This window comes from Paenibacillus solanacearum, assembly GCF_910593845.1.
Classification (GTDB): domain Bacteria; phylum Bacillota; class Bacilli; order Paenibacillales; family NBRC-103111; genus Paenibacillus_G; species Paenibacillus_G solanacearum.
The window spans coordinates 1-57671 of the sequence record NZ_CAJVAS010000003.1 but is presented as its reverse complement, the minus strand read 5'-3'; the positions used below and the strand labels follow the sequence as shown (position 1 = coordinate 57671).

The following is a 57671-nucleotide window of genomic DNA, read 5'->3' as shown; positions in this document are numbered from 1 at the left end:
TAGCGGGGCAGGAGCGGGGAATCGTTACGGTGGAGATCGCGCAGCGCAACGGCTGGGGGATGATCCGCATCTCGGACAATGGACCCGGCGTCCCCGAGGAGCTGCTGGATCAAATCTTCAATCCGTTCTTTACAACGAAGGCGTCGGTGAACAACTGGGGGATCGGCTTATCGTACTGCCACAAGATCGTGACCGGCCATGACGGGAAAATTCAAGTGGAAAGCAAGGTCGGCGCCGGCACGTCCTTTACGATCTTCTTGCCTGTCGTTTGAAATAGAGAAATCGGGGGAATAAAACGTTCCCCCGTCCATCAAGGGGGCCGACATGACGGAACATAACATTCGAATCGTAATCGCGGACGATATGGAGGCGCACCGAAGAAGACTGGAGCGGGTGATCGCCCAGTCGGGGACGATGCAATGCGTCGCCGCAGCGGCAACAGGCTATGAAGCCGTGATGCAGGCGGCGATGCATCAGCCGGACGTAGTCCTGCTGGATATCGAGATGGAGAGCCAGTATGCTGGCATCGAAGCGGCCAAACAAATCAACGAGAAGCTGCCGCATATCAAAATTATTGTGCTGACCGTGCACAAAGACGACAACTTCATCTTCGCCGCATTTCAATCCGGCATTCACGATTATTTGCTCAAGACGGCCGCCAACGAGGAAATTCTCGACGCGATCCGTTCCGCTTACCACAATCAATCCCCGATCCGGCCGATGATCGCCGAGAAAATACGCGAGGAATTCGCCCGCGTGAAGCGGACGGAAAGCAGCCTGCTGTTCGTCATTCAGATTATTTCGGAATTGACGCCGAGCGAGCTGCAGGTGCTGCGTCAGCTGTGCGAAGGGAAATCGCGCAAAGCGATTGCCGAGGAACGAAGCGTCGAATATGAAACGATCAAGAAGCAAATCAACAGCATCTTGAAAAAATTCAAGCTTTCCAGCATTTCCGACGTGATTCGCAGCGTCAACGAGCTGCGCATTTTCGAAACGCTGAAAAAGCTGTAATCGGCAGAAGCTGAAAACGAGATAACATATCCATGCAATATGTGCGATTAAAAAAGAAGCTACAGGCGCAGTCTCCCCATGGAGAGAGAGAAATGCAGCCTTTTGCTTCTTTTTTTGCGCAGGTACGAATACGGCATTCCAATGGATGAGTATACTCTGTGCTTATAGAAATGCCGTCTTGCCGCCGCCGTCCGGACCTGCCAGCCGCAGCTGCCCGCCCCCGCGGACCGGCTCTCGCACCCCGTCGCGCGCCGGATCGGCGTAGCGGACAAACCAGCCGTCCAGCTCCGCCTTCATCCGGGCGATTCGTTCCTGCTGCTCCGATGCGTTGATCAGATTCGTCCGCTCGTCCGGATCGCGCAGCAGATCGTACAGCTCATGCGGCCCGTACGGGTACCGGTGCACATATTTCCACTCGCGGCTCCGCACCATGCGCACCGGTCCGTACTCATCGTAGATGAATACATGCTCCCGCTCCGTCGTCGTCTCACCCCGCAGCAGCGGCGCGAAGCTGACCCCCGGCAGTCCGTCCGGTATCGCGCCGGCCAAACCGGCATACTCCAGCAGCGTCGGCATCACGTCGTAACCGCTCAGCATGGAAGCGCACACCGTTGCTTGCGGAATCGTCCCAGGATGACTGAAGATCGCTGGCACCTTGACCGACGTATCGTACATATTTTGCGGAAACGTGCCGTTGCCTTTTCCCCAAAATCCGTGATGGCCGCAGTTGAAGCCGTTATCCCCCATGAACACGATCAGCGTCTGCTCCCGCAGCCCTTTCTCCTCCAGCCGGTCGATCAATCGGCCGATTTGCAGATCCATTGCCGTAACGGCGGCAAAATACCCCTTCAGATTCTCACGCCAGTTGCTGCCCCAAGGCGCATTCGGGATCGTCCACGGATGAGCAGGCTCTTGAGGACAGCTATCGAACGGGCAGTCGTTGTACAACGCGACGAATGGTTCCGGATGTTGGCCGATCCACGGACTGTGCGGCGCCGTATAATGCACGCTCAGGTAGAACGGAGCCTGTCCGGTCTGCCCGTCGATAAACGCCAGCGCATCTTCCGTAATAACCTCCGTGACATGTCCCGGTTCCTTTCCCGGCTTGCCGTCGCGTATCATCGGCGCGTCATAATAAGGACTTCCGCCCGATTGATGAACGAACCAGTGAGTGAAGCCTTTTTGCGGTGTCACGCTGTCGCCCAGATGCCATTTGCCGCTAATCCCGCATGTATACCCGCTCGCTGCGAGCAGCTCGGTGTACGCGGTCTGCCCATCGTCCAGATAAGGTAAAGCGCCTTCCCCCATATTCCCTTCCTTGATCCAGTCGTGCACTCCGTGCTGCGACGGGATTCGCCCGGTCAGCAGCGAAGCGCGCGCCGGCGAGCACACGGGAGACGTGCAGAAGAAATGGTCGAACCGGCTGCCGGTGGCGGCGAGCCGATCCAAATTCGGCGTGCGGATCTCGGGGTTGCCTGCGCAGCCCATCGCCCAAGCGCCTTGGTCGTCGGATAGAATAAACAGGATATTCGGTTGAGTCATGACGATGTTCTCCTCTCAGCGGTTCGATGCCTAGCCTTACTATATCGCGACGGGCTAGCGCCGGACAATTGCATTTTGTTTCAAGCGCTTTGCAATTTGTAAGGCTGCCCGTATACTGAGGAGATAAAGCGCTACCCGGGGAGGCACGGCGATCATGCAGGAATACGCGCAGGAGTTTGCGGAAAACATTTATTTTTCTCCCGACGAATTGAATTACTCCATCGGGCTGTGGCCGGTCCGCATCGGGCGGAACCGCGCCAAGCCGAACTATGGCGCCGGCCCGCGGACGATTGAGCATTACAGCGTTCACTTTGTTCAAGCGGGTGCCGTGCTGTTCCAATTCGGCGAGCAATCGGTGCAGCTGCGTCAAGGCGACCTCTTCTGCCTGTTCCCGCGAACTTCGTACAGCTACCGGCCGGCCGGCACGGACGTTACGCTGGAGATGGCGTGGATCGCTCTCGACGGTCCGCTGTCGCCGGCCTTGCTCGCTTTGGCCGGAATCCGCGAGCATACTCCATGGCTGCAGGACGCGATGTCTGCGGAGATTGAATCGACGCTGCAGCAGTTCTGGTCGGTCGGAGCGCTTCGCCCTCATGACCCCCGCCTCGCGTACGCCAGTCTGCTGTTCAAATTATTCGACGGGCTGAAGCACCGGACGGAACCGGCGCAGCCGCCGAAGGACCGGCAGAAGGACTGGATCAAAAAAAGCGTCGACTATATGCATACCCACTACGCCGAACAAATTGACGCGACGCATGTCGCGATGCATGCGGGCATCCATCGCACGTATTTTTCCAAAATATTCGCCGAACAGATCGGCATGTCGCCGGCCAAGTACTTGATGAAGCTGCGAATGGACAAGGCCATGCGCCTGCTGCAGGAAACCTCGCTCACCGTGACGGAAATCGCGCTTAGTCTCAGCTACTCGGATGCCGCTTCGTTTTCCCGCGCGTTCAGCTTGTATTACGGGTTTCCTCCGACGCACTACAGGCTGAAAACGGACGAAGCCCGGCTGCAGTAGAAGTCTGCGGTGCATGGGCATAAAAGAATCGGTTATTAGCTGTTTAGTAACCCCAAAGCCTGGTTACATCCGTCAGCTTTTGACGCTCGATTCGCAGTCTGTAAATATCGGGCATCGTCGTGGATTGCCAAAAAGCGTAGTTATACCGGGGATCGAAGTGGTTCATCATGAGCGTCATGATGTCGCCGTGCGTGCCGATCACGATCGATTCGCCCGCATGCTGCTCCAGCAGCCGCGTAAGAACGCGTACCGCCCGCGACTGCGCCTGTCGGCTCGATTCCCCGCCCGGGAACGAGTAATTCCAGTCTTCGTACACGGCACGCTTCGCGGAAAGGAACTGATCGATTGCCAAGCGATGCGTCTCACCTGCAACCTGTCTCTCCCGCAAATCTTCTTCGACGGCAATCTCCAGATGCAATGCGTCCGCCAATCCCTTAACCGTAGCGATCGCGCGTTCATATGGACTGGAAATGATCGCATCGATGCGTTCGTCCCGCAGACGCTTCGCCACTTGCGCCGCATCCGCCGTTCCTTTCGAGGATAGTCCCCTTGTGCGCTCCATGCCCGGAATGTAAGGCGAATCCGCATGCCTGACCCAATAAAGCGTCGTAATCACTTCGTCTCCACCCGCCTTCCTTTTTCCGCGTGGCAGCAGTCCATTCTCCACCACGGCGTATCGCCCATTATAGCACGGCAGCGAGACTTGGAAAATATTAGTTTATGTATAAAAAAGCACCCCTGCGCAATCTCGGGATGCCATGACCGTCCGTATGTTCATGATTGCGATGCTCCATCAGGAAATCATGGAGACAACAGGTTTGCTGCCAATCGTCTGCCGCGGCTCAAATGAAGAAAGCGGGCAGCGACACCAGCGCCGTCAAGGCGAACAACGGCCAGATCCACCATAACCCGGCTCCCCATCCCCAGCTGCCATAGCCCCAACCGAAAGGATACCCGTAAGGGCCAAACGCCTTGATCTGTGCTTTGCTCTTCAAATTCATCCGTTTCATATTCCGTTTGGACTGCAGGACAGCCGACCCTTTGACTTGCGGCAGCGCGCCCATTTTCTTCTTTAAGCTTAACACGGCCGCCTCCGGAACACCGAGCGGCTTGAGCACCAGATTCCCGTTATGGATGCATTGAATAACCCCGCACACGAATTCGCCATCCGGCAAAATGGCTCCGATCGGCCGGCCGATATAAGGCGTAATGACCGACTCGGACAGCGGATATTGACCGATAAATGTCAAAACGTTTCCCTCCCGAAACATAGTGTGAACTGCATGTCTTCCGTCCCGGATGCGACGGACGCCTCCACGCAAAGAGAGGCCCCGCTCAATGGGACCTCCATTTCATGACCTCCCCGCTCCCGGACCATTTAGCCATGAACCGGGGCAAGAAAACGTCAGCCTATACGGGACCCTGTGTACGCTATACGTATGGCGCGTATCATCCACAGTAAAGAATATGAAGTCCGGCCGGCGGTTGCATAGACGGAAGGCCACCGCAAATACCTATTTAGAGTTGACTGTCCATTTTAACGTATTTTTCATTAAAACCAGTGACATCCAGAATAAGAGCAGCGCATTGACGGTATGCAGCGCGGGGAGCACACCGCTGAACAACTGCAGTGTCATATGCTGCAATACGGTGAGCGCGAACAACCCGAGCGGGAACCAGCGCAACACGCCGCGGATACGTCCCGCAAACGACAATGCAAACATGACGACGGAAACAAGTTCAAACGAATTGGCAAATGTGCGATGCCACTGCCAGCTGTTCGAGCTTACGAATAAACCCATACCGGCCAGAAACACTTGGACGATCACGCATAGACAATATATCGCCGCGAGCCAGGCGTAGACGATACGCACCGATCGAATTCGCCGGCTCTGACCGGTGACAACAACGTCACCATGGAGGCGTTCGGGGGAATCGTCATTCATCGGATCGAAACTCCTCTCTACACCCAAAGGTTACTGGCGGTGCCAGCCGCGCCCTATCGCCTCGTGATTCCCGTTGCGAGGCTGCACCGTTTCCAATGGCTTATCCGTCAAGTCAATCCGGTCGGATACCGTCCGGTCTACGTCGGTAATATGCGCATCAAGCTGAACCGCGATCACGTGGTGAACGCCTGCCTCGTCGTTACCGGTGACGACGAATTGCGCAGTTTGCCGTTCCATTCGCGCATCGGGCCCGAGCTTCGCCGCTATGTGAATTTGCTCCAGCGCAGTGTTATTGCTCAACCTTGGCATCTGCTCCCATTTCGGGTTGTTTGCAGCTTTGGAAAGAATGAACGAACTTACCGCTTTCACGGGAACGGGAAGCTCGCTCCCGGTCAGATCCAGCGTAATTTGCGTGCCGCCGTCATCTGCCGCTTCCACCTTCGCATGCTCCCACATGCGGCTTGCCACGTTGTCGATGACATGTCCCACGATTTGGGGCGGACCGTCCTGCTTCCACTGTGTTGGACCGCGCTCGACGACTTTATACACGTCGCTTTCACTGCTTTTCACAATCATTTGTCCATCCTGGCGGTACATGTTCATGGAATGCGTCTCGCCCAGATGATCGACGGTTGCCGCTACGCTGACCGTTTCCAGCTCGCGGTTATGCTTGACAGCCGCCTGCGCATCGGCCACCTTCGCCCCATTATCGGTTACAGACACATCGGCCGTCACCGTGAAGCTCGCCGCCGAATGCAATTGCTGCAGCGCCGTCTTGTACATCTCATACCCGGGCGCATCGGCTCTGGCCGAGTAGGCCCCGCCCGCCAGCAGCATGACGCCTATCCCGATGCATGCGCCTGCCGTTAACCATTTGTTCTTCATCCTGTTTCCCTCCGCTTACTATCGATTTGGAATGGTACCCGCTTCAGAAGCGTTCGCGTGTGCATGACCGCCCATCCGGCGCTGCCGAAGCTTTCCGTATCTCTATCGTAACGAACAGGTGTAAAGCGCCTCTAAATGAAATCTAAAAAAAGTATAAACCGGGATTGTCCCGAAGGTTTCCCGGATAACATACAAAAACCGCCCGTTCCAAAAAAGGAACGGAGCGGTCTGTCAGCATGGCCGTTACCCGGCCGCGCGTTTCAAATGCTTCAAATACCGGGAGCGAATAAAAAGGAAGTATACGAGCTGCGCGGCCAGAAAGAGGCTGCACACGGTTGTCGCCGAACGCACGACGGGCGATTGCAGCAAATTATGAAGCGCGTACAGCGCAACCGAGCTGTGAATGATGGCAATCGCGAATGGAATGAAGAACAATAGCGCAATTTGCCACGAAGCGACCTTGGTCAGCTCTTTGTCCGTCAAGCCCAACTTGCGGATCGAACGGTACTTTTCCTTGTCGTCGTTCAGATCGGTATACAGACGGAAGTACAGGAAGCTGCCCGATGCGACGAAAAATACGCAGCTTACGAACAACCCGACGAACAGCAGCAAATTATATCCTTGCTTCACCTTCGCGATAACGAGTGCCGACGAAGCGAACCAGTAATCTTCGGCTGATTTTGCCGCTTCGAGGCGCTTGGTTACCGCTTCCCCCGTCCCCACCGTCGATTGGGAAGCCTCCGTACGATACGCCGCGTACAGCTGCCGCTTGTTCGGAGCCGGCGCCGTGTCAAAGGCTTCGTCGGGAACGACGAGCACCGGCCCGCCGATGACCGGTGGAAATACCGTTTGCCCGATCACCGACTTCACCTGTAACGTAAGGCTCGTCCCTTTGATCGTCCAATCCCTCTCTGGCAGCGGCGCGGTCTTCACAAGCCAGATGGCGGCCGCTTCGTTTCCTTGCAGCGTCTGCTGCGGCTGGTTCAGTGCCCTTGCCAGCTTGTTGTAATCGGACAACCGGACCATCGTTGCCGTTTTGCCGTCCTGCAGCTCATGCGTGTGCAGCCGCGCTTCCAGCTTATCGTAACGAACGCCGCGTACGGCCAGCTCGTCCTCCATCGCTTCGATTTGCCGAGGCATCGCCTTGCTGTCCTCGGCAGACATGTAGCTGTATGCAAACGGATAACTATCCGTAATTTGCTTATGGAACGCTTCCTGGAACCCCATGAACGTCCCCATCGCGCAGATCGACACCGTCGTCACGATCGTCACGAGGAAGAACATGCGCGCATTATCTTTCATGCGGTAAGCGAGATCGGAGAACAGCAGCACGTTCGTCTTACGCAGGAACAAGTACCGGTTGCCCCGAATCGCGCGAATGACGGTCACGCTGAGCTGAGTGAACATGAAGTACGTCCCGACCGTAACCATGACGGTGACGGGCACGAGCGCGGCGGCCACGGCAAAGCCTTGAACCAGGAACGAGATCACGTAGCCGGTCAGCAGCAGCACGGCGGCCACCACCGAAAGCATGAGTGACGATTTCGGCTCGGGCTTCGGCTTAGCGCTCCCCTTCAGCAGATCGATCGGCTTGCTCGCCCGTACTAACACAGCGGTAAACAGCGAGATGATCAGAAACAGTGCGATGAAGGCGGCACCCGTAAGCGCAACCGCCCGGTACGGCATGTAGAAGGGCAGCTCGCCCATGCCCATCATGCTGGAGGCGGTCATCATGAACAGCTTCACGAACAGCAGGCCGACAACCAGGCCGCAGGCAATGGCGGTCACGCCAATCACCATATTCTCGATGAACACCATCCATCTCAGCTGACGGTACGTCATCCCGTGCATCACAAGCACGCCAAACTCCCGCTTGCGCGACTTCAGGAAGCTGCTGACCGAATAAAATACGAAGAACACCGAAAAGATGTAGACAATATACTCCGCCAGCGTCATCGCCATCACGGCCGCACGGTGGAATTGCGCTTCCGAAATGGCCGGATGGAAGATGAACGCCGCATAAATGAAAAAGATCGTCACCGAAAACGCGCTGCTCAAAAAAAACGCCGCATACGTCCGTTTATTCCGGCTTACGTTGCGAAAGGCGAACTGGCGAAATGTCATTTCCGTTCCCCTCCTAATTGACGCGCAATGGCGACAGCTCGTGAGCATTGCCGCCCAGCAGCGAGAGCACATCAATGATTTGCTGGAAAAACAGCTGCCGGTTGTGACCGCGATGAATTTCGTTGAACAATCGCCCGTCTTTGATAAAGACGACCCGGTGGCAATAGCTTGCGGCCAGCGCGTCATGCGTGACAAGCATCATCGTCGTCCCGTCCGTCTGATTGATCGTCTCCATCGTCTCCATCACGTCGCGCGACGATTTGGAATCGAGATTGCCCGTCGGCTCGTCGGCCAGCAGCAGCGAAGGCGAATGAATGATCGCCCGCGCAATCGCGGTGCGCTGCCGCTGTCCACCGGACACCTCATACGTGCGCTTGTCCAATATGGGCGTGATGCCCAGCTTATCCGCCACCTGCTTGAGCTTGTCTTCCATGACTTTGACGCTTATCCCATCCAGCGTTAACGGCAATATAATATTTTCTCCGATGGTGAGCGTATCCAGCAGATTGAAATCTTGAAATACGAAGCCGAGATTGCGTCTGCGAAACAGCGCCAGCTTATGGCTTGACAGCTGGTGCGGATTTTCATTGTTGATCAGCACCTCGCCGGAGGTGGGCGAATCGATCGTCGATACCAGATTCAGAAGTGTCGTCTTGCCGCTTCCCGACGGCCCCATAATGCCGACAAACTCCCCTTTCTCGATCACCAGATCAATGTCGCTGAGCGCTTGGTACGAGACGTTGCCGCCGTATACTTTGCCCAAATGTTTTGTTATCAGCATCCCCATCGCTGTGTCTCTCCTTCCGTTCCGGTTGTTCTATGCTGCTTCTGCATACCGGATCTTCATCTCGTCTCCTATCCTAACGCATCCGACGCCGGCGTCCCATCGTCCGATCTTAAAGAAACCTTACAATGTTGTAAGGTGGGCGGTCCGCATCCATATGCGCACCGTCGTTCCTTGATCCGGTTCCGATTCCAGCTCGACGCGGTGATCCAGACGTGTGCAGATTTCCTTCACCAGATACAAGCCCATGCCGGTCGACTCGCCGTACCTCCGGCCGTTCTCGCCTGTGAAGTACGGGTCGAACACCCGCTTGATGTCGTGCTGCGGGATGCCGACGCCTTCGTCGCGAACCTCCAGACATGTCCGGTTCCCGTGAAGGTATGCGGCGATCGTGATTCGGCGGCCGTGTCCGGCGGAATAACGAACGGCGTTCGTTACGAGCTGGCCGAGCGCGAACGCCAGCCATTTGTCGTCGGACATGACGGCGAGCCGCTCGTCCAACTGAACCTCCGGATATACGCTGCTGCGAATGAACAAATTTTTATGCTCGGATACGACTTTGCCGACCAAGGAACGGAGCTTTACCGGCTCGACGACAAAATCTTGCTCGAACGCTTCCAGTCTGGCCGCATACAGCACCGTCTCCAGCCCTTTCTTCATCCGGTCCAGCTCCTCGCGGATGCTGTCGAAGACGGGGTCATTCTCCTCTTGAATCGCCAAATGGACGACGGAAAGCGGCGTTTTCATCTGATGCACCCACTGGTGAATGAACGTGAGCTGATCGTCCAGCTTTTTGCGATACCGTCCGATATCGTTCTGATAAAGCCGGTATTGCGTCTGCATCAGCCGTTCCAGCGCTTCCGGCAGCGGAGCATGTCCCAGCTGCATGATCGATTCGTCCAGCGTCTTCGGCGGCCGAGCAAGCATTCGGTACAGCCTGGCATGCGTCCCGCAGCGATACAGCATATAGAACGCCAACAGCGACAGGCTGAGAAGCGCAATATATGCCAGCGCGGAATCGTCCGTAAACCCGGCCAATCGGCATACGAGGATGGTCAGCAGCAGCTGGCCGGCATACACGAGAATCAGCGGAACGTGCTCGCGCCAGAACAGCTTCACGACAGCTCCCTCCAGATTGGCTTCAGCATATAGCCGGTGCCGCGCACCGTCTCGATCGCCTCTTCGATCCCGAGCTCAGCCAGCTTCTTGCGCACGCGCGTAATATAGACGTTCAGCGTGTTGTCGTCGACAAAATGCTGCTCGTCCCATAATTTGTCCAGCAGCCGGTCGCGGCTGACGATCCGCGGGCAGCGTTCCATCAGCGTTTCCATCAGCTTTGACTCCTTCTGGCTGAGCTCAACCGCTCTGCCCTGCAGCGTCAGTGTCAGCCGCTCCGGATAAAGCGCAAGCCCGGCGCATTCCACCGTTCTTTCATTTTTGCCGGAAGCGTATGAGCCGTAGGCGCGGCGGAGCTGGCTTTTGATTTTGGCCATGACCACATCATAGTCGAACGGCTTGGCGATATAATCGTCCGCGCCGTTTTCGAGGGCCATCACCTGCTCCATCGTGCCCTCGCGGGCCGAGATGAACAGAATCGGGCATGTCGACACTTTGCGAAGCTGCCGGCACCAGTAATAACCGTCGAAGCGCGGCAAGTTCACGTCCATCAGGACAAGATCCGGACGCATCTGCATGAACGTCTCCGTCACTTGCTCGAAATCCGTTACAGCAGCGGCGGTATACCCATATTTCTCAATATGCGAACGCAGCAGCTGCGTCAGCTTCGCGTCGTCTTCAACAATCATGATCGTAAACATGGCAAAAACCCCTTACGAGAATAGGAATATGGGCGCACTTCACCCTCCATCATATCGGAAAATGCGGGCGGAAACCAATCGACAAGCAGCAAAAAGCCGGTCTCCCGTTGGCGTGTATCGGGAAACCGGCTCTTGGATCCAGCTTGCAAAAAAAAGCAATGTTATTCGTTATTCGTTCTGAAATGCGACTATCCATCGCAACTTACATTTCCAGCTCGCTGTAGACGACGAGCCGCTTGTCGTAGCTAAGCGTCTTCGCGCTGAAGGTTCCGGTGCAGGTGATCAGGTTCAGCCGCGGCACCGTGGATTCCCCGAAGATGTCCTCGAGCGGCGCGTCCTCCGGCTTATACATTTCCAGCTTCTTGACGACGAACGTCAGCTTCTTGCCGGCTTCGTCCGCGACAATGATTCGATCTCCGGCCTCCAGCGACTTGAGGAAAAAGAATACGCCGAGCCCTTCCCGGTTATCGACATGACCGGACATGACCGCATTGCCCGGTTCGCCGGGCAAATAGCCCGGCTCGAACCATCCGGCCGTATGCCAGTCCTCCGGCACGTCCATCTCGCCGCTCGGCAGCAAGCCGACCTTGATTATGCTGGAAGGCGGCAGCTTGATCGCCGGAATTTCAATGGTCGCCGGCACGATGCCCTCGAACTTCGGCGGCACATATACCGCCTCGGTTACTGTGCTTGAGGCGGCGGGAACGCCCGGCACCGCAGCCTCAGACTCCTGTGCGGCCTCTAGCTCCTCCGTCGCGAGTTCCTTCGCCAATTCCTGCACGATGCGGCCTGCCGCCGTTGTCCCCGCGCCGGGCGCCGCCGCGACGTCTTGCCGCAAATAATCGGCGATCTGCCGCCGGCTCTCATTGGCGCTGGCGTATTCTTTCACCGCCATCATGACGCAGAGGACGGATGCGGCCATCAGGCAAAGCGCCAGCTTGTTGCGCCGCAGCCGGGACCACCACTTGTTCACTTGCATCCCCTCTCAAATCATGCGATTCGTGAACCATGCGTTGCAATTCATCCGGTTCGCGGAAATTTCCCCTCGCGGCGCGAAAGCGGCAGCAAGCACAGTCGGCTTGCTGCCGCAATAAGCGCTACTGCTGCTGTGCGGCTTTGCGGCGCACTACGGCGACTGTAGCGGCGACGGCCAGCGCCAACGCGCCGGCAGCCCACGGCAGCATGCCGGTGTGATCCACATTCTCCGCACCGCCCAGTCCTGTCTTCGGCATCGCCTGCGGGACTGCACCTTTGGCGGTGGAAGCGGCCGGAGCCGGAGCTGGAGCGGAAGTCGCGGCGCCGGCGATTTGCCCGGAGCGAAGCTTGCCAAGCGTGATGTCCTGCTTCGCGCCCAGCAGCTTCGTCGAACCGTCGGCGTTGTAGCCGTACACGAAACTTTTATTCACTTCGACGGCCACGTCCTTGTCGTTGTAAGGCGCGCGGCTCACTTCTTTTTTATCCGGGGAAGCGACGAACAGCACGCGGCGGGAGCCGTTAGCCATCCCATCGGATTTCACGCTCACGACTTGGTCTTCTTTAATTTTCCAATATTTAGCGAAATCGGCTAAGGAAACGCCGTTCTTTTCCTGTTTAACCCACACATATAAAAATCCGTTGGCTGGAATCGTTTTGTCCCCAAGGGACCAAATCTGGTTTTTGGCGTCGTTAATGTCATCGCTATAAGCGTAAACGATATTGTGCCCTTTCGTTTTGAACTCTTTGCCGCTGGCATTGTACAGCTCGACAAGCTCATATCCGTCGCCGGACGTTCCGCCCAAATCGACATTATCCGTGTCCGGCACGATTTGGGTAATGACCAGTGCGGGTACACCGGCGGCAAACGCCGAAGAAAAAGCAAAGGCAAAGCTTAACACCACGATTGTTAACGCTTTCAAATACAGATTTTTGTTCCGAAGCATGCTTGACATGGATACGATTCCTCCTCAACAACTTTAGTTCCAATCTCTGATTTGCAGCTTATGTACCGTCGGTTAAGTTCGGTCCCCCTCTCCAACCAGGAGGTAAGCGCTTACCGAAAACATGCTCGCGTTCCCCCGTAATGCCATCCTTTAGCCACTATTTCTCCGGACAGCTTGCAAGCGGCAGCGACCCTGCTCGGCACTCAAGCGCTTACCGAAGTCCTAGTCTTTTATAACCACTTACCTATTATAAAACGTTTTCATAAAATTTGTAATATTTTCTTGACTATTTTTCTAAAATTTTCATAATGTACGAAAAGATGCCACCCTTTAATCCTTTCGGATCATTAGAGCGGCGTCCTCTCCTCTTCAGCATGCTGGGAAACTTTTCTTCAACACATGCTATTTTTTGGCTGCTTCGATCGCCTTGATCAGCTCTTCGTCCGCTTGCCGGAGCAGTGTGTTCGCATCGGTCTTTTCGTTGATATAATCTTTGATGATTTTCGTGACGGCGGTTAAACCCTCGCGGTCGTAAGCGCCGAGCGGCGTGGCCGCGGGCTGGATGTTAAAAATGTTTTTCAGATTTTTCCCTTTGGCCGCCGGGTTATTCTCGAATGCATGCTTGCGAATTTCCATATCGTTCAGCGCGGTAATCCGGCCGTTTTGGGTTGCATCCAGCTGCACCTCCGGATTGGTCGATAAGTAGCTGATGATTTGGAATGCCAAATCCGGGTACTTGGACGTCTTCGTGATGAAAAATCCGTCCGAGCTGACGCCGGTGCCGATATTCGGTTTATCCTTGAATGTCGGGTAGGTGACGACGTCCCAGTTCAGCCCGTTTTTCTCGGCGGTCACCATATCGTAGTTTTGCAGCATCAGCAGATCCGGCCAAATCGCCAACGTTTTGTTTTTGGCGAAATCGTCCCAGCCCTTGGCAAAATCGGTGAACTTCGGCTGACCCGGAACGTTATGCGAAGACTTCCACGATTCCAGCATCTTCTTCCAGCGCTCATCGGTCGTGAACGTCGGTTTGCCCGCCCCATCAAGGTACGGGACCCCCATCTGCAATTGCGTTCGGTTCGCTTCCCGCTGCTGGATGCCCCGGTACTGAACGCCGCCGTCATTTCGCGTGATTTTGCGGCCGATCTCAATCATGTCTTCCCATGTCATATTATCCTTCAAGTAAGGAATACCGAGCTTATCGAAAATATCTTTGTTGTACTGCGTAGCGAACACGAACGAATTATACGGCATAAACAGCATTTCGCCCTTGGCCGACAACGACTTGATCATGGCCGTCATCGCCGGATCGTACTTGTTGAAGTCGAACTGATGCTTTTTGGCGAGCGGCGCCAAATCGAGCGGAAGATCCAATTTGGTGGCGGTGGTCGTCAAATACCACAGCCCTTCCCACACGATATCGGGAACTTGCCCAGCGGCGATCAGATCGGACAGCTCCTGTCCTTTACCTCGCTTCACGATCTTCAGCGTGACATTCGGGAACTTTTTTTGAACAGGCTGCACGATGTACTTGTCGACATCGTCAATCGTCGTCTGCAAGTAAAACGTCAGCTCCACAGGTCCTTGAGCCGCGGTATTGCCCGGCTCGCCCGATTTGCCCTCCTTCACTGCGCCGCCCGCTTCATTTCCGCCTGCTCCACATCCGGTCAAAGCCGCTGCTGCCAGCATCCCGGATAAAACGATCGATAATTTTCGCACCATACAAATCCCCCCAATATAGAATTGAAAAAGGAAATCTATTTAAGCAGCATGATCGTAAACGCTTTCAACAGTTTGACGTCCTTATCGTTCAAGCAAACAAATCCCGGTGAATTTTCACGACCAGCTTGACGATTCGATGCCCGCCCTCTTCGCTGCAATTCGGACGATGAGCTTCCCCCGGCCAGTACACGGTGAACGTGCCGGGCTTCAAGCGGAGGAATTGCTCGCCTGCCACTTGCTCGAACAAAGCGTAATCTTTGTGCTCCAAATGATCCTGCACCATCTCGCTGCTTACGGAAGAAGGAGCGTACCCTTGCAGCTCCTCTCCTTCCAGAACGAGATGAATATCCGCGTATTGCCGATGAATTTCCGCAAGCCGCTGCGAAGGCCGAACGGTTTCCACCGTTTGCTTCATGACGTACATCCGGCGGCCATCGATGTCCACCCGGTCCGGCATGTCTTCCACGTTCAGCGATGCGATAAACTCCAATGCGCGCCGCACGGCATCGCCGTATGGGCTCTTGTAGCGGTTCAGATTGTCGATGGTGTCAAATATCAAGAAGAATTAGCCTCCTGTCGGTCTAATGCTGTAGATGATCTTGAGCTTTCGCCCGTCATGCGCCGCCGTGTACGGCGGTCGTCATCTGCTTGTTCAGCTTGCCGTGCACCGCAATGAAGCCGATCAGCGACGCGATGGAAAAGACGGCGGCGATGCGATACACGGCATGCGGTCCGAAATGATCGAATGCGTAGCCGCCGATCAAGCCTGCGGCGATGCCCGCCAGCCCCGCCCAGACGATGGAAAAGAGCGCCTGTCCGGTGGCACGCAGCTCATCCGGCACGATGAGCTTCAAGTGGGATACGGCCGCGTAGATGAATACGCCGAACGATAGACTGTGCAGCGATTGCAGCGCAATGACGGCAGCCGGGTCCTTTACAAAGCCGAGCGCGGCAAACCGTATCGTGTACACCGCCGCGGCGAAAGCGAGCAGTGCCAGAGGCCTGAACCGGTGACCGTACCGCGCCAGCAGGAAGAACACCGGAATTTCCAAGCCCGATGCGAGCAGCATCGCCCAGCCTACGAGCGGTCGGCCGCCTCCAGCCGATTGAATGAACAGCGATAGGAAGGCGTCGTTCATGCGGTGGGCTACCGACATGGGCAGCACCATCGCCATGAACGACAGGAAAGGCGCGGAGCCGAGCGAGCGGGCGAGCGATCCGAGCCGGAGCCCGCCCGGCTCGCGCCGCCGTTCCGGCAGGAACGATACGCAAGCCAGGGAGACGGCGACCGTCGAGAGACCGAGCCACGGGACGGCGCGTAAGCCATACGCTTCGATCAGCATCCCGAATGCCGGCACGCTCGCGGCAAACCCGACGGAGGCCCATATCCGATATGCCGCATAGCTGCCTCCGCGCTCCCGGATATGATGAAGGAGCATGCTGTCGTTCAGCGGAATGATAGGGCTTTGACAAAAGTAAAACGCCAGCATGACCGCCATCAGCGCAAAGAATGAATCGAGCCGGTCCAGCATGAACAGACAGGACAGCTGCCCGATTAAAATGGCAAGCATGATGTTTTTGACCGTTCGGAACCGGTCGCTCATGAGTCCCGTCAGCAGCGTCGACGCGATCCCCATCAGCGGCCCGGCGCCGTACAGCACGCCGAGCTGCAGGCTCGAATATCCTTTTGCCTGAAAGTACAGCGGAAAGTACGGCCCGATCACGGCCATCGTGGTGTAAAATGAGAACGTGCCGGCCTTTAGCCGTTGTTCCATAAAAAGTCGTCTTCCCGCATGCTGTAGCCGCGAATCTGCGCGTTCGGGGCATCGTCGACAATATAGTTAACGACATAAATTTCACCATCGTCGAATTGTACCCAGCCGGAATACCCGAGGTCGGACACGGGGCTGCGGTCAAAATCGATCGGCATGATTCGCGTCGACTGTTCTTTCCGCTCCGTCGCGAGCGCCGAGCCGACATCGGTAAGCGCAGCAAAAAAGTTTTGCGTCCACGAGCCGAGCCAGCCCTTGCCGCCTTGATGGAACCGGTACGTGATCAGGATGCGTCCGCTTTGCAGCAGGCCCGATACCGGCCGGTGGCAGCCCGGAATCGGCATCCGGTACGGACCGTCCCAGCTCTCGCCTCGGTCATGTGAGATCGACTTGTAGCAATCCCAGCCTTGACCCGAATTTTCCCGCATCAAGGCGACCAGCGCGCCGCCCGGCAGCGGCAAAATGCTCACCTCGCACAAGTTCAAATCCGGGCGGCTCGCGACCGTCACCGGTCCGCTCCAGCTCTCGCCCTTGCTGTCGGAGTACCACAGCAGCTGCTCCAGCTTGCCGTGCTCGGGACTTTTCTGATGGGCCGAGAGCAGCCAGCGGCCGTCCGGCAGCTCGCATAATTTGTCCGGGACGATGCCGTAGGCTGGCGTCTCGATCGGCCCTTCCCAGCGGGTGCCTTCGGCATCCCCGATCCACATATAGTTCTTGGCGTTTGACTCCCGCTCACCTGCTATTTTGTCGGCAACGATGACGAGCCGGTTGTCGGACAGGCGGGATATTCTCGCGCAATTCCAGTAAGGCCGTCCGTTCGTTCCTTCCGTCAGGGCGATTTTCTCTCCCCAGGTGCGGCCGCGGTCTGCGCTTTCCTTGTATACAATCCGCGTATACGAACGGTCTTTATGATGCGTGCATTCGGAGAATACGCAGATCAGCTTGCCCTGCTCGGTCAGCGTAACATCGGGCCATGCTTCGTAGATGGAATCGTCCCGGCTTACGGTAAATTTTTGGATAGGCATGTTCTCGCTCCTGTCTGATTGTTATGGTTTATGAATGCGTCTTCGTCTTTGCCGCCTGCGCGTTTGCGTCATACCGGTAACGACGCAGCGTCGGGCTGTCCCGGTAAAAGTCCTCGATCTGCTTCCGTTCCTCGGCGGTGAACTGCTTCAGCGGCTGGCGAACAGCCGGCGTTTCGAATACGCCCTGCAAATACAATATATATTTCTCGTACGGGATGACGTCGTACCCGATCATATGGGCGATGACATCGTTGGCCTCCGCCTGCGGCTGCTGCACGGACGGCCAGCTTCCTGCGGTCAGTGTGCTGAACATCTCCACGAACAGCCCCGGCATCATGTTGAATGTGCTGCCGATGGCTCCGTCCGCCCCCATCAGCGCGCCGCCGGCGTACACTTCGTCATGCCCGTTGAAGATCAGGAAATCGGGGCCGCATTTGGCGCGGATTTGCTGCATTTCGAACAGATTGAGCGAAGTGAATTTGACACCGATACACTGCGGATGGCGGGCCATCTCCTCGTAGAAATCCATGGACAGGCTGATCCCCGTCGCTCCCGGGAAATGGTAGATGATCATCGGCAGCGGGACGGCGTCCATGATGGCCGTGTAGTGCTCACGAATTTCCTTCATCGACACTTTATAATAGAACGGAACGACCGCGGAAATCGCGTCTACGCCTTGCGATTCGGCATGGCGCGCAAGCCCGATAGCCTCCATCGTGCTGATGCAGCCGACATGAGCGATAATCGTCACCCGGCCTTGGGCGGCACGAACGACGGTCTCCAGAACCTGCATCCGCTCCTGGGCGGTCAGAATGAACCCTTCCCCTGTGCTGCCGCCGACGTAAAAGCCCTTGATGCCTTGCCCGATCTGGTGCTCGACCAATCGCGCGAGGGAGACGAAATCAACCGTCCGGTCCTCGTACATGGGGGTGAGCAGCGCTGTAAAAATGCCTTTAAATGGGTCCTGCTTGTTCGCCTGTGTCATCATTGGCCTGTTCCTTTCGCACTCTCGTATAGTTGTTTGATTTCGGCATCGCTCAAAGCGTAATTGTAGAGCCGCACTTCGTCAATCGCCCCGGCCCAGTAACGGGTCTCCCCGGTCTTCGGCTTCCCGATCCGCAGCGCGTTCGATTTGCCGTTCACGTCGAAGTTCAACGTCGTTACCTTCGTCTGCACTTCCTGCCCGTCGATATACAGCTTCATGACGTTGCCTTTTTTCTCAGCGGCGATATGCGTCCACTTCCCGGGAGTCAACACGGCTTTGCTCGTGCCCATCAGCGTTTCGCCGGTGCCGCCGCCCGTGCGGAAAAATAGTTTGTCATGCTCCTGCGTACGGACATACCAGCCGTTCGCGGTCGCTCCAACATCTCCATACCAGAGCAATGTCATGAATTCATCCAGCCGGTCCGCCTTGGCCCACAGCGCAGCGGTGAAGTCGCCGGTGCCGAACGCGAACCCTTTTCCGTCTGCGATGTCGACATAACCGCCGCCGAATTGAAGCGCGCCGCCCGCTTTGCCCGGCACTGCGGTCACGCCCTTGGCCGTGCCGTCATTATGCATTTCGCCTTGGTCGGTCACCTTGCCGTCTTCGCCCACTTGATCGAAATTCCAGTAGCCGACCATTGTGCCCTTCGGCAAGCTTTTGCGCACGGTGACGTTGTATTCCGAACGCACCTCGCCTTTCGGCGATTCCACCGTCAGCCGAAGCTTCGTTTCTGCGCCGGATTGGAGCGATACTTTAAGATCGCCTCCGGCCGACAGCATCTGGCCGTTGATCTTCACTAACGCCCCCGAATGAGCAGGCAGCTTGGGTGTGACGGTTATGGACGTCAGCTCTTCCCTCACGTCCAGCGTAAATTCATGAACGCCGCTTCGGAACGATGGGGTCAGTTCGCCGGTGTCGAAGCTCAAGTTTTCCAGCTCTTCGCCGCTCATCAGCCACGCGGCATTCAGCCGTACTGCTTTAATGCCGACGCCTTGCTCATAGAGCAGATGGATCGTCTTGTCAGGCGCGACGTTGACGTCGGAGTAGGCGCCTTGACCCGGTTGTACGACCCGGCTGTAGGTCCATGTCTTCCCGTCGTCTTCGCTCATGCGCAGCGTAATGTTCCGGCGATGGGCCGCATCGTTCGCATTGGTAAACAAGATCCGGTTATGGCCGTTCTCCTCCCGAAACGAGTATCTGGCGATTCCTGCAAAATTGCTCGGATCGACGAGAACTTCATCCGGCTTCATCGGAGTCCAGCGGCTGATACCGTCCGGACTGACGGAGACGGAGCGCATCTTGAGCCCGCTGCGGATATTCATCATGACCGAGCCGTCCTGCAGCTCCACTGCGGTCGGTTCGCCCGGGCTTTTCACCTGCGCGGAGTCATACAAAATTTCACCGGTCTTCCACGTTGCGCCCTTGTCGTCGCTGTAGATCGTCGTGACGACGGATGGGCCATGATTGCGGTCGGTCGGTCCGTTAGCGAGCCACACCGGCGCCAGAAGCCTGCCGTTTCGAAGCTCGATGCCGTGTCCCGGGCCGGCCGCTACAACCTTCCACTGATACGGCCTCGGCTGCTGGCCTTCAGCGCGAAACTTGGCGATCGTCGAATCGGTCAGATTGACCGGTTCCGTCCAGTCTTTGCCGCCGTTCTCGCTTTTCATATAAAATACTTCGTGGTAGTTTTTGCAGTATAAAAAATGTACGACGTTACGCCCTTTCTCGGCAATCATATACGGGTTATTGTAAGTCGTACTTTCCGACGGCGCGTTGCGGACCAGCACCTGCAGCGCTCCCCACGTTTGTCCGCCGTCTTCGCTCCGCTTCATGACGAGATCCATCTTCGCCCAGTCGCTCGTCGTGCTGCGCGCTTCCGCGTAGGCGACCAGCGTTCCTTTGCCTGTGGCGACGATTCCCGGAATGCGGAATACGGGGTACCCGCCTTCGCCCGGTTCAAACAGCTGCCGCTCCTCGAATAACGGTTTTTCGTTCATCTGATCGGCCTCCTTGCCCCCATTCATCGCCGGTAACATGACAATCAACAATAACACCAGTACGGCTGCAGCGATGGCGCCCCCTATGGCTTTAACCCGATAACGGGACAACCGCATACGGCTCCTCCTTTCGTATTCTCGCGTGCAGCGCCCTGAGCCTTCCCGTTCCCGAAGGAAGCCGCGGTGCTGCATCTCGAACGTCTGTCCGCCGCTCTACTTCGCTTTCATCTGATCGATCGCTTTATTGAGCGTTTCTTCGGCGTCGCGAAGCGCCGTATTGATATCTTTCTCGCCCTTGACTACCGGTCCGATGGCCGGACCGCCCATCACCTTCTGCGCTTCCTCCCCGTATTTCGTCACGGGGCTCGGTTTGGCCGGCTGGGACAAGAAAGCCGCCTTCAAATGTTTGCCTTGCAGGTACGCCACTTCTTTCCCGAACTGCTCCTCGACCGTCTTGCCGGTAAGCACTGGGAACCGGGCGTTGCGTGCCATATCAAGCTGCACTTCTTCGGACAACACCGTGGCGATCACCTGGAACGCCTGATCCTTATACTTGCTCTGCTTGGTCACGTGGAGAATCCATTCGTCCACGCCCATCGATGTGTTCGGCGCTTCCTTGAACTGCGGATACTGCACCATATCCCAGTTCAGCCCTTCCGCGTCTTTGAACAGCGGCAGCCGGTTCAGCCCGGGCAGCATCGCCAGATTGCGCTGCTTGAAAAATTGCGTTTCCGCCGCGGCGCCGAGCTTGTATTCTCCGTTGCCGGGAATGGCGTAAACCGCTTTCAGCAGTTCGAACACTTTTTTCCAGCCGTCGTTGTTGATCGTGGCGCGTTCCGTTTTGGCATCGACCATGCCGAGCCCCAGCACCGACGCCACCCGGAACGAATAATCCGGCTCCAGCCCGCGGTATTTGACACCGCCGTCCTCGCGCGTCAGCTTTCGGGCCAAGGCTACCGCATCGTCCCACAGCATTCCGTCCTTCGGGTACGCCACGCCGAACCGGTCAAACAGGTCTTTGTTATAATACAGCGCGTCGAAGTGCATCGTCCACGGTATGCCGATCAAGTAATCGAAGCCGCTTGCGATTTTGACCGAATCGACGGCGACCTTGTTCAGCTTGGAAAGATCGAAGCCGTGCTTCTTGATGAGCGGCTCCATGTTGTCGTGAAAGTCGACCGTCGTAATCCGGTGAATAAGCGGATTGGCCGTCATGACCAGATCCGGCGTCTGCCCGGCGATCGCCAGCTTCTCGAGCGTCGTCTCCTTCGCCCCGGTATCAATGATTTCAAGCGTGATATGCGGATATTTCTTCTTCAATGGATCGATCATATATTTCTCCAGCTCGCCCTTGCCGAGCCAGCCTTTGCTGATGGCCAATTTCAGCGTGACCGGTGCCGTGCTCTGCTGCGGCGACGGTTGGGGCGGAGCCTCAGCCGCGGGGCCGTCCGGTTTTCCTTGACCTCCGGCGCACCCGGACAACGCTGCAATCGCGAGCGAAAGCGCACCGAGCATGCATACTTTACTTGAAGCCTTATTCTTGATTCCTCTCAAATCGGTTGACCCCCCTGTCTTCTTTCCAGCCTTCACAGCTATCCGCCGTCTACGCGGATGCGTTCATAATCTCCGGTATAAGCTCGCATGCGACCGGCCGCAGCCGCTCCGCTTCCGACGCCGGAATGCTGCGATACGGCCAGCGCATGCGGCAGCCGACATCGGCTACTCCGCCGATGACGGACATCAGCTTGTCGCAGGCGGCGTTGCAATATCCATGCTGCATGATGAACGGCGCAATATGATTCGCCATAAACCGCTGAATGCGCGATTCCAGCTCCAACGCCTTCGGCAAATCGGTCAGCATCGTATCGTACCATCGCTGCGCCCCGAGCGGCTGGAGACATGCAACATTCGAGTAAGCGCCATGCGCTCCGAGAGCTATGCCCGTGGCTAGATGATGGCCCGGAACGAAAATCGATATTCCATGCGCATACTCCTTCATGGCCGCATACCACGCCGCGTCTCCCCCGGCGCATTTGATGCCGACAAGACCGGGCACTTCTTTCTTCAGCTTGCCGTATGCCTCGGGCGTCAGCACCCGCTTCGCATGCGGCGGATTGTACAGTACAAGCCCGATGCCGTCCGCCGCTTCGGCCATGCGCTTCAAACAATCGGCCGCTTCGTCGTCCTGGAGCGGAAACCAGTCGGAGAGAACGACCTGAATCGCGCTGGGCCGGTAAGCCGCCGCTCGCTTGATGCGCTCCAGCGACAGCTGGGGGCTCATGTGGCTCGCCCCGATTTGAAACGGCATTCCGTAACGGTGACAGCGGTCCGCCGTCAATTCGCTCACGCGTATGAACTCTTCCTCGCTCTGGGTATAAAATTCGCCGGCCGTGCCGTTCGTATAAATCCCATTCAGTCCGAGCGCCGCCATCCGGTCGACAAGCTGCTCGAGCCGGACGAAGTCGATCGAATCGTCCTCTCGAATCGGCAGCATCACCGTCCCCCAATTCCCGGCAATCTCATGCGCTTGCATCGGTTTCACTATGTTTTCACCTCCCCGCATTGCCTGTCGGCCGTTTCCCGCGAATAAGCTTGCATCCCTTTGCTTCAAACCGATTGTAACCCCTTACGGCAGAACAGATATTTCATTTTTTAACGCAAATATTTCAAATTTTTACTTATCTCCGGCAAGGTTTCCATGTATAATTTGACCATCCACCATACGAAAGGAAGCATGCCGATGTATCCGCAATATTTATTTGAATACCCGAACATGGATACCGACTTCCCGTTCTATATGAAGCAGAAGCGGTATACGTCCGTTCCGCCCCATCGGCACGATTTTATCGAATTGTCGTTTGTTCTGGAAGGAACAGGAAGCGAATTCATTAACGGCGCCGAGCATGTCATGCTTCCCGGGACGCTGGTGCTTCTGCTGCCGTACCAAATCCATCAGTATCGCGCTCAAACAGGCGACTCGCTGCTGATGTATATTTGCAATTTCAATATGGAACTGCTTACCGAAGGCGCGGAATCGGGCTGGGGCTTGCGCGATCTCATCCTCGGGCGGGATAACCAGCAGGCGGCCTACGTGCAGCTCGAGGGAGACGATTACGCCGAAGGGAAGCGGATCTGGGATAACCTGTACAGAGAATACGGCGGTTCCTTGCCATGGAAACCGATTTTACTAAAAGCGCTGCTTCTGGAAGCGCTCACACTATTTGCCCGCGCCAGCGGCATCGCCTCCAAGCAAAGCCGGCCGCATGACGGCAAAGCTTACAAAAAAACAAAAAGCTTATGGCCGCTCGTCCAATATGTGCATAACCATTACCTGGATCCGCTGACGCTGACGATGCTGTCGGAACGGTTCCAAATTCACCCGGCCCATCTAAGCAAGCTGTTCGGCGAGCAGTACGGCATTCATTTCGTCGACTTTTTGCACGAGCTGCGGATTCGCCACGCATGCAGTCTGCTCATTACTTCCGACATGCCGATTACGCAGGTAGCCTTCGAATCGGGCTTCTCCTCCTATCCGACGTTCTCCCGCGTGTTTTTACGCATTAAGGGCATTACACCTCGCGAATACAGGGAGCAGCGGCGCAAAGCGTGAAGCAGCAAGAAGTCCGTTCGCGGAACGAACAACGGCGCAGCCGGTCCGGGGCCATGGAACGTCTGTCTTAGCCTTAGGAACGCATGTCTCGGTCTGCCGAGATTCCGGCCCGGGGCTCGACACAATAACAAGAGCAGTCCGACACCCCTGGTCAGACTGCTCTTGAAGCTGCTTTTATTTTTTCTCCTGCTGCGCTACATATTGGCTAATTTTTTCCTCCGCGGTTCGAAGCGCAGTATTGACATCGTTTTTGCCGGCCAAATCGTTTTTGTATTCCGCGTCCACCAGCTTGCGGGCTTCCAAATCATATTTGGAATACGTCGTTCCTTTGGCGCTGCTGCTCTTGAAGATGCTCTGAATCCGCTTGCCCTGCAGCAGCGGCATATCCGCGCCGTAAGCTTCCTTAAACTTCGGGTCCTTTAGCGGCGACAGCGGCGTTCATGGGATCGGGATAAACCTTGATGAATGCAAATAATTACACAAAAACGCTTCCCCGATAAACAAGATCGTGGTTCCTAATACGGTCAATTGAACTGTTAATGGCCCTATACGAATTAATTTTAAGCCAAAGATAGCCAAAAAGCATTATAACAGCCTCAATCGAATAATTCAGAGCGTTACCCCTCCCTCAACACAACATCCGGTTCTCCGATCTCCTTAAGCCGCAGCGCTTCCGTGCGTCACTTCTTTTTCTCCGTTTCGATATATTGCGTAATTTTCTCGTCCAGCGTTCGAAGCGCGGTATTGACGTCCATCTTGTCGTTGACGTAGTCGATGAACAGATCGCGGGCCATGTCGATCGACTTGGCATAATAAGGAGAGAACGCCGGGCTGGCCGGGGATTTGCTCTTGAAGATGCTCTGGATGCGTTTGCCTTGCAGGTAAAAAATGTCTTGTCCGAATACTTTGCGGTATTCAGGGTCCTGCAGCATCGACAGGCGGGCCGTCTTCTTGCTGCTGATCAGCTGCACCTCGTTCGAAAAAAGCACCTCCAGCACGCGCATGGCGTCGTCTTTGTTCGCGCTCGATTTGGATATGAGCATCGTGTGCAGATCGTACATGCCGTATTGATTCGGCCGTTCCTTATAGCTCGGGAACTGGGCGACGTCCCAGTTCAAATCCGGGTACTGCTTCAAATTGTTGAAGATGTTGATCGTCGCCAGCATGCCGACGTTCTTCTCCTTCATGAACGCGGTAATGGCGCTCTGCTTCAGATTGGCCGGTTTATTGCCCGGGATCGCATAAATCGCCTTGCCCGTCTCGAACACTTTGCGGTAAGGATCGCTTGTCACCTGCGATTTGGCCGTCTTGAGGTCAATTAAATTAAGGGACATCGGGAACAGGATGCGGGTCAAATGATCGGGGTCGAGTCCCCGGTACTGCACGCCGTTGTCGAGACGGGTCACCTTCTTGCCCAGCTCGATCGCGTCCTCCCACGTCATGCCGTCCTGCGGATACGCCACGCCGAATTTCTCGAACACGTCTTTGTTGTAATAAAGCGCATTGAACTGCTGCGCATATGGGAGCGCATACAGTTCCCCTTTGTCGGACATGCTGCGGATCGTCTCGAGCGCCGCCGGTTCGAAGCGGCTCAAATCGAATTTGTGTTTATTCAACAGCGGCGTCATGTCTTCGTACAAGCCGAGGTCTTGGAAGGAAGGAATATTGCCGTTCCACATCGCGATCAGATCGATCTGCTCCCCCGCAGTGACGGCTTTCTCAATGTTCGTATCTTTGCCGAGTGTAATTGTAATATGCGGGTATTTCTTCTTCACCGGCTCGGCGATCAAGAGGTTGAAATCCTCCTGCGTCAGCAGCGTCTGGTGCTGAAACAATTGAAGCGTGACCGGCTTCATCGGTTCGGCCTTCACCTCCGGCGGAGCCGTGCCGGCCGCTGTTCCTCCCCCCGCTCCTCCCGCACAGCCGGAGAGTACGCCGGACAGCACCGCTGCCGCTATGCTTGCTTTCCACAGATTTCCCATCATATTCCCCCATTGCCTCTACGCAGCTTCGCGCCGCGTAAATTTCAGAATGACTGCTCATGACGAAAGGGCTTACATTCATCATTTACCATGATTGTACTCGCCATGAAATATCCATATATTTCATTTTTTAGCGGGAATATTTCAAATTTTATGCTCTGCGGTTGCGGATTCGGCGTGGTGTCGTCATCGGCCTCCAACAAGAAGAGGCCTTTCCCCGCTGTCTTACAGCGATGGAAAAGCCTCTTGCCTTCGGCTGCTTTCCGGCGGAACGTTACAGCAGCTTCTTTACTTCCGTGACAGCGGACGGATTGTCCGCCTGCTCGTTCTCTTCGACGATGCCGCGTGTAGAATTGCGGAATTCGCGAAGCGTATCGCCGAACGCGCGCCCGAGCTGCGGCAGCTTGGACGGCCCGAAGACGATCAAAGCGATCGCCAGAATCAAGAGCAGTCCGGAAACACCAATATTGTTGAACATCAGAATCCACCTCCTTCCGCGTAATGTAAACCGTCAGCGGTTCGGAACGGTTTGCTGCATTACCCGCCACTGCCTGCCGGATACGGCTACGCTCAGCTCGAACAGCAGGATGAGCGGAATCGTGACCGACAGATGGGATACCATGTCGGGCGGTGAAATGCAAGAGCCTGTAATCGCCAGGCCAACGTAAGCGTATTTCCTCGTCTTGCGAATCCGTTCCGGTGTGAGCAGTCCGATTCGGGTCAAAAACAGCATGACAACCGGCAGCTCGAACGCGATCGCCATCGGGAAGACGATATCGAACAGAAACGAAAAGTACCGGTCGATCCCGTACGTTTCGACGGCGCCGATCGATTGATTCATTTTTTTCATGAACCGCAGCATCATCGGGAATACGACGAGATAGCTGAACGCCACACCGGACAAGAAGAGCGCGAAAGCGGCGGGAATGTACGGCAGCGTGCCCCGCGCTTCCGACTCCGTCAGTCCCGGCTTGACGAATGCCCACAGCTGATACAGCAGGACGGGCAATGTGAACAACACCGCAAAGAGCAGCGCGCACTTCATATAGATCATCAGCCCGTCCGTAAATGAAAAGACGTTCCACTCGACGTCCGCCGCCGCCCGCTGCGATTTGACGTAACGCAGTATGCCCGGCGATACGTAGAGGCCGACGCACAGCGTCGCCACGAACCAGCCGGCGGTCACCGCCAGCCGCTTGCGCACTTCCGTCAAATGCAAGATCCAGTCATCCTGTTCCATTCCGTCCTCCTTCCCGCGACGCGGATAACGGCCGATGCGTTACACCACCATGCCGCTTCCCTGCTTGATGTATTTGGCAATGCCTTCCGCCGCCCGGTACGACAGCGCGCCGACAACAGCCGTCGGGTTGTAGCCGCTGTTATGCGGGAACGCGGAGGCGCCGACGACAAATACGTTCTCCGCATCCCACATTTGCAAATACGAATTGACCGCCGAGGTGGACGGATCCGCTCCCATGATGACGCCGCCGGTATTGTGCGTCGATTGATACGGCACAATATTGTAAGGACCGAGCTGGTCGCTTGAGCCCATCTTGGTCGGGCCCATCCCCTTCATGATCTCCGCCGACTTGCCCGCTACGAACTTGATCATTTCGCGGTCCTGATCCTCGAAGTCGAACGTAATTCGAATGAGCGGCAAGCCGTACGCATCTTTGTATGTCGGATCCAGATCGAGATAATGATGCCTCCACGGCATACTGCTGCCCTGCGGCGACACTGAAAGGACGCTGTAGGCGTATTTCAGCGAGGCTTTCTTGAATTCCTTACCCCACGACGGTGTCCCTGCCGGCACCGAGTTGGTTCCGATCGGCCGCTGGCCGGTTTGCGAAATACGAATCCCCGCCCCGTGAATGAAGTTCAGGTTCGAATGGTCGAAGTTGTCCCCGTTGAAATCGGGGACTTCCATCCCGAGCGAGCCGGCACCGGCGTACATGTTGAACTGCTTCTCGTCGAAAAATCCGGTGGCCGCTCCGCCGTTCGTCTGATAGGCGTAGTTTTTGCCGATGACGCCTGTACCGGTCGCAGGATCATACGGCTTGCCCAGCTTGGACGTCAGCAGCAAGCGGGCATTGTTGAATACGTAGCTGGCCATAATGACGACGTCGGCCGGCTGCTCGAATTCTTCGCCGGTCACCGTGTTCACATAAACGACACCGGATGCTTTTTTCCCGTCGTGTATCACACGGGTTACGTTTGAATAGGAGCGCAGCTCCAGATTGCCCGTCTTCTCCGCCACCGGCAGCACGGTGACGACCGGATCGGCTTTGGCGCCGTATTCACAGCCGAACCGCTCGCAATAGCCGCAGTATTGACAGGCCGCGCGGGTGATGCCGTCCGGGTTCGTATACTGCTCCGACAAGTTGGCCGACGGCATCATATACGGATGATAACCGAGCTTCTTCGCCGCATCCTCGAACAGCTTGAGCGCCGGCGTCTTGATCATCGGCTTCGTCGGGAACGGCGCGGACCGTTTGCCTACGAGCGGGTTCTGCTCCTGGTCTCCGGAAATGCCGGCCATCTTCTCGAACTTATCGAAATACGGCTCGATCTGGTCGTATGTAATGCCCCAATCCTGAATCTGCATGCCGTCCGGTATTTTCTTTTTTCCATACCGTTCGACGGTCTTACTGTAAATTTCAAAATCATAGGGCAAAAAACGGAGCGTCTGCCCGTTCCAGTGAATGCCCGCTCCGCCTAAGCCCTCGCCAAGGAGGAAGGAGCCGTATTGGCGCATCGGAACGGCTGTCAGCTTTTCCGTGTTGCGGAACGTGATCGTCTCCTTCGACAGATCCTGCATCAAATCATAGCGCTGGGCATAGCGCAGCTCGTCATGCACCATGTAATAATCTTTTGTCCCCCGCGGTTTCCCGCGTTCCAGTCCGAGAACCTTAATTCCCTGCTTTGTCAGTTCAGCGGCAATAATGCCCCCGATCCATCCCATGCCAACGATGACAACGGGCACTTTCGGCATTTTCGTAGCCATGCGCATTTCCCTTCTTTATCGATGATTTTCAGGTGAAGCCAGGCGATCAATGCGTAGCGAAATGGTCATGCAGGCTGCGCGGTTCCATCGCAACGAACTTGTCTTCCGCCATAATGTTCGTAAAGCTCATCTGGTTGCCCGGATATTTGCGCATTTTCCAGCCTTCCATGTTTTTGTTGCCGCCGTATACCGGATCGGAATAGGCCCCTTCAATCGTCATCATGCGCAGCAGATTGAAGAAGGTTTTGCCTGTAATGCCGTTGACGACCATAATCTCGCCCTTCTCCATGGAACCGAGAATCGCGTCCTTCTCCTCATCGGCCAAATCGATGAACGTCTTCTGATGTTTTTTGTTGCTTGCGTCATCCAGCGCCTGCAGCCCCATCGTGAACACTTCATGGCGCAAAATGCTCTGGTAATCTCCCTGTGTCGCTTCTCCGCGGACAAATGGCCCCGTCCGATACTCGCGCGCATTCACCCCGTAAGGGCTCGCGAGCTGGTGATCGATATAAAATGCGACGCCGAGCTCCGCCGCGCCAGGTCCGTTCTCGTCCTTCGGAAATATGCGTTCGGCGGCCGCTTCCGTAATCTGGAGCTGCGATTGCGTGAAAAACATCGGCGCTTTGTTGAAATCCGCGACCGGCTTGGCCGGTTCCGGCGCTGCGGGCGCAGCCGGTTTTTTGCCGAAGCCGCCGGTCAGTGCGCCGACGATGCCTCCGCCTACAACCGCGCCGCCGATCGCCGCTCCCGAATATTTCAAAAATCGGCGTCTCGACCGGTCCGGCGGTTGTTCCGTGTTTCGTTCTGCCATGTTCCTCGTTCCTCCTTCGTCGTTACGAGAATAAATCCCGACTCTACCGGGTATTTGTATTGTGTTACTGTATGAGATTTCCTATGCATGAAAATTCAAGGGCGGGGGCAATCTAATTGTCAAACAGCGTTCTATGGAGGAGACCACATGATGAGAAAAACCGTAGTCTATGCTGCATTGCTGTTCGCGCTGAGCTTGTCCGTATCCGCCTGTGGCAAAACGAACACAGCGCCGCCTGCCAATCAAGGAGGCGCAGCGACCGGCGGCGGGACAGCCGGAGGTGCGGCTACGGCCGACGCCCAGGCAATCTACAAACAAAACTGCATCAGCTGCCACGGCAACAACCTGGAGGGCGGCGTTGGTCCGAACTTGCAAAAAGCCGGTTCCAAATATTCGAAAGAACAGATCGCTACGCTGCTGAGCAACGGTAAAGGCGCGATGCCTAGCTTCAAAGGCAGGCTGTCCGATACGGAACTCGGCGCGGTTGCCGACTGGCTGGCCGCGAAGAAGTAAGCCGCAATGCCGCAATAGGGAAACAGACGAACAGCGCTCTGCCGGAATCCGATGGATTCATCCGGCAGAGCGCTGTTGTTTTTTGGGGTATATGCGCAAGATAGCATCAATAGGTCGTTGATGATGCGTTGATCGGTACGAGGGCATGGCATTTTACGGGCTACATGCTGCTTATTGGGCATCGTGAAAGATGATGCCGAGGCTGAAGCGCGTGCCCCATGTCACCGTGCTCACGCCGTGACGGAGCGTCGTCTGGTACGTTCCGCGCGTCCCGGACACAGGGCGGCGCTGCGTCGGAAATATAACCGCGCTCCCTTGCTCGATCGCAAGGGCATGTCCTCGGGACTGCGCCCGCGGCCTTTGCTCCACGAGCAAAAATTCGCCTCCGGCGTAATCGATGTCCCGCCGTTTCAAGGCGAAGACGACCTGGAACGGAAAGTAGACGTCCCCGTACATATCCTGATGCAGGCAGTTATACCCGCCTGCTTCATATTTCAACAGCAGCGGCGTCGGCCGCGTCTGGCCGTGACGATGGCATTGCTCGAGAAACGGCTGCAAGTCGGCCGGATAGCTCGCTTCCTTCCCCAGACGCAGCAGCCAACGGTTGGCCGCAACCGCCAGCTCGGGATACAGCCTCTCGCGCAGCGACTGGATCAGCGGCGGCAGCGGCGCCTGAAAATACCGGTATTCCCCGATCCCGAACCGGTATCTGGCCATGTCGATCCGCGTGCGGAACCGCGCTTCTTCCTCATACATCGCCCGCAGCGAGGCGCATTCGTTCTCCTGCAGCAATGCCGGAATTTCGGCAAATCCCTGCACGTCGAGCACCTCATGCAGCGAAGCCCAGTCCAGCGCGTCTATGCGCTTGTCGATGCCGTTAATCATATGAAGCACCGGATTGCGCAAGCGAGCAGCTTTGCTCCAGCTGCAGCAGCCCGGCCTTCATCTCCAGGCCGCCCCGATATCCGGTCAATTTGCCGTTCTTGCCGATAACCCGGTGGCACGGCACCGCGATCAGCACCGGATTGGCCCCAATGGCGGTGCCGACGGCACGAACCGCTTCCGGCTTGCGGATACGCTGCGCGATGTCCGAGTACGTATACGTGCGGCCGTAGCCAATCTCGTACACCGCATTCCAGACGGAACGGTGAAACGGCGTGCCGACAAGATCAAGCGGCAGCGTAAAGTCGGTTCGCGCCCCGTCGAAGTATTCGGCGAACTGTACCGCATACGGCTGCATCCTCCGATCGTCGCGTACAAGACGCCGGCCGGGCAGCCTCGTATTCGCCCATTGTTCCAATTCATTCACGGTCCCATGGACCGAGCCCACGTAGCACAGTCCGTTCTCTGTGGCCGCCATCGCCATGTTCCATGCGCCATGGACAAAAGGTGTCCAGTATAGGACCTGATCGTCAGTGTGATTCATGTCTCATCCCTCCATCCGATTCGTTAATTGCCCGGTCTGCGCGCTCCCGGTATTGTGTCGGGGTCAAACCGGTTTTCTTCTGAAACACGGTGGCGAAATGCGCCGCATTCGGGATACCAACCGCAATAGCGATATCCATGATCGAACGGGCGGTTGTCCGAAGCTCCGTCATCGCTTGGCCGATTCGCGTCTGCTGGATATGCTCGGCCAGCGTAATCCCTTTAACGCGTTTGAACGTCCGATGCAGATGATAAGGGCTGCCATGGAACAGCTCGGCCACCTTGCCGAGCGTCAGTGTCTCCCCATAATGCCCTTCAATCCACTGCTCGATCTGGGCCACCCATTCCTCGTCCGGGAGCCGCAAACCGTCCGGCTTGCATCGTTTGCAAGGGCGGAATTGCGCTTCGAGCGCTTGCCGAGCGTTGCGAAATATGCGTACGTTCGTTTGATTCGGCACTCTCGATTTGCAGGACGGGCGGCAAAAAATACCGGTCGTCTTGACCGCGTAAAAAAATATGCCATCGTATGACGCATCGTTTCCGATGATCGCCTGCCACGCTTCGTCGGTCATGCCGCCTGCTTCTACATCCGTGCTATCCGATGCGGCCGGCTCGACCCGATGTCCTGCTTTTCCTTGCCCGTTCATTTGCGCCATGAGAAGATCACCTCAAGTGAAAGTATAACCCGGATTAGAGCATGACGTAAGGCGCTGCGAATACAAGCGCAAGATTACAAAAGCCGACCGGCAAGTTGTGTGATACAACAAAGATAGATTATGATGAGTTGAGTTTGCTTGGGAAAGGAACCATGCCAATGAATAATACACCTATGCTGGAGCTCCCGCTGCCGAATCGGTTCAGCTTCGACGAAAACTTGCGTTACCTGTCGCGTTCGGCCAACGAATGCATGTTTCATATCGAAAACGGCCGCATCTATAAACGTATTCCGGCTCTGCCGCATAGCCCGCTCGTCGAGATTAGCGGCGATCGCGAAGATACACTCGTCATTCGTTATTTAGACCCTACGCTCCCGCAGTCGGACCTACTGAACGATGCCGTTATCCGTTATGTGCGGGACTGGTTTGATCTGGACACCGACCTGGAGCCGTTCTACCATATGACCGCCGCCGATCCGCTGCTATGCAAAGTCGCGGATGAATTTTACGGGCTGCGGATCATCGGGATTCCGGATTTGTTCGAGGCGCTGTGCTGGGGAATTATGGGGCAGCAGATCAATCTGACGTTTGCCTACACGTTAAAGCGCCGGTTTGTCGAAGCATTCGGCGATCGCGAGGAATACAAGGGAGTGAGCCATTGGTTGTTCCCTGAACCGCAGCGAATCGCGGAGCTGTCAACCGGCGATTTGACCTGTCTGCAGCTGACAGGCAAAAAATCCGAGTACATGATCGGCGTAGCCCGGCTCATGGCCGAAGGCTCGCTCTCCAAGCAAAGCTTGGTGCAAGCAGGCGACCTTGCGGCAGTGGAGAAGCAGCTCGTCAAGATTCGGGGGATCGGACCGTGGACAGCCAACTACGTGATCATGCGCTGCCTTCGCATGCCCGCCGCCTTCCCGATCGACGACGTCGGACTGCACAATGCGATCAAGCATGTTCTTGAGCTGGATCATAAACCGTCGATCGCGCGCATCCGGGAGCTGTCCATGCCCTGGGGCGAATGGAAAGCGTACGCAACGTTTTACTTGTGGAGATGCTTGTATTGATTTTAAATTAACTATGCGAATCATTAATCATATTAACTAATATTTGCGTTAATTAAATAGCTAGGCGGAAACGCGGAATAAAGCTCCTCCCTGTTAAGAGGAGCTTTCCGATTTCAACTCCAGCAGTGTAACCCGGCGCTTGCCCAGCTTCCAGTGGACCACCCGGTCGTAACGGTCATGCGATATTTTCTGTTCCTTGCTCGAAACGATCGCGACGAGCGATACCGGAGCGAGCAGCGGGATGATGTGGCTCAGCAGTTGATTGACGGGATCGCCGGCAGCCGATTGCCAATCGACGACGTTGCCGTAAGGCACATCGGTTATGATCATATCCAGCTTGCCGGCCTTGCCTGTCAGTCGATCCATCGGCTTGGTCGCGTCCGCCTCGAAACAGTCGATCGCTACAGGCTTGCTTCGCGCTTCTACCACCGACGCGAGCCTCTTCGCGCTCTCCAGCGCCTCTTCATGCGACGCTTTGCCGAATTGCTCGTACAGCTCGCGGATTTGGCCGATCCGCCGCTCCATCCCTTCGGGCGTCAGCAGCGATAAATTTCTTGCGGCTAACGACACCGCCGCGGGGTTCGTGTCGGATGCGGTCATTGCGCGAAGATCCTCGCCATGCAAAAATCCGAGTGACGTCAGCAAATACGCGCCGCCGCCGCACGGATCGTACAGATGATACGGCCCCGCATTTCCTTTACGGGTTAAGTGCTGCTTGGCACGCAAAAAGATTTCGCTGGCCAATCGCACGGGAAAAGCCGTTGTGCCGTGCTGATTGTACAATACACGTCCGCTGGCCAAATCTTCATAGTGATGGTCTAATGTAAATCGGTAACTCACCTGGTAACGGTCACTCCATTATTGAATCGCGCTTACCCGCGTCAATCGTATTTGTCTTCCTCGTCTCGAATGACATGCTCAAGTATGAATTCGGCTTCGGTCTCGAAATTCAAATAGAGCGGCGCCGGGAGCCGTTCTGTTAGCTCCGATACCTCGGGCAAAGCCAGAAGCTGCTCCATCGTTTGCGGGCGCGGCTTCAGCCGGTTGACCCACTCACGAAACGTATCAACGAAAGCGTAGAATGAAGCCTCGAATCCGTCGGCGGTTCCCTCCGCCTCCTCTTGCGACGCCTTGCCCATCGCCGCCCAGTTCGCGAGCGCCGTATCGAGCGCTTTCTTTACTGCTGCATCCATCCTGTCACCTCGCCCTCACCTGACGGTATTTGACAAAGCTTCCGACACGCCATACGCAAATGTACAAGTAAGCCATCACCATCGTCAGCACCGTGAATTCCGTATATTCCAGCCCTTTCAAGTACTGCGACAAGGCGACCCGGATAACGACGACGGCAATGATTACGTATTTGAAATTTTTATTGCGCTTGGCGTAAACCAGTCCGTCCTCCCGTTTCTCGTAGCCGGTATGGTACAGCATGATGCTGCCCAGCCCGATCCCGAGCAAGCCTGCGCACAGCAGCTCCCAGAGTGCCGGCAGGTGAAACGGGTGATCCGGCAAACGGGTCAGCGATTGAAGCGAAAAGCCGAATACGACAAGCAGCAAAGCGACGGGCACGAGCATGCCGAAGCCTTTGTTGCGGATCGGCCGTTCCTTCCTGCGGGATCTCAGCCAAATGACCAGAACGACGATGACGGCGGCGACGCCGTAGCCGACCAACGTTTCCGTGTTCATGCGCTCACATCCTTTCTTGGCGGTCATGCGAAAAGGCCAGTATTCCGTACTCAACCATTCATTATATACGAATTGGCGCGAAAACAAAATTCCGGCGGCCACTGGAACAATCTGTACGGCCGGGGAGGTACCATGTATAATGAAACTATCAAGATCAATCTATTAACCTTAAGGAGATTTTATCGAATGACAACCCTCGTCACGGTAATCGGCACGATTTTTGTCGATTGCAAAGGCTTTGCCCATCAACATTACAATCCGCTCGGCCGCAATCTCGGCAGCATTCAATTCGTACACGGCGGCGTAGGCCGCAACGTTGTTGAAAATTTGGCGAATCTGGGCGTTCCGTCCTCCTTCGTATCCACAATGGACGAATCCGCACTCGGCGAAGACATCAAGAAACGGTTGAAGGAGGCGAATGTCTCCATCGATCACGCGCTGCATACTCCAAGCGAAGGCATGGGCATGTGGCTCGCCGTGCTTAATGAGAACGGTGATCTCGTCGGATCCATCTCGCAAATGCCGAACCTGATGGCATTGCAAAACCACGTGCTGCAGCACGGCGAAGAGATCGTCAAACGTTCCTCCCATCTTGCGCTGGAGCTGGACTTGACGGAGCCGATCTCCCGTCGTTTCCTCGAGCTGGCCAAACAATCGAACAAGCCGGTGTACGGCATTCCCGGCAACCTCGACATTATTCTCAAGCACCGCGAGCTGCTTGACCTGCTGGACTGCTTTATATGCAACAACATCGAAGCCGAGAAGCTGATCGGCGATACATTCAACGAACTGGACCTTCAGGGTAAAATCGCCGCGTTAACCGGCTATGTCGATTCGATCGGTCTTCAATCGATGGTTGTCACCCTCGGCGCGGAAGGCTCGATCTATTACGATCGCCGAACGAAGCAATCCGGTTATCAACCGGTGTTCCCGGTTCAGCTCGTGGACACGAGCGGCGCCGGCGACGCGTTCTTCTCCGGTACGGTGACAGGCCTTGTGCGCGGTCTACCGCTCAGCGAAGCGGTCGTATGCGGTACGAAGGTAGCGGCCTGGACGATCGAGTCCAAGGAAAACAACTGCCGCGAGCTGGCGGAAAAAACGCGCAACGACGAAGTGTTCCAAGCGCTGCTGGTGAAATAACAATCGCACCGCACTGAAGCACGATTGTGAATCGTTCAAAAAAAAGGAGAAGGGCCAGATTGCACGGCCCTTCTCCTTTTTCTTGCTATCGCACTTCTTAGATGACGCCTTGCGCGATCATCGCGTCGGCAACTTTCTTGAAGCCGGCGATGTTGGCGCCAACGACGAGGTTGCCCGGGTGTCCGTATTCCTCTGCTGCAGCTACGGACTCTCTGTAGATGTTTTTCATAATCTGATGAAGCTTGTCGTCCACCTCGTGGAAGTTCCACGAATATCTCATGCTGTTTTGCGACATTTCCAGCGCGGATACCGCCACGCCGCCCGCATTCGCAGCCTTAGCCGGTCCGAACAGCACGTTCGCGTTCAGGAATACTTCGATCGCTTCCAGCGTGGAAGGCATGTTCGCACCTTCACCGATCGCTTGAACCCCGCCGGCTACAAGCTTCTTCGCCGACTCTTCGTCGATTTCATTTTGCGTTGCGCAAGGAAGCGCGATATCGCAAGGGATCGACCAAATGTTTTGGCAGCCTTCGGTGTAAACCGCATGCGGATGTTCAGTGACATACTCGCTGATGCGCTTTCTCTCCACTTCTTTCAAGCGGCGCACCGTTTCAAGGTCAATCCCTTTCGGATCGTAAATGTAGCCGTTCGAATCGCTGCAAGCCACTACTCTCGCGCCGAGCTGAGCGGCTTTTTGGATCGCGTAGATCGCCACGTTACCGGAGCCGGAAACGACAACGGTGCTTCCCTCGAAGCTGAGCCCTCTGGAGTTCAGCATCTCGTTAACGAAATACACGCAGCCGTAGCCGGTTGCTTCCGTACGGCCCAAGCTGCCGCCGTAGCCGATGCCTTTGCCTGTCAGGACGCCGGCTTCAAAGCTGCTGCGTATGCGTTTGTACTGGCCGAACATGAATCCGATTTCCCGTGCGCCGACGCCGATGTCTCCTGCAGGCACGTCTGTATCCGGTCCGATATATTTGTATAATTCCGTCATGAAGCTTTGCGTGAACCGCATGATTTCCCCGTCGGACTTGCCTTTCGGGTCAAAGTCGGAGCCGCCTTTCCCTCCGCCGATCGCTTGGCCGGTGAGCGAGTTTTTGAATGTCTGCTCGAAGCCGAGGAACTTGATAATGCTCGCGTTAACGGAAGGGTGGAACCGCAGTCCCCCTTTGTAAGGGCCGATGGAGCTGTTATACTGTACGCGAAAGCCGCGATTTACGCGAACAACGCCTTGATCATCCACCCACGGCACACGGAACGTAACCAGGCGCTCCGGTTCGACGAGGCGCTCTAAAACACCCAGCTGTCTGTATTTCGGATGTCTTGCAACGATAGGGACCAAAGAGTCCAAAATTTCTTTGACCGCTTGGTGAAATTCAGTTTCATTCGGATTGCGCTTAACGACCGTGTTGTAGACTTCCTGTACGTACTCTTTTGCTGCCGTTTCTTCTGTGTTCAGCGTTTGAACATTGCTCATGTGTGTTTCCTACCACCTTCGTAAAATGAATTCTTGCGCTACGTTATTGATGTAGTTAAATAAAACCATTCGACTTGTTTTATTTTTACACAATACGCGCAAAGCTTCAAGAATTTTTTACACGATGCGTGAGTTTTACCTAGTAATCCACCCTATTTTTACACATTTATCAATGCCCAGGCTCCCCCGGAACTCAAACTGCTGGCGTATGGGAAGACGCCTTTACTCGACCGTCAGCACGACCTTGCCACGCACGTGGCCGGTCTCCACTTCCTTGTGCGCGTCGGACGCTCGCTCCAGCGGGAACGATTTCCATATGCTGACACCTAGCTTTCCTTGCTCATACAGATCCAGCAGCGCGTTCAGCCTATGGACCGAACGCTTGCTGCGAAGCGTTCGAACGCCAAGCCTCTCGGCGGCAGCGTAGTCGACGATCGTGCCGATGCGCACCTTGTCCGCGACCAGCTCCGCCGACACCCGGAGCGCTTCGCCACCGACCGCGTCAAACGCCGCGTCGACTCCGCCCGGAGCAAGGGCGCGTACCCGCGCGGCCAGCCCCTCGCCGTACGCAACCGGAATTGCACCGAGCGACCGCAAATAATCGTGATTGCGCGGACTCGCCGTGCCGATCACAGTCGCCCCCGCCGCATGGGCGAGCTGCACCGCCATCGTACCGACACCGCCTGCGGCGGCGTGCACCAGCAGTCTGTCCCCGGCCCCCACGCCCAGCTCTTCCAGCGCCGTATGCGCCGTTTGCCCGGAAGCGCTCAAGGCGCCGGCTTCAAGCCAAGACATCCCCTCCGGTTTGAGCGCGATCTGATCGACGCCGACAACCACATACTCGGCATAGCATGCGAGTACCGACCAGCCGAGTACCCCGGCGCCCAACGCGAAGCCGGTGACGCCCTCGCCGATCTGGTCTACCAAGCCTGCAAACTCATTACCGACAATTTGCGGAAATTGGACGGGGAAGCCGTTGCCGCTCCAGCCGCCGCGCACCGCCGTATCGACCGGCTGAACGCCGGCGGCCTTGACGCGAACCCTCACTTGCCCCGGGCCGGCTTGCGGGTCGGCAAACCGCATCACCTGCAACACCTCGGCAGGACCAAAGGAAGAAAATGCCGCTGCTCTCATCTGAACCCACTCTCCTTCTAACCTTGTTATCGCTGTTTTGATTACAAAACCAGTGTATACGAGATGATCCATAATGAAAAATAGATGTTATTATATGTTATATATATACTCTGGTATATGAATGAAAGGAGAACGACGCGCATGGAACTGCTGCAATTACAGTATTTCCGAACGGTTGCCAGACTGGAACACTTGACCCAAGCGGCACAGGAGCTGCGCATCGCCCAGCCCGCGCTCAGCAAGACGATCGCGCGACTGGAGGAAGATTTGGGCGTCCCGCTGTTCGACCGGCGCACCCGGCAAATCCAGCTCAGTGCGTACGGCAGAGCGTTTCTCAAGAAAACCGAGGCAGCGCTCGCTTTGCTGGAGGAAGGGCGCAGGGAGATCACCGAAATGGCTGGATTGGAACGGGGCTCCGTCGTGCTGGCAACGACGACGCTGGAGCGCTTTTCAACGCCGCTTGGCGAATTTGTGTCGATGCATCCGGAAACCCGGTTTCGCTTGAAGCAAGCCTCGATGGAAGAAATCGGCACGCTGCTGAATGAGGGAGACATTGATTTTGCCATTACCGCCATGCCTCCGAATCGATCAGGGGTCCGATCGGTGCCGCTGCTGAGCGAAGAAGTGTATCTCGCCGTTCCCCCGCGCCACCGGTTCGCGCAGCGGGACAGCGTTGCGCTATCGGAGGTTGCAGATGAGCCGTTCATCGACTATAAAGAAGGGCATCCGTTTCGCCAAATGAATGACCGGCTCCGGCGCGATGCGGGAATGGAAGCGCGAATCGTCGGCGAAGTCGACGAGCCTGCCGCAATCGGCAGCTTGGTGCGGGCCGGACTTGGCGTCGCCTTTGTCGGCGCATGCAAATCCGATCAGGCGACACCGCTCATCAAATTAACGATCCGGAATCCGGGTTTTCGCCGCACGTTCCGGCTCGCCTGGGACGAGTCCCGGTATATGTCCCAGGCGGCGCATACGTTCCGTGAATTTCTAATAAGCTACTTCGCCCAGGAGTAGGACGTGCGCAAAGAGCGGACGCTTGTCGCGCGATCCGGCTTTATACACAGCGGTACGCCCATATCGGGTATATCCAAAATAAAACGGGCTGCCATCCACCGTTACACGGATAGCAGCCCGCTGTTCAACAGCCGCGGCAAGGGGGCAAGCCTCCTGCTCCTTAAGGCTTAGCCGAAGCGGTTGAGTCTGCCGACACTGCCGAACCGGGATTCAGCTTCTCGTCCTTCGGCAGCAAGGCGGCGAGCAGCCCGATCAGCGGCAGAAAAGCGCAAAGACGAATAACAAACGAAATGCTCGTCACATCCGCCAGCGTACCGAGCACGACCGAGCCGATGCCGCCGAGACCGAACGCGAGGCCGAAGAACAGCCCCGACACCGTCCCCACCTTCCCCGGCAGCATCTCTTGCGCATAGACGATGATAACCGAAAAACCCGAGAGCAGTATAAATCCGATGCAGACGCACAGCACCGCGGCCCAGAACACGTTCACGTACGGCAGAAGCAGCGAAAACGGCGCCGTACCCAAAATCGAGAACCAGATCATGTTGCGTCTTCCGAACCGGTCAGCCAGCGGGCCGCCGAAGAATGTGCCTGCCGCTCCGGCAACCAGCAACGCGAATAAGATCCACTGCGCCTGCTCGATCGTAATGCTGTAACGCTCGATCAAGTAAAAGGCGTAAAAGCCGGTCATGCTGGCAACGTACACGAATTTGGAGAATAGAAGCATGATTAAAATGAACAGCGCAAAAGCGATTGTCGTTCTCGGCAGCGCATACGCCGCTGCGGCCGCCTTCTTCCGTACCGGGCGGCTGGCCAAATCCCTCATGTACCAGCGGGCGACGAATATTTGCACGACAATGGCCACCGCTGCGGCCAGCGTAAACCAAATAATACCGAATTGGCCAAGCGGCACAAAGATCAAAGCGGTGAAGATCGGAGCCAGCGCCTGACCGATGTTGCCCCCGGTTTGGAAGATCGACTGCGCCAGCCCTCTCCGCGGACCTGCCGCCAAATACGCCACCCGCGACGATTCCGGGTGGAATACGGAGGAGCCGATCCCGATCAGCATAACCGACAGGATGACCTGCATGAAGCTGCCGGCGAATGCCAAGACGACCATCCCGATCAGCGAGAAGGCGACGCCGAGCGGAAGCAAGTACGGTTTGGGACGGGTATCCGTATAATAACCGATCAGCGGCTGCAGCAGGGATGCCGTAACGTTCAAGGTGAACGCGATCCACCCGATCTGGGCAAACGTCAAGCGCAGCGATTCGTGAAGGATTGGGAAAATCGCCGGAACGACCGATTGGATCGAGTCGTTCAGCAGATGCACAAGGCTGATGGATAAAATGATCGAAAATGCCGTCGCTTGCGACGAAACGCCCGGTGCGGCGTGAAGCTCCGTACCGGCAGCGCTGCTAGCGGCGCCTGACGGTTCGTTTGGTTCCCGATCGGCCGTTTGGTCGAACGATTCCTGCGGGGCCGGTTGAACGGTTGAATGACTCAATGGAAATCACCTCTTCATAATTATTCAGCATATCATCTGACGTTTAAGGGCAAACTGCTTTTAATCGGTTTTGGCCGATTTAGTCAGCAGCGCGACGGTAGCATTCAAATTTTGCAGCGTCCAATGTACTGCGGCGTCCGCATCCCGCGCTTTAATCGCTTCATACAATCCTTCATGATACGCGTTATGCGGATCATGCGCCTCCCGGTCCATCACGAGTTTGTTCAGCGCATCAAGCAGCTCGGATGAGAAGGTCCGGTACAAGTCGACGACGACTCCGTTCTTGCTTGCCACGGCCACCGACTGGTGAAATGCGATGTCCGCCTTCAAATAGCCGCCCATGTCGTCTTTCTCCAGCGCCTGCAGACGCGTGTCCAGATGCTCGCGCATAAGGCTAAGATCCTCGCCATCGCGGCGCTCCGCCGCCAGCTTCGCAATTTCGATCTCCAGCATTCTCCGGACTTCATACACCTCCAATATTTCCGCACGGCGCAGCCGGTGCGACAGCGGCTCCTGAATAATGGGATCGGAGATCAGGTATGTACCGAAGCCTTGCCGCTTCTCCAGCAAACCGGCGTGAACAAGCACTCTCACCGCTTCGCGGATCGTGGATCGGCCGACGCCGAACTGCTCCATCAATTCCGGCTCCGTCGGAATTTTCTCGCCATGTAGTATTTCGCCGCTCGATATTTTCTTTTGCAATTGAATCACGACATCGTCAACCAGCTTATGGCGATTCAACGCTTGAAACGTCACCTTTGACTTCATCTGATCATCTCCTGTCAGCACATCATAACACAGCCGGATTCGAAACTTCAATCAACATTTTGGAAATTTCGCACCCTTCATCCACAACACAACCTGTCCAACTACACTGCAAAAATTGTACTGAAGCTGTTCGGAAAGAGCAACTTTCTTTCTATATTTTGTAAGTTTTCCGCAACAAAAGCCGGCTTGTTCCACTGGTGGCCGAATAAGAAGCCTCATTCACAGACACATGTCCATCCGTATTCCGCGTTGCGCGGTTCAAGCCTTGCCGCCGCCTCTACGCTGTCTTACGCCTTGCTTTGCTTGATGGCGCATAGGGTTCGGTTCGACAGACCAACCGGGCGGTGCCTCTAAGCACGACTGAGAGGCTCGATCATGTGCGAAGATCGGGGCAAGCCCGCTTCGCAGCGGCGCTGCGCGCCTGTCATAGCACGCGCCGGCTCATGCCGCTGCGGCATGGTTCATCTGCAAAAAATGCGGTGCATGCAAGCCGGCCCGTCTCTTGCCCCGGAAAAGCTACATGCGTATTTCCGCCGCTTTCACGTGGCAAGGCAGCTGTTCGTAGGCGCCCATTTGCTGAATGACGGGCAGCAGCTGCTTCAAGGCGGTCTGGCTGAGTTTCCCTATGGTGGAGCACTTCACCATATCCTTGGAGGTCACCCCCGAGAACGCTTTGGCGAAGCCGTTCGTCGGCAGCACGGCGGTAATCCCGATCGCATAATTGGCCGCCGAGAACGGCGTATATTCGCCGAGCACGATTTCGCCTGCGTGCTTCAGCTGCTCCCGTACGCTCGTCTCCCGATCGCTGCTGCACATCACCATGACATGCTCCGGCGCAAAGTCGTTGACCAGTTCGCATGCCGAATCGATATCCACCGCGACGATGATCGTCCCTCTCCCTCCGTCTCCAAACACCTGCCGCAAATGCTGCCGGCGCCGCTCGTCCTCCACTTCTCCGATATATTGACGGAGCAGCTTCTCCGTCTCGACAGCCAAGCTTCGATCTGTCGTGACCAGCAGCGATACCGAATCCGGGCCGTGCTCCGCCTCATTCATCAAATCATAGGCAATGCGCGACGCATCCGCCGACGCGTCAGCGATAATCGCCGATTCGGTCGGCCCGAGACCGACGACCGTCTTTTTCCCGTACGCCACGGCGGCGCTCATGGCCGCCGCGATGCCTCCCGGCCCGGGGCCGTACACGCCGTCCACCTCCGGGATCGACGCCGTTCCTTGGCAAAATGCGGCGATAACGGCGACGCCGTTGCCTACGACGAACGCGTCCGCCCCGACCAGCTTCGCCGCCGCTACGGTGCCGGGATCGCCCAAGCCGCTAGGCAGCGGCGGCATTCCGACTACGATGCGCGGCACGCCCGCTGCCTTCGCAGCCGCAACGAGCATGATTGCGGTGGAGAGCAGCGGTCCTTTTCTCGCCGGAATCCAGATGCCGACCGAATCGAGCGGGCGGACGGCTTCTCCAATCACGGTTCCCGGCCGGATCTCCGTCTCCCACGACCGAGGCAGCAGCGCCAGATTGACCTGCATCACATTGTGGATCGTATGATCGATCGCCCCCCTCAGCGGCGCAGCCAGCGATGCTATACATTGCGCTGCGTAGTCTTCCGGCAGTGCGCTCTCCTCCAGCGCCACGCCGTCGAATCGGCGCGTTGCCTCCAGCACTCCCGTATCGCCTCTTTCCGCGACGTCGTCGAAAATCGCATACACGCCCGACAGTACACTTCGGTCAAACAGCTTCGTGTGCTCCGCAAATCGTTCTTTCAGCAGATCACGGTCTCTCGGATAATCGCAAATCATCGTTTTCATGGCATTACCTCCGCAAATAATCGATTCGTTAAACAAAAAAAGAGCCATGTAGGATAAAAAAATACCTACATGACTCTTGTGTCCGTAGGTACAACGCGAAATGGCGTTTGCACCTACGGAAAAATTTTCCGTGTACAAACGCTCAGCTATGATGATGTAGTTGAATGGCCCGATTCCGATCAAGCTGGAACATCATGGAGAAAAACCCCTTTACGGATATTGAACGTTATTATAATCAGATTCGATTCGATTGTAAAGACTTGCCATGTCTTTTTTCGGAGATCTCCCATTCCGGCCTCGGTACCTTGCAGGCGTCTTCGGCTAACGCCCCTTCAGCGTCTGCTCGCTGGTAAACCACAGCTTGTAGCTGATCAGTCCGAGCACCATCGCCGTCAATGCGGCGGAGGCTGCCAAAATAAACATAATCAGAATCTGGTAGCGCACGGCTTCAATCGGGTCCGCACCGGCAACGATCATACCCGTCATCATGCCGGGCAGTTGCACCAGCCCGACCGTCTTCATCCCGTCGACCGTCGGGATCATGCTGGCGCGGACCGACCGCTTCAGCGAGCTCTGGATCGCTTGCCGTACTGTCCCCCCGAGCGCCAGCAGCGTCTCGATTTCACCGCGCGCCGTCTCCATCTCGCGGTTCATCTGATTCAGGAACAGCCCGGATACGATCATGGCGCTGCCGATCGTGATGCCGCTGATCGGGATGATGAACTGCGCCGTCGGTTCGATGATCCGCAGGCCAAGCAGGATCGCCATCGTCAAGGCTTCCGTGATGCCGATCGACACCGCAATACGAAGCCGGATCCCCCGCAGTCCACGCGACCGGCTTCCCGCGTTCCAGGAAGCGACGCCGATCATCATGACGATGATCGCCGCAATCAGCAGCGGCTGCTCGGCATGAAAAACATAATGCAGCACATAACCGATCAGAAGCAGCTGGACCGCCGAACGCAGCGTGCCGACGGCAATTTCTTTTTCGAGGCCAAGCTTCTGGCGAATGGATAAAAACATCGTGACGGCGACAAACACCAGGGTACATCCTAGAGCAAGATTAGACATGCGGCACCGCCTCCTCCCCGCCCGCGGGACGGCTGTCACCCGGCCAGGAAATGAACTGCCGGGCTTGTTCCGTTCGCGGACATGCGAAGAAAGCCTGCGTCTCTTCCTGCTCCATTAATTGACCATCGGACATAAACCAGACCCGGTCGCTCACTTGCTTCACCTGCTCCAGATCGTGGGTAATCCACATATTCGTCGTCCCTTCGCGCCGCGACCATTCGTTCAACAGCTGCTCCACCGCTTTTTTGCTGCCGGGATCAAGCGACGCCGTCACCTCGTCCAGCAGCAGCACTGCCGGGCACATTAACAGCGAACGGATCAGCGCAACGCGCTGCTTCTCGCCTCCCGACAGCTCGGCAGCCGGCTTCCCCCAATAGGACGATGCCAGTCCGAGCGCTTCCATACAGCGCACGGCCATCTCCCGGTCAAACGACGTACCGTGCAGCCGGCTCGCTGTCTGCAGATTGTCTTCGACGCTGCCGGAGAGCATAACCGCCTGCTGCGCAACGTACCCTATTTGCTTGCGCCAATCATTCGGCCTCCATTCGCGGTAAAATGTCCCCCCGTACAATACATCCCCTTCATCCTGGGCTTCCAGACGTGCCATAATACGCAGCAGCGTACTTTTCCCCTGCCCGGAAGCACCGATCAGCGCAACGCGCTCCCCAGGCTCCAGCACCGCTTCGCTGATGTGAAATAAGGGCCGGTCGGGCGCATCGTATCGGCGCTTCAGCAGCTTCTGTAAGGTCAACATCGCAGTCATGCTGATTGCCTCCTCCTCCAACGCGTTGACCCCTAAACGTAAACTTGATCAAAAGTAAATCATCATTCCGCTAACCGCTGTATCTGATACGGTTCGGTTCGATCCCCGCTATACGACACCGGAGACGCGTGCCTGGGTTTGCGCGCGCCGGACGTGTTCATAAGTCATTGGAACGTTAGCTCACGTAACCGATCTACCTGTCAGCGTTATGCAATATAAAATCGGTGGTAATCGGACGGTGATCGGAACCGTTCGTCTCCGTCACGAACGACGATAGTGCACGCAGATGCGAGCTTCTCAGGATGTAGTCGATTTTCCGGTCCGGATGATCCGCCGGAAACGTAAGGCCCTCGCCGTCTCCGTGAACGTCCTGCCAGCTGTCCTTCATCGTCTCAAACAACGGGACGAGCTCGGGAGCATCCGGTTTCGCATTAAAGTCGCCTAGCAGCAATTTCGGTCCTTCGACCTGCGCAATCATCTCCAGCAGCTCACCAATCTGGATTATTCTTACAGACGGATCGGGACGATAATCGAGATGCACGACATAGACGGCAACCTCGGTTCCTTCCACGTCAAGCAGCGTCTCCGCCACTCCGGCCATCGTCACAGGGCCGCGATTCCGGTCCTCCGACAGCGTCGACAGCCGGGTCATTGGCCGGTTGCTCGCGCGAACGATCGGGAATTTGCTCATGAGGGCAACCCCGAACTTACGGTGCGGCTCGCCTTCGTTCTGCGGCGGGAGCTCATAGATCGGAGCGAAATAAGCATGCATTCCGAGCTGTTCGGCCAGCATGGCGACGCTGTCTTGAAACCGGCTCCGCTTGCCCCAATGCATATCCACCTCCTGCAGTCCGACGATATCCGCACCCGCTTCGCGAATTTCTCCGGCGATCCGGTCCAAATCGTACTCATTGTCCATCCCGATGCCGCTATGGATATTGTAGCTCATCACCCGAATTATAGCTTCCCGTTCCTGATGCGGCTCCTGATGCCATTTTTGCTGCGGTTCCCGTTGTTCCATCGCCATTTTCCTCCGTTTCGCATTGCCGCTAAGGCATCACTTGTCCGCTCTTCTTCTTCGGGATCGAAGTCGTCACATAGCGATCGTCCAGGCACAGCTTGGCGATATACAGCATTTGCCCCATATGCTCCGAAAAATGCGTCGCGCATGTGATCAATACTTCCAGATTCATTCGCTCCCGGCTGCGCACGAGCTGCGTTTGCGCCAGCACATCGGGGCCGATCGTTTGCAGCGTATCGATGACTTCGCCGAACGAATCGCGCACGATCCGTTTCAGCTCCTCCTTCGTAAGCTGGACCGGTTCAAACTCTTGATCCCGATCTCTCGTGTTAGGTTCCTTGCGGATGCCGCTTGCGATTCGCTCGCCAATATTGCCGCGAATATGTACGATCAGGTTGGCAATGCTGTTGCTTGCCTCGTTCGGACGCCAGTTGACCTGCTCGTCGTTCAGTTGATCCAGAACAAGCTGGATCCGCTTCTCGATCTCTTCAAACTTTTGGATCAATATCCGTTTCACGGCATCCATACTACCCATCTCCCCGCGCTAACATAAAATGAACTCTCCTTCGAAACATTGCTCACCGGATATGCTTCTCATAGCACAGACTGGCCTCGCAGTCGACATACGCCCCAAACCTGTCGATTTCCTTATACCCGTGCTTTCGATAAAACCGGATCGCTTCCGGCTGCTCGTCCTCCGGCTCCACCGTCCAAATCTCAATCCCGTTGTCCATTCATGCACGCTCCCCTTCGTCGATGGTCTGCCCGTCCCCACCGCATACGCGTCTTGATACGAGCAGGTCAAGAATACGATCATCCCAAATTTGTGCCTCGATGTACCGTTCCGGCCCGTTTGCCCCGTCCGCATTCCATTGCTGGGGCCAGCCGTATTGCCCGATCAACTCCATCATTTCGCGCTTCACATACACCTGCTGCCGATAAGGCTTGCCGTCCGCATATCTCATCGTCGGGAACAGATCTCCATAGGTGAAGCTGATCGATAGCGGATCCACTTCGTCCAGCCGTACGCGCAGCAGCCGTCCGTCCACGTACCACTGCCGAATCCAATTGCATTCACCTAGTGTCATATAATGCGGATACGGCTTCGCCGGCCGGCCGCCTTTGCGGATGAACAGGTCCCTTGCTTTTTGCTCCAGCTGTCTGCGAACGGTCATGTAATCGTCCGGCCGCTTGCCGGCAAAGGCAGCGCCTTGCCGCTTTAACTCCTGCATAACGCGCGCCGCTTCTTCTTCGGATAACGCGGACAAGCTCCTGAACGGGCCGTGCTCCGCTTCGTAATAGTGGTACAAGTACAGCTCGCTCATCGCCGTCATTCCTTTGCGCCGACATGCTGAAGCGGGTCCGCGTCACCGCAGCCCGCATGCCCTAAACTGATTTTTATTATATCAAAACCAGCAATATTTGGAATCAAATAAAAGAAAAGGCGAAGCTTCATATCCCGGTTCGGTCCGCTCGACGGGGAAAAGCCTGCTTGCGATGACGCACCGAAATAATCCAAGTTTTCCAAAATAATGGCAAGGTCACCTCACCTTCAAGCTCAAAAATTTCGAATGATTACGGTTTCAAAATAATATATAATGATATCGTTGGGTGAACAATTTCTTACCGATAGAACAATTGCTTACGAAACCGCCGGTTTGAAAGCTCATTCAATCAAAAACCAATTGATTATGGAGGTTAGTGTATGAAGCGAATGTTTGCAAGTAGTATGGGAACGTTGGGAATACCGAGAAAGCGTCTTGTCATGTTTGTCGCCATGTTCCTTTGCATCGTCATGATGGTTCCCATCACCGCCAGCGCCGCATATTACAACACCTACACCACCGTCGCATCGCTCGGTAATGCCAATGGCTGCAACGCCGCACAAGGATTTGCCGTCGGGTCCTCCTACACCTATTCCGTAAAAATCAACGGCGACGAAACGAAAGCCGTCATTTACCGCACCAAGATGAGCGACGGAACCACTACCCTCATGACCAACGGCGATAACGGCACGACTTACGCCACCTACCTTGGCCATGCCAACGATGTCGTGTTGAGCACCATCGACGGGGAATATTATATGTTCATCGTCACCATGAACACGGGCAGCATGAGTCTTGTGAAGCTGAAGTACGTAGGGACGACCTTTTACAAAGTCGGTAACTACACGATCAAATACAACGGCGCGGACAAATCAATGTCCGGCGTGAAAATTACGAGCAAAGACGCCAGCACCATCAACTTCCTCTTCAAATCCGGCCGCACCTTCTACAAAGGCACCCTCCCGCTCACTGCAAACAGCGGCACCATCAATCTGACTTACGGATTTTACCTGAATATTGAAGATGCGAAGGTCAACGGAAGCACCATATCGAACATCACCTCGTATGTATTCCAGGGCTTCGGCTATTACAACAATGCCATCTACGTTCCGCTGACGTACCAGAACGTCAGTATCGTCCTTGTTTACCGCAACATATCCACGGCCTCGGGCACTATTTTGGCGGACAATAATTTGTCGTTCCGTATCACGTCCGCTGCGTATCCCGACCTGTTCGAAATCGAAAGCGTCGGCGTCGCCAACGGGGATAAACTATGGTTCAGCACCAACCGGCGAACAGCGCCGGGCGATACGGCTTCTGACGGCGTACATTACTTTAACGATTTCAGCGCCTCCTAAAGCAAACCAGCCGCTCGGTCTTCATCGAGACGGGTGAACGGAGAGCGGGATCTGCCCATACCGTCGAACTTCTTTTCCTCCTGCGCGCGTAGGAGGATTTTTTTCATATCCTCGCCGTTCTCAAGGGCACAGCTAACAGCAAAAAACGCCCCGGACGATGTCCATAGGCGTTCATGCGGTTGAGCTGCGATTATTGAATGTAAATCGTCGTTACCGTTTGGCCGGTGCCTTGCAGCACGACTTGCTGGTTCGCCACCAGCTTGGAGGAATCTCCGTAGATCGTGACCGGCGAAGTGACGGTGTAGGTGATCGTTTGCGTCGTGCCGTTCGTATACGTTTGGTTGATCGAGATGGTCGCAATTTGCCCTTGGCTGTTCAGCGTCTTGCTGGAGAAGGTGCCCACAGCCGTAAAGCTGAGATTGCCGTTGCTGCCGTTCTGCGTCACCTCGACGAAGATGACCGCGTTGTTGTACGAACGGATGTTGAGAATATCGCCCGTTTGCAAGTCGGTAGCGTTGACTCTGACGCCATTACGCATAATGAACGCGCCTGCGTTAAGCGTAAGGGACGACGCTTGCCCGCCGTTCAGCACGGTCAGCGTGTTATTGCTGACGGCCGACAGCAGCGTTCCCGTCGTCTGGGTAACGACCGGCTGATTTGAGGATCCTCCGGCCAGCTGCGTTACTTCGGCGTATGCCACGATATTGTTGTAATAACGCACCGTGATGACGTCTCCAGCTTGCAGCGCACCCGGACCGGTTTGACCGCCTCCGCGGAATATGAACGCATTGCTGGTGTCAAGGTTCAGCGCAATGTTTTGGCTGCCGCTGGTTACGACAAGCGTATTGCCGTAAGCTGGCGCCGCCACGGTTCCTGTCAACGTGCCGTTGGAATTGCTTGGCTGGGTGACCGTCTGCGTCACCTCGGCGATGGCTACCGTGTTATTGTAGGCATACACGCTGACCACATCCCCGACCTGCAGCGCGGAGACGCTTACTTTGGAGCCGCTGCGGTACAGGAACGCGCTGCTGTTCAGCGACAAGCTCTCCACTTGTCCGCCGTTAACCAGCGTCAGCACATTGCTGCCTGTAGATACGACCGTGCCGGATAGCTGTCTGGTGTATGTCGGCTGCGATCCGGTGCTGCCGGCCGGCTGCGTCACTTCCACAAACACAATAGCGTTGTTGTAAGAACGCGTGCTGACGATATCTCCGATTTGCAGCGCCGATGCGTTCACCTGCGCCCCGTTGCGGAAGAAGAGCGCATCGGCATTCAGCGGCAAGCTGACCGTCTGGCTTCCGTTTGTCAGCGTCAGCAGATTGTTGTTTACAACGGAAGTGAGCGTGCCCGTATTGGTCGCGGAAGGCAGCGTCGGCTGGGTCGGTTGCGTCGGCCATGTGCCTACATTGTTCGTCACTTCGGCGAAAATAATGACATTGTTGTACGAACGCGTACGTACAACATCCCCGACTTGCAGCGCCGATGCGCTTACTCGCGTACCGCCTCGATAGATGAAGGCATCAGGGTCGAGCGTCAGCGTTACCGTTTGACCATTTTTGTTCAGCGTCAGCACGTTGCCGACAACCGGCGTCGTTACAGTGCCTGTCACGACACCGACATCGCTACCCGGCAGCTGATCTCCCGCCCGGTCGAGCAATGCCGCGATTTGCGCGCGCGTCACCGGCTGCGTTGGACGGAAGGTGTTATCCTCGAAGCCGTTCACCAGTCCCCGCTCGACGGAGACGGCGACGTAACCGACCGAGCCTGCCGGTATTTTGTTCGCGTCAGAGAACGACAGCTTCACGTTCATTTTCGTCTTCGCTTCGCTCTCCAGCTTTAGCGCCTTGACGAGCAGCGTCGTCGCCCACAGCCGGTCCGCCGGCTGGTTCGGCTGCACCATCGTATCCGCTTCGCCGAACAAGTCGTTTTTCAGCGCCACCGACACATAACCGACTGCCCATGCCGGCACTTGATTCGCATCCTTGAAATTCAGCTTCGTCGCCATTTCCGTCGCCGACTCCGCCTGATCGCGCAATCCCATCAGCCGGACAGCCGCTGTAATCGCCTCGATGCGGGTGACCTTCTCGTTCGGACGGAACGTGCCGTCGGAATATCCGTCAAAAATATTGCGGGATGCAAGGCTTGCAATATAGCGCAGCGCCCATTCCATATCTTTGCCTTGAATATCTTTGAAGTCCAGCCTGCCCTTCTGCCCGTTCCAGCCCCGGTTGTCGTTTTTATTGCTGCTCTGCTGCTTCGAATCTTTCCGATTATCCCAGTCCTTCCAGTCTTTCGAGTCTTTGGCGAAGGCGCTTGTGCCGGCGCCGAGCACCATCGCTGCAGTCAAGCTGGTTACAACAAGCTTTTTCATGGGCAAGTGCTTCATTTATAAAATCTCCCCTTAAAATAAAATAACAGCATTATTCAGTATTACTTCTTCCGTCTCTACAATCATTCGGGCACCAGCCAATAATTGGGGGGTACGCGCAAAAACATTTTTAACGGCATAGCAAAAAGCGCCTCCCGCCTGCAGCAATGCAGGGAAAGACGCTTTTTGTTTGCTTCATGAAGCACAGCACTGCGAGGATCCCGTCAAGGATCTTGCCCAATACTGCATCACTTCGATTCAACCGATCATGCCCGGGAAAAGTATCAAGACCTCCGGTCGTAACGCATTATCTCGACCGGGGACGATACACCTCTCCGTTCTCCAGCACGATCCATGGCTTGCTGCCGCCTTCCGTCAGCTCCAGCCCGGCGATCCGATGCGAGAACCGTACCGAGGTCTGCACAGCCCCTTGATCGCTGAGCGTGTACAACAGGCCGTTGTCCGCCGCAGCGAGGTAACGGGTCTGGCCACTGAGCTTCCACCCGTCCACCAGCAGCACGCGGTCTTCCAGCGCCGTACGGAAGCGAACCGAGCCGTCCGCAGCCAGCGCATACATTTGAAAGCCGTCCGTGCCGGCCAAAATTTCCACTTCGCCGTCGCCATTGTAATCGGCTGCGCGAATATCGTTCACTTCACCGCCGACATTACGTACCCAGCGTTCCTGAAGCTTGCCTTTGTACTGGATGAGCCGCACTTCATTCTGCTTCGTGCCGAATGCAACGGCGGGCGGTTCATCTCCGCTCCACGATTCCAGCGCTTCGGCCACTTTCCAGCCGGGTCCGCCGGTTGCGCTGCTGCGCGTAATCGCCTTCTCGTTCCAATACGCATAGTACGCATACTCCAGTCCGAACATGCCTTCTTCCTTGCCGTCGCCGTCAAAATCAGCGAATTCCATATCCTGGATTCCATAATAGTAAAGCAGATCCTCGTACTTCAGCTGCCCGCTTGGATCAAGCCCGTAAATATAGCGGAACTGCGTGCCGACCATCACCCACGGCTCCTGATCGGTTCCGTTCACGTAGGCGACCCGCACATTCGTGATGCCGACGAGGTTGCCCTTCTGCTCCCGATGCGCGGTGTCACTCGGGAACTTGTATTTCCACTTCTCGCTTCCTTGCGCATCGAGCGCATGCACGTACCAGTTCTCCGTCGCGACGAAAACTGTCGGCTGCCCGCCAAGCTGCTGCACCGTCACTTCGTTCACCCGGCCCTGCGCAGCGAAGGACCACAGCGCCGTACCGTCTTGAGCGATCGCGGTCACCTTGCCGTCGCTCCCTCCAAGCACAAGCTCTTCCAGGCCGTCGCCGTTCAGATCGCCTGTGGCGGAGCTGGTCACCGTTCCTTGGAATGCGAATACTTTTTGCCAATCCGCTCTGGGGTCCCGCCGATCCGGCTGCGGCTTCTTCCACTGTCTCGGGTTCTCCCTGTCGAGCACGGCGTGCTCCAGGCGCTGCTGCATCGGCCTGGTCCACGTCGCAGTGCCGGAGTCGATCGCGGTATCCCGGACCGGCTGGCCTTGCGCGTCATAGTGTACCTTGCTTTGGCGCATGCCGTAAGCCGTCCATCGTCCCGTCGCCGTATCGAGCTTGAATAGGACCGGCTGGGCAAAATGCAGCGCCGTGCTGCCGATCCGCACTTCCGTCGCTTCGGCGGCCAGCACCTGCCCTTCGCCGATAAGATGGAACGCGCCGTTGGAGCTGAACGATTCGGAATCTACAGCCGCTTGAACCGCAAGCCAGCGGGCAGATCGATCCCGAATCTCCAGCGTCGTTTCGTTCAGCCTTCTCGTTCTCAGCGCCGGCTGATCCGACTTGCGGCTCGACAGCACATTGATGAACTGCTGGCGCTCGCCGGCTTCATACGGTTGTTCTTCGATGACCTCGGAGAGCACCGTTTCCTTATTGGCATACGGATACGGATACACCGTTTTCCAATACTTGACGAAATGCCCGTATCGGTCCTGCAGCCGGAGATCGGACGCATCGAGGCTTTGCAGCTGCATCGTAACGCCCTGCTGCTCGACTTCGAAGCTATCCCTGCGTATGCTCGCATCGCCCATCGATTGCCACAAGTTTTTCAATACATACCGGCCGTTCTCGCGGAAGGAGACCTCGTCGTAGACGACGTAAAAATCGCCGTTCGGACTGACGATCGAACGCTGCCAATCGGTTCCGTTATAGTTCGGCACCGTACTGCGGCTGATGCCGGTTCCGTCGATCTCCGCCGCCCATTCTAGCTTGGTCAGAGGCGGCTTCTTCCGCTGCTCGCCGTCCTTGACGACAACGAGCCCGCTGTGATGCTCAGGCGTATTCTCGATATAATCGCGGTCCGTCAAAAACAGCCTGCCGTTGGCGCTGTAATTCAGAATCGCATTGCCGTCCTGATGCCCGTGCTTGCCGGCGGAGAAGCCGTCGACGATCAAGTAGCTGTCATCCGCGCCGAACCCTTCGCGGAACGTCATTTTGTGAAATGCGTCTTCCTGCTGTACTTCCAGCGGCGTTTGTTCCGTATCCTTGACGTCGTCGTAGACGCCTTGCTCCACAGGATATGCCTGCAGCTTGGCGTAATTGCCCGCCGGCAGCTCCGCTGCTGCGCCGTCTCCGGCAGCCGTGTAGCGATGGATCGGGTAATCGAGATCGCTCATCTTCTGTCCGGGGAACGGTCCCGTCTTCGCCCGTTCGAGCAAATACAAGTACAGCGGGTCGCCGTAAAACCAGGACGCCGCATTCATCACCTGCGCATGGCCCCAGGAATAGGCGGAGCTGGCGCCGAACGGATACGTATCCCCGCCGCCCGACATCGTGCCCAAATTATCGATCATCATCGAGTGTAGATCGGCGCTCGGCCTAAGGCTGCGCGCAATGAAGTCGAGATTGCCCGTCGCCATCGCGTAGTCGATATTCGTCATCGGCACGTGCATCAAATAGTCGGACCCTTCGTCCAGACTGATGTAGGACGTATTGCCGGTAAATATCCGGTCCCCGAGCTGCTTCCACGAGACGGTTTCCGGCAGCCGGTAATATTTGCCGAAAAAATCACTTCCGGCCAGTAAAGACAGCGCCGGGAATATTTCATGATTCCAGCGCGGAGCGGACGGCCTCGCGACCGCCAAATACCGGTCCTTCGCGTTCGCTTCGTACGTCAAATAGAGCGCAGAGGTAATCTGCTTCCGGTCAAGCGCCGTGAACACCGGAGACGCCTCCATGACCGCCCAGTTCTGAATGAGCGTATCGCCGTCGGTCCACATGTTGCCGGACTCGTTCAGCTGCCATTTGGCCTGTTCGGGATAGCGGTTGACAAAGTCAGCATAGCCTTTGAGCAGCTTCCGGTATATTTCGCCGAAAGCGGGATGGCCGCTCAGCTGATAGTTTTCGCCGAAAATTTTGATCCGCGAGAACAAATACTGCAGCGCCGTCGCATCCGCCTCGTTATTGGTCGTCGGCTTCAATGCGGCGATCCACTTATCGGCATTCGTAAGCGCCGTTCGAAGCTGCGCCTCGGTCGGATGGCCGTCGTACTGCAAGTACGTCTCGGTCTGCGGCGCAAGCTGCGCCTCAGCCAGCCATGGCAGCTCCAGCGCGGTTTGCTGATCGAGGAGCTGAAGCAGCCGGTTCGTCCCTGCACCCGCACCGGTCACGTCGCTAGCCCCAAGGACGATTGTATTCCCGCCGAGACCGAACGGGTCAATGACCGTCTGCAGCTGGTATCCTCCCGTCCCCGGGTACACCGCGTCGGCATACGACATGCGCAGCCCGTACAGCCGCGCCATTTGCCGGTTGTTGCCGAGATTCCCCAGCATCAGCGTATTGCCGCTCCAGCCTCCGCTGAACTTCCCGACATCCGGGGCGACGACTTGCGCCTCGATGTTCCACTTTTGGCGCAGCTTGCTTGCGATGGATTGCCCCAATGCGGTCCAATCTCCCTCTGTCGGGGCAACGATATGCAGATCGGTCATGCTTGTCGCCTTATGCAGCGTGCGCGGATGAATGTTTTTGTAAGGCGGCACCTCGCCTGCCCCGAACACGTTGACTTCAAGAAACGCTTGAAGCGCTCCGTACGTAGCGGTCACAACCGTGGAGCCGGAAGCGAGTCCGGTTACGATGCCTTGGGAGACGGCAGCAATGCCGGGATCCTGCACGACATAGGACGCCTGCTCTTCCAGCAGCCGGACATCGCCGTCCGCGTAGCCGCCAAGCAAATGCACTTGCCCCGTCTGTCCTTCTTGCACATTGATCGAATCCGGAACCATTTGCAAGCTTTGCAGCGGGCTATTCGGCAGCCCTAAGCCGCTGCGTATGCGCACATTATCCATATAGAACGTCCCCACACTCGTACTGATGGTCGCGATGCGGAACAGATTGACGTTCGCTGCGGTCGCATCGCGGAACGCAGTATCCTTTTTCCACAGCAGCAGTTGATTGTCGCCGTCAAAAACGTAAATCGTTTTTTTATGCGTATCGGCGTGGACATCGACGCGAAAGCGGTACCATTTTCCCGTTTCGTATGTTTCGCTTGAAGTAAGGCGCGTTGCGCCGTCGTAATACTCGAACGTTCCGTTCGCCAGGAAGCCAATCCACTCCACCGGCTTCGTTCCGCCTGTTCCCGTGCTTTCGAGCAGCATGACGAAGCGGTCGGCGGTATCAGCCTTGGCCCACCATTCGACGCTGCCTGTTTCCAGAGGCGGGAACGGCAGCCGCGCCCCCATCGCCTTCGTCTTGTCATTGTCGACCACTTTGACGGTTTTGCTCCCGCTCACCGCGTACACTTGATCCGTCACGGTAACTTCGGGGCTCGCGTTCGTCCATCCGAACTGCCCGTTTAACGGGCCGAGCGCGAACGATTCAAAATCGATCAGCTGATCGCCGGTCGCCTCAGCCCGAGAGGCGGCAGGCGCAACGATGGAACTGAAAGCCATCAGCATAGCAACCAGAAGATGGAGCGACGATCTGGAGAAAAAGCGTTTCCCGTTCCTTTGGGCAGTCCCATTCACAACCATTCCCTCTCTCTCACGATTGAAATATGCAAGCAGTCCACGCCCGCCTGCTAGATCTCCCCTCCCCACCTCCTGTGGATGCGCCGTCCATCATGGCATCACCGCGTAAATTGTCGAAATAATCTGACATATCGGGACGCATCAAATTTTCCCGTATGCAAGTGCACATACAGGCTCTGTGTAGGTTCCCAGTTGCTGGTTGACTATCCCAATTTTAGAAAACGGGCTGGCGGGTGTCAATCGATCTGCCACTTCCCGTCAATTAATAGACATCGTTCCAGGTTCGGGAAACGGGAACGATAGCGCCACCGCTTCTGACATTATAGTGTCACCGGTGGAAGGTCCGCTCGCCACAAAACACGAAAAGGACCGTCCGGTATATCGCCAGGCCACTGAAGAACTTCCGTTTTTTCTACTGGCGTCCCTCATAAGTTGCAAAAAGACATCTACCTCCATTTTTTAGGGGCGGATGTCTTTTTTTGGGGCTCTAAATCGGTTTACTCGCTGTGTTTTTTAATCTATCAGTTTCAATATTCGCTTTAGATTTACAGCGAATATAGTCATTGCACCTTGCATTTCCATA

General features: G+C 56.3%; 54 protein-coding genes (1 of these 54 running past the window's edge). 9 read left to right on the top strand and 45 right to left on the bottom strand.

Annotated features, from left to right (window positions below; genetic code table 11):
* Positions 1-272: the 3' portion of a sensor histidine kinase gene (locus tag KXG62_RS04740; protein WP_218090783.1), read on the top strand. It extends 1204 nt beyond the left edge of the window; 272 of the gene's 1476 nt are visible here — the last part of the coding sequence; the start codon falls outside the window, past its left edge; its stop codon occupies positions 270-272.
* Positions 273-324: 52 nt separating this feature from the next.
* Positions 325-1011: a response regulator transcription factor gene (locus tag KXG62_RS04735; protein WP_218090782.1), complete on the top strand. Its 687-nt coding sequence runs from the start codon at positions 325-327 to the stop codon at positions 1009-1011.
* A 162-nt stretch (positions 1012-1173) separates the two neighbouring features.
* Here KXG62_RS04735 and KXG62_RS04730 read toward each other — a convergent pair whose 3' ends face one another.
* On the bottom strand, positions 1174-2553 hold the full coding sequence (locus tag KXG62_RS04730) for a sulfatase family protein (protein ID WP_218090781.1): 1380 nt from the start codon (positions 2551-2553) through the stop codon (positions 1174-1176).
* 154 nt (positions 2554-2707) lie between these two features.
* Here KXG62_RS04730 and KXG62_RS04725 point away from each other — a divergent pair, with 154 nt between their 5' ends.
* The gene (locus KXG62_RS04725; RefSeq protein ID WP_218090780.1) at positions 2708-3574 is read left to right on the top strand and encodes an AraC family transcriptional regulator; all 867 of its coding nucleotides are present in this window, start codon (positions 2708-2710) and stop codon (positions 3572-3574) included.
* Between the two features lie 43 nt (positions 3575-3617).
* Here KXG62_RS04725 and KXG62_RS04720 read toward each other — a convergent pair whose 3' ends face one another.
* From KXG62_RS04720 to KXG62_RS04635, 18 genes are all read right to left on the bottom strand, one after another.
* Positions 3618-4190, bottom strand: coding sequence for a histidine phosphatase family protein (locus tag KXG62_RS04720; protein ID WP_343223432.1), 573 nt, complete (start codon positions 4188-4190; stop codon positions 3618-3620).
* Between the two features lie 226 nt (positions 4191-4416).
* Entirely contained in the window at positions 4417-4824 is a 408-nt protein-coding gene (locus KXG62_RS04715) for a hypothetical protein (protein WP_218090779.1), read from the bottom strand.
* Positions 4825-5088: 264 nt separating this feature from the next.
* Entirely contained in the window at positions 5089-5520 is a 432-nt protein-coding gene (locus KXG62_RS04710) for a DUF6220 domain-containing protein (RefSeq protein ID WP_218090778.1), read from the bottom strand.
* Positions 5521-5550: 30 nt separating this feature from the next.
* Positions 5551-6405 (bottom strand): hypothetical protein, encoded by an 855-nt coding sequence (locus KXG62_RS04705; protein ID WP_218090777.1) that lies wholly within the window; start codon positions 6403-6405, stop codon positions 5551-5553.
* 243 nt (positions 6406-6648) lie between these two features.
* Entirely contained in the window at positions 6649-8529 is a 1881-nt protein-coding gene (locus tag KXG62_RS04700) for an FtsX-like permease family protein (protein WP_218090776.1), read from the bottom strand.
* Positions 8530-8542: 13 nt separating this feature from the next.
* The gene (locus KXG62_RS04695) at positions 8543-9316 is read right to left on the bottom strand and encodes an ABC transporter ATP-binding protein (RefSeq protein WP_218090775.1); all 774 of its coding nucleotides are present in this window, start codon (positions 9314-9316) and stop codon (positions 8543-8545) included.
* A 120-nt stretch (positions 9317-9436) separates the two neighbouring features.
* The gene (locus KXG62_RS04690; RefSeq protein WP_218090774.1) at positions 9437-10432 is read right to left on the bottom strand and encodes a sensor histidine kinase; all 996 of its coding nucleotides are present in this window, start codon (positions 10430-10432) and stop codon (positions 9437-9439) included.
* Positions 10429-11130, bottom strand: coding sequence for a response regulator transcription factor (locus KXG62_RS04685; protein WP_218090773.1), 702 nt, complete (start codon positions 11128-11130; stop codon positions 10429-10431). The genes KXG62_RS04690 and KXG62_RS04685 overlap by 4 nt, the downstream gene beginning before the upstream one ends.
* A 202-nt stretch (positions 11131-11332) precedes the next feature.
* Positions 11333-12103, bottom strand: coding sequence for a class F sortase (locus KXG62_RS04680; RefSeq protein WP_218090772.1), 771 nt, complete (start codon positions 12101-12103; stop codon positions 11333-11335).
* 124 nt (positions 12104-12227) lie between these two features.
* Positions 12228-13058 (bottom strand): lamin tail domain-containing protein, encoded by an 831-nt coding sequence (locus tag KXG62_RS04675; RefSeq protein WP_218090771.1) that lies wholly within the window; start codon positions 13056-13058, stop codon positions 12228-12230.
* A 393-nt stretch (positions 13059-13451) separates the two neighbouring features.
* Positions 13452-14771: an ABC transporter substrate-binding protein gene (locus KXG62_RS04670; protein WP_218090770.1), complete on the bottom strand. Its 1320-nt coding sequence runs from the start codon at positions 14769-14771 to the stop codon at positions 13452-13454.
* Positions 14772-14859: 88 nt separating this feature from the next.
* Complete coding sequence (locus tag KXG62_RS04665) at positions 14860-15330, bottom strand: NanQ anomerase/TabA/YiaL family protein (protein WP_218090769.1); 471 nt, start codon at positions 15328-15330, stop codon at positions 14860-14862.
* A 55-nt stretch (positions 15331-15385) separates the two neighbouring features.
* A complete protein-coding gene (locus KXG62_RS04660; protein ID WP_218090768.1) occupies positions 15386-16546 on the bottom strand; it encodes an MFS transporter in 1161 nt (386 codons plus the stop codon).
* Entirely contained in the window at positions 16531-17568 is a 1038-nt protein-coding gene (locus KXG62_RS04655; RefSeq protein WP_218090767.1) for a sialidase family protein, read from the bottom strand. The genes KXG62_RS04660 and KXG62_RS04655 overlap by 16 nt, the downstream gene beginning before the upstream one ends.
* A 28-nt stretch (positions 17569-17596) precedes the next feature.
* Positions 17597-18556, bottom strand: a complete 960-nt coding sequence (locus KXG62_RS04650; RefSeq protein WP_218090766.1) for an N-acetylneuraminate lyase — start codon at positions 18554-18556, stop codon at positions 17597-17599.
* Complete coding sequence (locus KXG62_RS04645) at positions 18553-20550, bottom strand: LamG-like jellyroll fold domain-containing protein (RefSeq protein WP_218090765.1); 1998 nt, start codon at positions 20548-20550, stop codon at positions 18553-18555. Before KXG62_RS04645 ends, KXG62_RS04650 begins: the two co-directional genes overlap by 4 nt.
* Before the next feature lie 213 nt (positions 20551-20763).
* Positions 20764-22104, bottom strand: coding sequence for an ABC transporter substrate-binding protein (locus KXG62_RS04640; protein ID WP_218090764.1), 1341 nt, complete (start codon positions 22102-22104; stop codon positions 20764-20766).
* A 49-nt stretch (positions 22105-22153) separates the two neighbouring features.
* Positions 22154-23083 carry a dihydrodipicolinate synthase family protein gene (locus tag KXG62_RS04635; protein ID WP_246627306.1) on the bottom strand — a complete coding sequence of 310 codons (930 nt, stop codon included), beginning with the start codon at positions 23081-23083 and terminating at the stop codon, positions 22154-22156.
* A gap of 207 nt (positions 23084-23290) precedes the next feature.
* Between KXG62_RS04635 and KXG62_RS04630 the strand changes: the two genes are divergently transcribed.
* Positions 23291-24160, top strand: coding sequence for an AraC family transcriptional regulator (locus KXG62_RS04630; protein ID WP_218090762.1), 870 nt, complete (start codon positions 23291-23293; stop codon positions 24158-24160).
* 174 nt (positions 24161-24334) lie between these two features.
* Here the strand turns inward: KXG62_RS04630 and KXG62_RS04625 are convergent, their stop codons facing one another.
* From KXG62_RS04625 to KXG62_RS04600, 6 genes are all read right to left on the bottom strand, one after another.
* Positions 24335-24544, bottom strand: coding sequence for a hypothetical protein (locus KXG62_RS04625; RefSeq protein ID WP_218090761.1), 210 nt, complete (start codon positions 24542-24544; stop codon positions 24335-24337).
* Between the two features lie 296 nt (positions 24545-24840).
* The gene (locus KXG62_RS04620) at positions 24841-26145 is read right to left on the bottom strand and encodes an ABC transporter substrate-binding protein (protein WP_218090760.1); all 1305 of its coding nucleotides are present in this window, start codon (positions 26143-26145) and stop codon (positions 24841-24843) included.
* Positions 26146-26416: 271 nt separating this feature from the next.
* Positions 26417-26620, bottom strand: coding sequence for a twin-arginine translocase TatA/TatE family subunit (locus tag KXG62_RS04615; RefSeq protein ID WP_218090759.1), 204 nt, complete (start codon positions 26618-26620; stop codon positions 26417-26419).
* A gap of 33 nt (positions 26621-26653) precedes the next feature.
* On the bottom strand, positions 26654-27382 hold the full coding sequence (tatC, locus tag KXG62_RS04610; protein WP_218090758.1) for a twin-arginine translocase subunit TatC: 729 nt from the start codon (positions 27380-27382) through the stop codon (positions 26654-26656).
* Between the two features lie 39 nt (positions 27383-27421).
* The gene (locus KXG62_RS04605; RefSeq protein WP_218090757.1) at positions 27422-29146 is read right to left on the bottom strand and encodes a GMC family oxidoreductase; all 1725 of its coding nucleotides are present in this window, start codon (positions 29144-29146) and stop codon (positions 27422-27424) included.
* A 46-nt stretch (positions 29147-29192) separates the two neighbouring features.
* Positions 29193-29957: a gluconate 2-dehydrogenase subunit 3 family protein gene (locus tag KXG62_RS04600; RefSeq protein WP_218090756.1), complete on the bottom strand. Its 765-nt coding sequence runs from the start codon at positions 29955-29957 to the stop codon at positions 29193-29195.
* Between the two features lie 147 nt (positions 29958-30104).
* Here KXG62_RS04600 and KXG62_RS04595 point away from each other — a divergent pair, with 147 nt between their 5' ends.
* Positions 30105-30470 carry a c-type cytochrome gene (locus KXG62_RS04595; protein ID WP_343223431.1) on the top strand — a complete coding sequence of 122 codons (366 nt, stop codon included), beginning with the start codon at positions 30105-30107 and terminating at the stop codon, positions 30468-30470.
* Positions 30471-30641: 171 nt separating this feature from the next.
* Here the strand turns inward: KXG62_RS04595 and KXG62_RS04590 are convergent, their stop codons facing one another.
* The 3 genes from KXG62_RS04590 to KXG62_RS04580 are packed head-to-tail and all read right to left on the bottom strand — an operon-like array spanning position 30642 to position 32467.
* Positions 30642-31355, bottom strand: a complete 714-nt coding sequence (locus KXG62_RS04590; RefSeq protein ID WP_218091022.1) for a 2OG-Fe(II) oxygenase — start codon at positions 31353-31355, stop codon at positions 30642-30644.
* Positions 31348-31896 (bottom strand): methylated-DNA--[protein]-cysteine S-methyltransferase, encoded by a 549-nt coding sequence (locus KXG62_RS04585; protein ID WP_218090755.1) that lies wholly within the window; start codon positions 31894-31896, stop codon positions 31348-31350. The genes KXG62_RS04590 and KXG62_RS04585 overlap by 8 nt, the downstream gene beginning before the upstream one ends.
* Positions 31883-32467 (bottom strand): bifunctional transcriptional activator/DNA repair enzyme AdaA, encoded by a 585-nt coding sequence (locus KXG62_RS04580; protein ID WP_218091021.1) that lies wholly within the window; start codon positions 32465-32467, stop codon positions 31883-31885. The genes KXG62_RS04585 and KXG62_RS04580 overlap by 14 nt, the downstream gene beginning before the upstream one ends.
* A gap of 236 nt (positions 32468-32703) precedes the next feature.
* On the opposite strand from KXG62_RS04580, the gene KXG62_RS04575 reads away from it, so the two are divergent.
* Entirely contained in the window at positions 32704-33615 is a 912-nt protein-coding gene (locus tag KXG62_RS04575) for a DNA-3-methyladenine glycosylase 2 (protein ID WP_218090754.1), read from the top strand.
* 93 nt (positions 33616-33708) lie between these two features.
* Here KXG62_RS04575 and KXG62_RS04570 read toward each other — a convergent pair whose 3' ends face one another.
* Genes KXG62_RS04570 through KXG62_RS04560 form a run of 3 tightly spaced genes read right to left on the bottom strand, consistent with a single transcriptional unit; the run spans position 33709 to position 35304 of the window.
* A complete protein-coding gene (locus KXG62_RS04570) occupies positions 33709-34455 on the bottom strand; it encodes a hypothetical protein (RefSeq protein WP_218090753.1) in 747 nt (248 codons plus the stop codon).
* Between the two features lie 41 nt (positions 34456-34496).
* Positions 34497-34808 carry a hypothetical protein gene (locus KXG62_RS04565; protein ID WP_218090752.1) on the bottom strand — a complete coding sequence of 104 codons (312 nt, stop codon included), beginning with the start codon at positions 34806-34808 and terminating at the stop codon, positions 34497-34499.
* A gap of 4 nt (positions 34809-34812) precedes the next feature.
* A complete protein-coding gene (locus KXG62_RS04560) occupies positions 34813-35304 on the bottom strand; it encodes a CcdC protein domain-containing protein (RefSeq protein ID WP_218090751.1) in 492 nt (163 codons plus the stop codon).
* Positions 35305-35490: 186 nt separating this feature from the next.
* Between KXG62_RS04560 and KXG62_RS04555 the strand changes: the two genes are divergently transcribed.
* The gene (locus KXG62_RS04555; RefSeq protein WP_218090750.1) at positions 35491-36444 is read left to right on the top strand and encodes a carbohydrate kinase family protein; all 954 of its coding nucleotides are present in this window, start codon (positions 35491-35493) and stop codon (positions 36442-36444) included.
* A gap of 97 nt (positions 36445-36541) precedes the next feature.
* Here the strand turns inward: KXG62_RS04555 and gdhA are convergent, their stop codons facing one another.
* Complete coding sequence (gene gdhA, locus KXG62_RS04550; protein ID WP_218090749.1) at positions 36542-37921, bottom strand: NADP-specific glutamate dehydrogenase; 1380 nt, start codon at positions 37919-37921, stop codon at positions 36542-36544.
* Positions 37922-38143: 222 nt separating this feature from the next.
* Positions 38144-39055, bottom strand: coding sequence for an NADP-dependent oxidoreductase (locus KXG62_RS04545; protein WP_218090748.1), 912 nt, complete (start codon positions 39053-39055; stop codon positions 38144-38146).
* Positions 39056-39196: 141 nt separating this feature from the next.
* Here KXG62_RS04545 and KXG62_RS04540 point away from each other — a divergent pair, with 141 nt between their 5' ends.
* A complete protein-coding gene (locus KXG62_RS04540; RefSeq protein WP_218090747.1) occupies positions 39197-40069 on the top strand; it encodes a LysR family transcriptional regulator in 873 nt (290 codons plus the stop codon).
* A gap of 160 nt (positions 40070-40229) precedes the next feature.
* On the opposite strand, the gene KXG62_RS04535 is transcribed toward KXG62_RS04540, so the two are convergent.
* The 10 genes from KXG62_RS04535 to KXG62_RS04490 form a co-directional block, all read right to left on the bottom strand.
* The gene (locus tag KXG62_RS04535; RefSeq protein WP_246627305.1) at positions 40230-41423 is read right to left on the bottom strand and encodes an MFS transporter; all 1194 of its coding nucleotides are present in this window, start codon (positions 41421-41423) and stop codon (positions 40230-40232) included.
* A 213-nt stretch (positions 41424-41636) separates the two neighbouring features.
* Positions 41637-42344 (bottom strand): FadR/GntR family transcriptional regulator, encoded by a 708-nt coding sequence (locus KXG62_RS04530; protein ID WP_218090745.1) that lies wholly within the window; start codon positions 42342-42344, stop codon positions 41637-41639.
* 516 nt (positions 42345-42860) lie between these two features.
* Positions 42861-44168, bottom strand: coding sequence for a histidinol dehydrogenase (hisD, locus tag KXG62_RS04525; protein WP_218090744.1), 1308 nt, complete (start codon positions 44166-44168; stop codon positions 42861-42863).
* 321 nt (positions 44169-44489) lie between these two features.
* A complete protein-coding gene (locus KXG62_RS04520; protein WP_218090743.1) occupies positions 44490-45239 on the bottom strand; it encodes an ABC transporter permease in 750 nt (249 codons plus the stop codon).
* The gene (locus tag KXG62_RS04515) at positions 45232-46002 is read right to left on the bottom strand and encodes an ABC transporter ATP-binding protein (protein ID WP_218090742.1); all 771 of its coding nucleotides are present in this window, start codon (positions 46000-46002) and stop codon (positions 45232-45234) included. The genes KXG62_RS04520 and KXG62_RS04515 overlap by 8 nt, the downstream gene beginning before the upstream one ends.
* Before the next feature lie 193 nt (positions 46003-46195).
* A complete protein-coding gene (locus KXG62_RS04510; protein ID WP_218090741.1) occupies positions 46196-47023 on the bottom strand; it encodes an endonuclease/exonuclease/phosphatase family protein in 828 nt (275 codons plus the stop codon).
* Between the two features lie 28 nt (positions 47024-47051).
* A complete protein-coding gene (locus KXG62_RS04505; protein WP_218090740.1) occupies positions 47052-47549 on the bottom strand; it encodes a DUF1572 family protein in 498 nt (165 codons plus the stop codon).
* 52 nt (positions 47550-47601) lie between these two features.
* The gene (locus KXG62_RS04500; RefSeq protein ID WP_218090739.1) at positions 47602-47757 is read right to left on the bottom strand and encodes a hypothetical protein; all 156 of its coding nucleotides are present in this window, start codon (positions 47755-47757) and stop codon (positions 47602-47604) included.
* The gene (locus KXG62_RS04495) at positions 47758-48348 is read right to left on the bottom strand and encodes a hypothetical protein (RefSeq protein WP_218090738.1); all 591 of its coding nucleotides are present in this window, start codon (positions 48346-48348) and stop codon (positions 47758-47760) included. It abuts the gene before it with no gap.
* A gap of 5 nt (positions 48349-48353) precedes the next feature.
* The gene (locus KXG62_RS04490) at positions 48354-48551 is read right to left on the bottom strand and encodes a hypothetical protein (protein WP_218090737.1); all 198 of its coding nucleotides are present in this window, start codon (positions 48549-48551) and stop codon (positions 48354-48356) included.
* Between the two features lie 177 nt (positions 48552-48728).
* On the opposite strand from KXG62_RS04490, the gene KXG62_RS04485 reads away from it, so the two are divergent.
* Positions 48729-49706: a hypothetical protein gene (locus KXG62_RS04485; RefSeq protein ID WP_218090736.1), complete on the top strand. Its 978-nt coding sequence runs from the start codon at positions 48729-48731 to the stop codon at positions 49704-49706.
* A 190-nt stretch (positions 49707-49896) separates the two neighbouring features.
* Here the strand turns inward: KXG62_RS04485 and KXG62_RS04480 are convergent, their stop codons facing one another.
* Positions 49897-52092 carry an S-layer homology domain-containing protein gene (locus KXG62_RS04480; protein WP_218090735.1) on the bottom strand — a complete coding sequence of 732 codons (2196 nt, stop codon included), beginning with the start codon at positions 52090-52092 and terminating at the stop codon, positions 49897-49899.
* A 289-nt stretch (positions 52093-52381) separates the two neighbouring features.
* On the bottom strand, positions 52382-57085 hold the full coding sequence (locus KXG62_RS04475) for a hypothetical protein (RefSeq protein WP_218090734.1): 4704 nt from the start codon (positions 57083-57085) through the stop codon (positions 52382-52384).
* Between the last annotated feature and the right edge of the window lie 586 nt (positions 57086-57671).

Coding starts and splice junctions, on each gene's coding strand:
- KXG62_RS04735 (WP_218090782.1), top strand. CDS start 325: ATGACGGAACATAACATTCGAATCGTAATCGCGGACGATATGGAGGCG.
- KXG62_RS04730 (WP_218090781.1), bottom strand. CDS start 2,553: ATGACTCAACCGAATATCCTGTTTATTCTATCCGACGACCAAGGCGCT.
- KXG62_RS04725 (WP_218090780.1), top strand. CDS start 2,708: ATGCAGGAATACGCGCAGGAGTTTGCGGAAAACATTTATTTTTCTCCC.
- KXG62_RS04710 (WP_218090778.1), bottom strand. CDS start 5,520: ATGAATGACGATTCCCCCGAACGCCTCCATGGTGACGTTGTTGTCACC.
- KXG62_RS04705 (WP_218090777.1), bottom strand. CDS start 6,405: ATGAAGAACAAATGGTTAACGGCAGGCGCATGCATCGGGATAGGCGTC.
- KXG62_RS04700 (WP_218090776.1), bottom strand. CDS start 8,529: ATGACATTTCGCCAGTTCGCCTTTCGCAACGTAAGCCGGAATAAACGG.
- KXG62_RS04695 (WP_218090775.1), bottom strand. CDS start 9,316: ATGGGGATGCTGATAACAAAACATTTGGGCAAAGTATACGGCGGCAAC.
- KXG62_RS04685 (WP_218090773.1), bottom strand. CDS start 11,130: ATGTTTACGATCATGATTGTTGAAGACGACGCGAAGCTGACGCAGCTG.
- KXG62_RS04675 (WP_218090771.1), bottom strand. CDS start 13,058: ATGTCAAGCATGCTTCGGAACAAAAATCTGTATTTGAAAGCGTTAACA.
- KXG62_RS04670 (WP_218090770.1), bottom strand. CDS start 14,771: ATGGTGCGAAAATTATCGATCGTTTTATCCGGGATGCTGGCAGCAGCG.
- KXG62_RS04660 (WP_218090768.1), bottom strand. CDS start 16,546: ATGGAACAACGGCTAAAGGCCGGCACGTTCTCATTTTACACCACGATG.
- KXG62_RS04655 (WP_218090767.1), bottom strand. CDS start 17,568: ATGCCTATCCAAAAATTTACCGTAAGCCGGGACGATTCCATCTACGAA.
- KXG62_RS04650 (WP_218090766.1), bottom strand. CDS start 18,556: ATGATGACACAGGCGAACAAGCAGGACCCATTTAAAGGCATTTTTACA.
- KXG62_RS04645 (WP_218090765.1), bottom strand. CDS start 20,550: ATGAACGAAAAACCGTTATTCGAGGAGCGGCAGCTGTTTGAACCGGGC.
- KXG62_RS04635 (WP_246627306.1), bottom strand. CDS start 23,083: ATGCAAGCGCATGAGATTGCCGGGAATTGGGGGACGGTGATGCTGCCG.
- KXG62_RS04630 (WP_218090762.1), top strand. CDS start 23,291: ATGTATCCGCAATATTTATTTGAATACCCGAACATGGATACCGACTTC.
- KXG62_RS04625 (WP_218090761.1), bottom strand. CDS start 24,544: ATGCCGCTGCTGCAGGGCAAGCGGATTCAGAGCATCTTCAAGAGCAGC.
- KXG62_RS04620 (WP_218090760.1), bottom strand. CDS start 26,145: ATGATGGGAAATCTGTGGAAAGCAAGCATAGCGGCAGCGGTGCTGTCC.
- KXG62_RS04615 (WP_218090759.1), bottom strand. CDS start 26,620: ATGTTCAACAATATTGGTGTTTCCGGACTGCTCTTGATTCTGGCGATC.
- tatC (WP_218090758.1), bottom strand. CDS start 27,382: ATGGAACAGGATGACTGGATCTTGCATTTGACGGAAGTGCGCAAGCGG.
- KXG62_RS04605 (WP_218090757.1), bottom strand. CDS start 29,146: ATGGCTACGAAAATGCCGAAAGTGCCCGTTGTCATCGTTGGCATGGGA.
- KXG62_RS04600 (WP_218090756.1), bottom strand. CDS start 29,957: ATGGCAGAACGAAACACGGAACAACCGCCGGACCGGTCGAGACGCCGA.
- KXG62_RS04595 (WP_343223431.1), top strand. CDS start 30,105: ATGATGAGAAAAACCGTAGTCTATGCTGCATTGCTGTTCGCGCTGAGC.
- KXG62_RS04590 (WP_218091022.1), bottom strand. CDS start 31,355: ATGATTAACGGCATCGACAAGCGCATAGACGCGCTGGACTGGGCTTCG.
- KXG62_RS04585 (WP_218090755.1), bottom strand. CDS start 31,896: ATGAATCACACTGACGATCAGGTCCTATACTGGACACCTTTTGTCCAT.
- KXG62_RS04580 (WP_218091021.1), bottom strand. CDS start 32,467: ATGACCGACGAAGCGTGGCAGGCGATCATCGGAAACGATGCGTCATAC.
- KXG62_RS04575 (WP_218090754.1), top strand. CDS start 32,704: ATGCCAATGAATAATACACCTATGCTGGAGCTCCCGCTGCCGAATCGG.
- KXG62_RS04565 (WP_218090752.1), bottom strand. CDS start 34,808: ATGGATGCAGCAGTAAAGAAAGCGCTCGATACGGCGCTCGCGAACTGG.
- KXG62_RS04560 (WP_218090751.1), bottom strand. CDS start 35,304: ATGAACACGGAAACGTTGGTCGGCTACGGCGTCGCCGCCGTCATCGTC.
- KXG62_RS04555 (WP_218090750.1), top strand. CDS start 35,491: ATGACAACCCTCGTCACGGTAATCGGCACGATTTTTGTCGATTGCAAA.
- gdhA (WP_218090749.1), bottom strand. CDS start 37,921: ATGAGCAATGTTCAAACGCTGAACACAGAAGAAACGGCAGCAAAAGAG.
- KXG62_RS04545 (WP_218090748.1), bottom strand. CDS start 39,055: ATGAGAGCAGCGGCATTTTCTTCCTTTGGTCCTGCCGAGGTGTTGCAG.
- KXG62_RS04540 (WP_218090747.1), top strand. CDS start 39,197: ATGGAACTGCTGCAATTACAGTATTTCCGAACGGTTGCCAGACTGGAA.
- KXG62_RS04530 (WP_218090745.1), bottom strand. CDS start 42,344: ATGAAGTCAAAGGTGACGTTTCAAGCGTTGAATCGCCATAAGCTGGTT.
- hisD (WP_218090744.1), bottom strand. CDS start 44,168: ATGAAAACGATGATTTGCGATTATCCGAGAGACCGTGATCTGCTGAAA.
- KXG62_RS04520 (WP_218090743.1), bottom strand. CDS start 45,239: ATGTCTAATCTTGCTCTAGGATGTACCCTGGTGTTTGTCGCCGTCACG.
- KXG62_RS04515 (WP_218090742.1), bottom strand. CDS start 46,002: ATGACTGCGATGTTGACCTTACAGAAGCTGCTGAAGCGCCGATACGAT.
- KXG62_RS04510 (WP_218090741.1), bottom strand. CDS start 47,023: ATGGAACAACGGGAACCGCAGCAAAAATGGCATCAGGAGCCGCATCAG.
- KXG62_RS04505 (WP_218090740.1), bottom strand. CDS start 47,549: ATGGATGCCGTGAAACGGATATTGATCCAAAAGTTTGAAGAGATCGAG.
- KXG62_RS04500 (WP_218090739.1), bottom strand. CDS start 47,757: ATGGACAACGGGATTGAGATTTGGACGGTGGAGCCGGAGGACGAGCAG.
- KXG62_RS04495 (WP_218090738.1), bottom strand. CDS start 48,348: ATGAGCGAGCTGTACTTGTACCACTATTACGAAGCGGAGCACGGCCCG.
- KXG62_RS04485 (WP_218090736.1), top strand. CDS start 48,729: ATGAAGCGAATGTTTGCAAGTAGTATGGGAACGTTGGGAATACCGAGA.
- KXG62_RS04480 (WP_218090735.1), bottom strand. CDS start 52,092: ATGAAGCACTTGCCCATGAAAAAGCTTGTTGTAACCAGCTTGACTGCA.